Raw genomic sequence first — 57671 nt, 5'->3', positions numbered from 1 at the left:
GAACGTGAGGCCTGTCCGGGTTTGAATGAACTGATCGAAGTGTTGGCGCCTTGTCAGCATCGGTTGTTCGATTTGGGCGGCGAGTTGGCGATGCCTGAATATCAAGCGCTGAACGCGGCGGAAATCGAACGGCTGGAAGCGGCGATCGATGTATGGAATGAAGAGTTGGGGCCGCTGGAGAATTTCATTTTGCCGGGCGGCTCGATGCTGATTGCTCAGGCCCATGTGTGCCGCAGCCTGGCGCGGAGTGCCGAGCGCCGGTGTCAGCATTTGAATGCGACTGAACCGTTGGCCGGGGTTGGCCTGGCGTATATCAATCGGTTGTCGGATTTGTTGTTTGTGGTGGCAAGGGTGATTGCGCGGCGCCAAGGGATTGCGGAGATTTTGTGGCAGCCTGCGGCCAAGCCTTAGATTTGCAGTGATTTGAAGGACGCCTTCGCGAGCAAGCCCGCTCCCACATTTGATGGCATTCCAACTGAAGGAACACGGTCAACTGTGGGAGCGGGCTTGCTCGCTCCCACGTTTGATGGCATTCCAACTGAAGGAACACGGTCAACTGTGGGAGCGGGCTTGCTCGCGAAGAGGCCAGTAGCCTCAATACACAATCAGGCCTCAGGCCAGAACGCCCGAATCCCCGCCACACCCTGAGCCCCATGGCTCCAGGCCTTCTCACGCTCAGCCGGGCCAACCCCGCCCAACAAAAACACCGGCTTACTAAAGCCCTCGATCAACGCCGAAGCCTGTTCCCAGCCCAACGGCTGCGCATCCGGGTGAGTCAAGGTCGGCTGCACCGGCGACAGGGTGACGAAATCCACGCCCATCTGCTCGGCCAGTGCCAGTTCTTCGGCATTGTGGCAAGACGCCGCCAACCAACGCTCTGCCGGCAATGGGCGCCCTGCCGCTGCGTATTTACGCAACTGCGCGGACGTGATGTGCCACCCCGCAGACGGGAAATCACCGAGCCATTCGAACGGCCCCTTGATCATCAACTGCGCCTTGCCTGCGCAAAGACCGGCCGCATCCACCGCCAGATCGCGATACTTCGGGTCGTAGCCATTTGGCGCCCGCAACTGGATCAGCTTGATCCCGCCGGCAATCGCCTTCTGGATGCCACGCAGCAGGGCCGGCGCCTCCAGATCCTCCGGGGTGATCAGGTATTCAGCGGGCAACCGCGCCGCCGCAACAATCGGGTCGTTGGCCGCCGGGAACTCATAGTTCGCCAGCTCCTTCGCCGTTACCCAAGCCAATGGCTGGCCTTCAGCACCGTGAGGTTCGCCGCTAAAGCTCGAGACTTCCCAGACGTCCAGCAAAACCTGCTTGTCCGGGTAATCGTGACGAATCTTGATCAATGGCCGGGCGCTGCCTACGACGATGCCCAACTCTTCGTGCAGTTCTCGGGCGAGCGCGGTTTCGACCGACTCGTCAGCCTCGACCTTGCCGCCGGGAAACTCCCACAAGCCACCCTGATGCTGAGTGTCGGCACGGCGAGCGATGAGGATTTTGCCGCTGTCATCACGAATGACGGCAGCGGCGACGTGTACGCGTTTCACGGGTTCAACTCCTCCAGTCCGGCCTGCTGCCATGCCTTGAAGGCAGGCCATTGGTAGATGGTTTCAACATAAGCTTCGTCGGCGGCCGGCAGCTTCACCTGATAGGTGCGCAGACGCACGGCAATCGGCGCGAAAAACGCATCGGCCAGGCTTACGCGGCCAAACAGATAAGGCCCGTCTTCGCTGGCCGCTGCGCGGCATTCGGCCCACAGTGCGAGCATGCGCTCGATATCGACCTTCACTTCAGGCGGCACCGGGTTCAGCGGTGCGTTGTGGCTCAGGTTGAACGGCATGTGATTGCGCATGGCGAAGAAGCCGCTGTGCATTTGCGCGCAGGCGGATCGGGCCTGGGCACGGGCGTAAATATCGCCAGGCCAAAGCTGTTCGGACGGGAACTGCTCGGCAAGATATTCGGCAATCGCCAGCGAATCTGCCACGGTGCCACGCGTGGTCTTCAGCAGGGGCACTTTGGCAGTCGGCGAATGCTTGAGCAGACGCTCGCGGGTGTCGGGCTTGCCGAGTTTGATCAGTTCTTCGGTGTAGGGCGCGCCGGTCAGTTCCAGCGCCAGGGCGGCGCGCAGGGACCAGGAGGAAAGCAGTTTGTCGCCGATGATCAGGTGCAAGGACATGGTGTGGCGCCTTTTCGTCAGTGGAGAAACCTGGAGACTTGCATACTTGAGCTGCCGTCTTCGCGAGCAGGCTCGCTCCCACATTGGATCGTGTTGTCACAAATCCCCTGTGGGAGCGAGCCTGCTCGCGAAAGAAGCGACCCGGTCTTGGATCAGGTGCGGTATTCGGCGTTGATCTTCACGTATTCATGCGACAGATCGGTGGTCCAGATGGTTTCGCTGCAATCGCCGCGTCCCAGTTCGATGCGGATGGTGATTTCTTCCTGCTGCATCACCGCCGAACCCTGCGCTTCAGTGTAGGTCGCGGCGCGAGCGCCACGGCTGGCAATGCACACGTCGCCAAGGAACACGTCGATCTTGCTCACATCCAGATCCGGCACACCGGCACGGCCGACAGCGGCCAGAATGCGGCCCCAGTTCGGGTCGGAGGCAAACAGCGCGGTCTTGATCAGTGGCGAGTGGGCCACGGTGTAACCGACGTCCAGGCATTCCTGATGATTGCCGCCGCCATTGACTTCAACGGTGACAAACTTGGTGGCGCCTTCGCCGTCACGCACGATGGCCTGGGCCACGTCCATGCACACTTCGAACACCGCTTGCTTGAGTTTGGCGAACAGCTCGCCTTCAGCACGGGTGATCTCCGGCAGTGCAGCCTTGCCGGTGGCAATCAGCATGCAGCAGTCGTTGGTCGACGTGTCACCGTCGATGGTGATGCGGTTGAACGACTTGTTGGCGCCGTCGAGCATCAGGTTGTGCAGCACGTCTCGGGAAACTTTGGCGTCGGTGGCGATGTAGCCGAGCATGGTTGCCATGTTCGGGCGGATCATGCCCGCGCCTTTGCTGATGCCGGTGACGGTGATGGTCACGCCGTCATGCTGGAACTGGCGGCTGGCGCCTTTAGGCAGCGTGTCGGTGGTCATGATGCCGGTAGCGGCCGCTTCCCAGTTGTTTTCCGACAGATCGTCCAGCGCGGCTTGCAATGCACCTTCGATCTTCTCGACCGGCAGTGGCTCACCGATCACGCCGGTGGAGTACGGCAGGATCTGCTCAGCAGCAACGCCGGTCAGCTCCGCGAGCTTGGCGGTGGTGCGTTCGGCAGCGGCCAGGCCTGGCTCGCCGGTGCCGGCGTTGGCGTTACCGGTGTTGGTCAGCAGGTAGCGCACAGCGTTCTGCACACGTTTTTTCGCCAGGATCACCGGCGCTGCACAAAAGGCGTTCAGGGTGAACACGCCCGCCACGGTCGAACCTTCGGCGCAGCGCATCACCACGACATCCTTGCGCCCGGGGCGCTTGATGCCGGCCGAGGCAATACCGAGTTCAAAACCGGCAACCGGGTGCAACGTTGGCAAAGGACCAAGACCAACAGCCATGAATGCGCTCCTTACTCAATGAAGTCAGCACCGCCATTTGAAAGCGGTGGTTTAAATGGCAAAACGCCGCGACGGCTTATGCCGGTCGCGGCGCGGGTATTTCAGCGATTGAAACGGGTTTTACTGGATCTGCCCGTGGCAATGCTTGAATTTCTTGCCCGAACCGCAGTAGCACAGTTCGTTACGGCCCAGCTTCTGCTCGTTGCGAACCGGGGCGGTGGCGAGGGCTACATCGACCTCTTCACCCAATACTTCCGGCTGATCGAGACCTGGCGCTTCGGCGTGTTCGAACTGCATGCGGGCGGCCAGTGCTTCGGCTTCCTGACGCAGACGTTGCTCTTCGGCTTCCGGATCTTCGCGGCGAACCTGAACGTGCGACAGCACACGGATCGAGTCGCGCTTGATCGAATCCAGCAGCTCGGAGAACAGCGTGAACGACTCGCGCTTGTATTCCTGCTTCGGGTTCTTCTGGGCGTAGCCACGCAGGTGGATGCCGTGACGCAGGTGATCCATGGTCGACAGGTGGTCTTTCCACAGATCGTCGAGTACGCGCAGAACGATTTGCTTCTCGAACGAGCGCAGTGCGTCGGCACCGGCCTGATCTTCTTTCTCGTTGTACGCCGCCATCAGCTCGGTCATGAGCTTCTCGCGCAGGGTTTCTTCGTACAGGTGATCGTCTTCGTCGAGCCATTGCTGGATCGGCAGTGTCACGCCGAAGTCGCTGGCAATCGACGCTTCCAGACCGGCCACGTCCCACTGCTCTGGCAGCGATTGCGGCGGAATGTGCGCGCTGACGGTGGCGTTGAGCACGTCTTGACGGAAATCGGCGATGGTTTCACCGATGTTGTCGGCGGCCAGCAACGTGTTACGCATGTGATAGATCACTTTACGCTGTTCGTTGTTGACGTCGTCGAACTCAAGCAATTGCTTGCGGATATCGAAGTTGCGGCCTTCAACCTTGCGCTGCGCCTTCTCGATCGCGTTGGTCACCATGCGGTGCTCGATCGCTTCGCCCGGCTGCATGCCCAGGGCTTTCATGAAGTTCTTCACCCGGTCAGAGGCGAAGATGCGCATCAGGCTGTCTTCCAGCGACAGGTAGAAGCGGCTGGAACCGGCGTCACCCTGACGACCGGCACGACCACGCAGCTGGTTGTCGATACGACGGGATTCATGACGCTCGGAAGCGATGACCTGCAAGCCGCCGGACTCCAGCACTTGCTGGTGACGCTTCTGCCAGTCGGCCTTGATCTGGGCGATCTGCTCAGGGGTCGGGTTTTCCAGCGACGCAACTTCAACTTCCCAGTTGCCGCCCAACAGGATGTCGGTACCACGACCGGCCATGTTGGTAGCAATGGTCAGTGCGCCCGGACGACCGGCCTGCGCGATGATCTCGGCTTCTTTTTCGTGGAACTTGGCGTTCAGAACCTTGTGTTCGATGCCTTCCTTCACGAGCAATGCGGACATGTGCTCGGAGGTTTCGATGGTGGCAGTACCCACCAGCACCGGACGCCCAGCGGCCATGCTTTCCTTGATGTCAGCCACGATTGCCGCGTACTTCTCTTCGGCCGTCAGGAACACCAGGTCGTTGAAGTCTTTACGCGCCAACGGTTTGTTCGGCGGAATGACCATGACTTCCAGACCATAGATCTGGTGGAATTCGAACGCTTCGGTGTCGGCGGTACCGGTCATGCCGGACAGCTTGGTGTACAGACGGAAGTAGTTCTGGAACGTGGTCGAGGCCAGGGTCTGGCTCTCGGCCTGAATGTTCAGACCTTCTTTCGCTTCGATGGCCTGGTGCAGGCCTTCGGACAAACGACGGCCCGGCATGGTACGACCGGTGTGTTCGTCGACCAGTACGACCTGGCCATCCTGCACGATGTATTCGATGTTGCGGTTGAACAGCTTGTGCGCACGCAGACCGGCATACACGTGGGTCAGCAGGCCCAGGTTATGCGCCGAGTACAGGCTCTCGCCCTCAGCCAGCAGGCCGACGCGGGTGAGCATGTCTTCGATGAACTGGTGACCGGCTTCGTTGAGTTCGACCTGACGGGTCTTCTCGTCAACAGTGTAGTGGCCAGCCTTGGTGACTTCGCCTTCGACTTCTTCGACGTGCAGTTCCAGCTGCGGGATCAGTTTGTTGATCTCCATGTACAGCTTGGAGCTGTCCTCGGCCTGACCGGAAATGATCAGCGGGGTACGCGCTTCGTCGATGAGGATGGAGTCGACTTCGTCGATCACGGCAAAGTTGAGTTCGCGCTGGAATTTTTCTTCCATGCTGAACGCCATGTTGTCGCGCAGGTAGTCGAAACCGAATTCGTTGTTGGTGCCGTAGGTGATGTCGGCGGCGTACGCCTGGCGCTTCTCTTCCGGCGGCTGGAACGGCGTCACGACGCCGACGGTCAGGCCGAGGAATTCATACAGCGGACGCATCCAGTTGGCGTCACGACGCGCCAGGTAGTCGTTCACCGTCACAACGTGCACGCCCTTGCCGGACAGTGCGTTGAGGTAAACACCCAAAGTGGCCACGAGGGTTTTACCCTCACCGGTGCGCATTTCGGCGATCTTGCCTTCATGCAAGGTCATGCCGCCGACGAGTTGCACGTCGAAGTGGCGCATCCCCATGACGCGCTTGCCGGCTTCGCGAGCGACCGCAAAGGCTTCTGGCAACAGCTTGTCGAGGGTTTCCCCTTTGGCGATGCGGGCCTTGAACTCAGCGGTCTTGGCGCGCAATTGATCGTCCGAAAGGGCCACCATTTGCTCTTCGAAGGCATTGACGAGCTGCACCGTCTTGAGCATGCGTTTGACTTCACGCTCGTTCTTGCTTCCAAAAAGTTTCTTTAACAAAGGCGCAAACATATCGGCAGGATCTTCCACACTAAAGGGATGGAGGGCGGCCCCGTGAGCGTCGCCCGTGCAGCCCTCATGGCCGCATGCGAACGAGCATTCTACCCGGAAACGGTGGTGAGGAAAGTGGCGATATTCCACGATGCTGGCACTGCGCTTTGACGGGGCTCACTTAAAATAGGGGCGTTTTGCTCAACTTCAAGGCATTGAACCAAGAAGTTAGTCATTGATTTAATGGGCAAAGCAGGTGCAAAAGCAATGGGCGAGTGATTTCGCTGCTTTCTGCTACCATGGCGCTTCTGTTACCTCAGGTGTTCGATCATGGCGTTTCGCCCTCTTACGGCCAGAGCACCCGCCGTTTTGCTACGCGAAGCCAAGCCGCTCAAAGCCATTCTCGGCCATGCCCAACGACTGGGTCATCTGCAACGCCTGCTTGAAAGCCAACTGCAACCCGCCGCCCGCGAACACTGCCATGTGGCCTCGTGGCGCGAAGGCAGCCTGTTGTTGATTGTCACCGATGGCCACTGGGCCACGCGCCTGCGTTATCAGCAGAAACGCCTGCAACGACAATTGCAGATGTTCGACGAGTTCGCCAGCCTGACGCGGATTCTGTTCAAGGTGCAGCCGCCGACGGTGCAGCGCGCAGTTGTCGGCAATACGATGGATTTGTCGACGGATGCGGCGGCAACGATCCAGGCGACGGCAGACGGGATCACTGATCCGGGATTGCGGGCGGCGCTGGAGCGACTGGCGGCGCACGCCAAAGACAAATCCTGAGATCTATCTAAATGTGGGTGCCGGTCCACTGTGAGAGCGGGCTTGCTCGCGAAAGCGGTGTGTCATTCACCGGATATGGCGTCTGACACGGCGCCTTCGCGAGCAAGCCCGCTCCCACAATTGGATCTTCTGCAACATGGGCTCAGCGGCGTTTGCTGCCACCGAGTAATGAGCCCATCAGGCCGCGCACCAGTTGTTTGCCGAGGTTGTTGGCGGCCTGACGCATCGCCGATTTCAGCGCTTGCCCGGCGGCCGTGCCGAGAAACTCCCCCGCCCTGTCGGCCAGGCTTGGCTCTTCAACGGCAGGTTTTCCGGCAGGGGCTTCAGCCTCCGGCGCCAATCCCTTACGCCCCATCAGAATTTCATACGCAGATTCCCGATCAATCGGCTTGTCATAGCGCCCCTTGAACGGCGAGCCGGCGATCAGCAGCGTGCGCTCGGTTTCCGTCAGCGGCCCGATCCGCGACTGCGGCGGTGCCACCAGCACGCGCTGAACCATTTCCGGGGTGCCTTTCTCGGCCAACGTGCCGACCAGTGCCTCACCGATGCCCAGTTCAGTCAGTACAGACAAACTGTCGAACGCCGGATTCGGCCGGAACCCATCCGCCACCGCGCGCAGGGATTTCTGCTCTTTGGCGGTGAATGCGCGCAAGCCATGCTGAACACGCAGGCCCAACTGCGCCAGCACATCATCCGGCAAGTCCGCCGGCGACTGGGTGACGAAATACACGCCAACACCCTTGGAACGGATCAAACGCACCACTTGCTCCAACCGCTCCTGCAACGCTTTGGGTGTATCGCCGAACAACAAATGCGCCTCATCGAAAAACAGCGCCAGCAGCGGTTTGTCGGCATCGCCGCGCTCCGGCAACTGCTCGAACAACTCGGCCAGCAGCCACAACAGGAACGTCGCATAAACCTTCGGCGCCTCGTGTACCAGACGGCTGGCGTCGAGCAGATGAATGCGCCCACGGCCATCGGCGGCGGGTTGCAGAATGTCTTCGAGCTGCAATGCCGGCTCGCCGAACAAGGCTTCGGCGCCTTGCTGTTCCAGAGTCGCCAGGCGCCGCAACAACGCCTGACTGGAGCCGGTGGTCATCAGCGCCGCGTCTTCGCCCAACAGTTGCGGATTGTCCTTGAGGTGATTGAGCAGCGCTTTCAGGTCTTTCAGATCCAGCAGCAACAGGCCTTCGCGATCGGCGACCTTGAACGCGGCATACAGCGCCGATTGCTGGCTGTCGGTCAGTTCCAGCAGGCTGCCGATCAATAGCGGGCCCATTTCACTCAGCGTGGTACGTAACGGATGGCCGGACTGACCGTGAATGTCCCACAAGGTCACCGGATAAGCCTGCGGCTTGTGGTTGAGCCACGGCATGCCAGCGATGCGCTCGGCGACCTTGCCCTGCGGGTTGCCGGCGGCGCCGAGGCCGCACAGGTCACCCTTGATATCCGCCGCGAACACCGCGACCCCGGCGTCGCTGAAGGCTTCGGCCAGACGCTGCAAAGTGACGGTTTTACCAGTACCGGTCGCGCCGGCAACCAGCCCGTGGCGGTTGGCCAGGCGCATGGCCTGGGCGATCGGTTGCCCGGCGAGATCGGCGCCGATTACGAGTTGCGATGAGTCAGGCATTTTGTCACCCAATGGTTAATCTTTAATTCGCTGTGACCGATAAATAAAGGCGAGAAGCCGGCTGAAAAGTCGGGCCGGAAATTTCCCTAAGGAGAGACGGAAATATCAGCTTGTTTTCAACCTTGCCCATATTGCGCGTCTTTATAAAAGCACGCCTCGGACATTAAGACCTTAGCGGAACCCCAAGCCATGAACAAAAACCTGCGCTTCAGCCATAAAATTTTGCTTGCCGCCGCCCTCATCGTCATCGCTGCCTTCGCCTCCTTCACGTTGTACAACGACTGGTTGCAGCGCAACGCGATCCGCGATGACCTGAACAACTATCTCAACGAGATGGGCGAAGTCACCGCCGGCAACATCCAGACCTGGCTCAGCGGGCGCATTCTGCTGGTCGAGAACGCAGCCCAGAACATCGCCATCAACCCGGAACCGGCCACCGTCGCCAGCCTGCTGGAACAGAAATCCCTGACCTCGACGTTCATGGCGACCTATCTGGGTGACGCCACAGGTCACTTCACCATCCGCCCCGATGTGAAGATGCCAGACGGTTTCGATCCACGCGTGCGCCCTTGGTATAAAGGTGCCGAGAGCAGCAGCACCTCGACCCTGACTGAACCGTACATCGACGCGGCCACCGGCCAACTGATCATCTCCATCGCCACCGCCTCGAAAAAGGCCGGTCAAAGTGTTGGCGTGGTTGGCGGTGACTTGAGCCTGCAATCGCTGGTCGACACCCTCGCCGCCCGGGATTTCGACGGCATGGGTTACGTGTTTCTGGTCAGCGCCGACGGCAAGATTCTGGTGCACCCGGACAAGGCACTGGTGATGAAATCACTCAAGGAAGCCTATCCGCAGGACACCCCGCGCATCAGCAGCGACTTCAGCGAAGTCACCGTCGATGGCAAGACCCGCATCGTCACCTTTGCCCCGATCAAGGGCCTGCCATCGGTGAACTGGTACATCGGCCTGTCGGTAGACAAGGACAAAGCCTTTGCGATGCTCAGCGAACTTCGCACCTCGGCGGTGATCGCCACGGTGATTGCCGTGGCGATCATTATTGCCCTGCTGGGTATGTTGATCCGCATCCTGATCCAGCCGCTGCACGTCATGACCCGCGCCATGGAAGACATCGCCGATGGCGAAGGCGACCTGACCAAGCGCCTGACCATCGTCAATAACGATGAGTTCGGTGTGCTCGGTACCGCGTTCAACCGCTTCGTCGAACGTATTCATCGCTCGATCCGCGAAGTGTCGTCGGCCACCGGCCAGGTCAACGAAGTCGCCCTGCGCGTGGTCGCGGCGTCGAACTCGTCGATGTACAACTCTGACCAGCAAGCCTCGCGCACCAGCAGTGTCGCCGCCGCGATCAACCAGCTCGGCGCCGCCGCGCAGGAAATCGCCCGCAATGCCGCGCAAGCTTCGAACCAGGCCAGTGACGCTCGCGGCCTCGCCGAAGACGGCCAGCAAGTGGTGGATCGCAGCATCAAGGCGATGAATCAACTGTCGAGCATGCTCAGTGCGTCGAGCAGCAACATTGAGTCGCTGAACAGCAAAACCGTGAACATCGGCCAGATTCTCGAAGTGATCACCAGCATTTCCCAGCAAACCAACCTGCTGGCGCTCAACGCAGCGATCGAAGCGGCGCGCGCCGGTGAGGCCGGCCGTGGTTTTGCCGTGGTGGCGGATGAAGTGCGTAACCTCGCCCACCGCACCCAGGAATCGGCGCAGCAGGTGCAGACCATGATCGAGGAGCTGCAAGTCGGCGCCCGTGAATCGGTGAGCACCATGAGCGACAGCCAGCGTCACAGCCAGGACAGCGTAGAAATCGCCAACCTTGCCGGCGAGCGCTTGAACAGCGTGACCCAGCGCATTGGCGAGATCGACGGGATGAACCAGTCGGTGGCAACGGCGACCGAGGAGCAAACCGCCGTGGTCGAGTCGATCAACGTCGATATCACCGAGATCAATACGCTAAACCAGGAAGGCGTGGAGAACCTGCACGCGACGTTGCGTGCCTGCTCGGATCTGGAGCAGCAGGCTTCGCGGTTGAAGCAGTTGGTGGGCAGTTTCCGCATTTAAAGTCTGTACGGCCCTCATCGCCAGCAGGCTGGCTCCCACATTGGATATGTGTTGTCGCAAATCCCCTGTGGGAGCTAGCCTGCTAGCGATGGCGGCCTGCAAAGCGCAGCAGAACTTTACTGACACCCTACCGCGCAATCCCGACCGAACATCTATTCTGGATAAAGGTCAACCAAGGGAGACCCACGCAGCGGAGGGACGATCACCGTGCACATCGCCGACATCACCATGTTCTACGCCCCGGCCAGCGGTGGCGTACGCACTTATCTGGATGCCAAGCATCGCCGTTTGCTGATCAAACCCCGGATTCGCCACAGCTTGCTGATCCCCGGCGCCCACCTTGGTGAGCACGATGGCGTCTACACGGTTCCCGCGCCCGCCCTGCCCTTCGGCAAGGGTTATCGCTTCCCTGTGCGTCTGGCTCCTTGGCGAAACGTCCTGCAGGATTTGCAGCCTGATCTGATCGAAGTCGGCGATCCCTACCTCACCGCCTGGGCGGCGCTGGATGCCCGGCGGCAACTGGATGTGCCGGTGATCGGCTTTTACCACTCCGACCTGCCGCTGTTGGTCAGTAATCGCATGGGCCATTGGGTCACGCCCAACGTCGAGGCCTATGTCACCAGGCTTTACGGCAATTTCGACCGGGTGCTTGCGCCAAGTCAGGTGATGGCGGACAAGCTCACAGGCCTGGGCGTGCGCAACGTCTTCGTACAGCCGTTGGGCGTTGATCTGCAAACCTTTCACCCCGGCGCCCGCGACCCGGACTTGCGGGCCGAACTGGGTATCGCCGAAGACACGCGCCTGCTGATCTTCGCCGGGCGCGGCTCGAAAGAGAAAAACCTGCCAATCCTGCTCAAATGCATGCAACGCCTCGGCCCGCGTTATCACTTACTGCTGGTCGGCTCATCAATGCCCGCCGTAGTCCCGGATAACGTCAGCGTAATCGATGAATTCTGCCCGGCGCCGACCGTCGCACGCTTGATGGCCAGCGCCGATGCGCTGGTGCATGCCGGCGACCAGGAAACATTCGGTCTGGTGATTCTCGAAGCCATGGCCTGCGGCATTCCGGTAGTGGCGGTGGCCGCCGGTGCCTTTGAAGAAATTGTCACAGAGCCCTGCGGCCTGCTGTGCGCGCCGAACAACCCGCAAGCCATGGCCAATGCCCTGCGCGAGTTGTTCAGCAGGGGCGTGACAAAGCTCGGTCAGCAAGCGCGCCAGCATGTTGAACGGCACTACGCCTGGGACACGGTGGTCGACAGCCTGCTCAGTCACTATCACGCCGTCCTCGGCCACACCTTGCCGCGGGTGGCGAATGGCTGACTCGCTCAATCGCCCGGCCGTGCTGCTGGTGCTGCACGACGTGGCCCCGTCGACCTGGGCCGATTATCGACCGTTTGTCGAGGCCGTCGATGCCTTGGGCGACGTACCGATGACCTGGCTGGTGGTGCCGGATTTCCATCGCCACGACAGCATCGATGCCCACGCAGATTTGCGCCGACTGCTGAGCGCGCGCCTCAGCCGTGGCGATGAGTTGGTCCTGCACGGCTATTTTCATGATGACCAGGAACCGCGGCCGACCACGCCGCGCGACTGGTTCATGCGGCGCATTTATACTCATGAAGGCGAGTTCTATCGCTTGTCGCGCGACGCCGCTCTCGCCCGACTGCGCGCCGGCATTGAGTTGTTTCAGCGCTACGACTGGCCGCTGCATGGCTTCGTTGCCCCGGCCTGGCTGATGAGCGACGGCACGCGTGAGGCACTGCGCCAATTGCCGCTGCGCTACACCAGTGATCCGCAGTATCTTTATCGCTTGCCGGATTTCTCTGCAATCGATGCGCCGGGACTGGTCTGGAGTGCCCGCAGTGCGTGGCGGCGCGGTTTATCGAAGATCATCAGCGACCAGCGCGAACAGCAGTGGCGCCAGGCGCCGGTGATTCGGCTAGGCTTGCACCCGGTGGACATGCGCCACGAATTCTCCCGCCATTACTGGCTGAACACGCTCGAACGACTGCTCAATGAAGGACGAGTACCGATGACCAAAGTGAACTGGCTCGCCCAACAGCGCGATCGACAGGAACGCGCCGCATGAGTCGTGGCATTGTCTTGTTGATCGGCCTGCTCGCGGCGGTGCTGATCCCGCTGCTGCTCGGTGGCAGCGAGATCTGGGCGCGCCTGCAAAGCTTTCCGCTGGATTGGCTGCTGATCATGTTCGGCATGATCCTGCTGTGCTGGGGCATCAACACCCTGCGCCTGCGCTTGCTGCTCGGTGATCAACGCGATCGCGTCACGCCGATGAAAAGCCTCGGCGTGGTCATGGCCGCCGAGTTCGCCTATTGCGCGACACCCGGCGGCAGCGGCGGGCCGCTGACGATCATGGCATTGCTCGCCCGTTGCGGCGTGCGCCCGGCCAGGGGCAGCGCGGTGTTTGCCATGGATCAGTTGAGCGACTTGCTGTTTTTCCTCTGCGCCCTCAGCGGGATTCTGATTTACGCGCTGTTCCAGCACCTCAGCGACCGCATGGAATGGTTATTGATTGTCAGCGCCGTGTCGTTGTTCGGCGGTTTGTGCAGTTGCGTGCTGCTGGCGCGCTACCATCGCCCTCTGATACGCCTGAGCGGACGCCTGCTGGCCCGCATGAACGTGCGCCCCGCCACGCGCCGCCGCTGGGCGCGCAAGCTGCTGCATTTTCTCGCAGCGTTTATCGACACGTTGAAATTGCCTTGGCAGACCTTGAGCAAAGTGTTTGCTTTGACCTGCGTGCATTGGCTGCTGCGCTATAGCGTGCTGTACCTGGCGCTGCGCGGGCTGGGGGCGGATTTGCAGTGGGCATGGAGTTTCCTGGTGCAGATGCTTTCGCTGGGCGCCGGACAGTTCAGTCTGTTGCCCGGTGGTGCAGGCGCGGCAGAGCTGACCTCGGCGGCGCTGTTGGCGCCCATGGTCGGCAAATCCACCGCGGCGGCGGCGATTCTGATCTGGCGGGTGGTGACGTTCTATTTCTATCTGGTGGTGGGCGGGCCGGTGTTTGTGTTGATGCTCGGGCGGCCGTTGCTCAGGAAGCTGATGAAGGTCCGGCAGGCTTCTTAGGCGCTTGCTGTTCGTCCTTGATTTGCTCCCACAACTCGGCAGCCCCGGGAAACTCGGTGCCATCTTCCGGGCTCATGTCATCCGGGTCATAGCGACTCAAACAGCCCTCGCCCAATGTTGCGGGCGCTTTGGACGTGGCTTTGTCCAGTGGATCGGTCATCGGCATGTCCTCGGATTCTGAAACGACGAAGGGCCTGGACGACTCAACGCCCAAGCCCTTCGTTTTTCAACCGTCAAATGGTTCGATCAGAACACCACGGTCTTGTTGCCGTGCACCAGCACGCGATCTTCCAGGTGATAACGCAAGCCGCGTGCCAGCACCATCTTCTCGACGTCACGGCCGAACCGCACCATGTCTTCGATGCTGTCGCTGTGGCTGACGCGCACAACGTCCTGCTCGATGATCGGACCGGCATCGAGCTCTTCGGTCACGTAATGGCAGGTCGCACCGATCAGCTTCACCCCACGCAGGGAGGCCTGATGGTATGGCTTGGCGCCGACGAACGATGGCAGGAAGCTGTGGTGAATGTTGATGACCTTGTGCGCATATTCGCGGCACATGTCCGGCGGCAGGATTTGCATGTAGCGCGCCAGCACCACTACTTCGGCATCGTGCTGCTTGACCAGACGCGACACTTCGTCGAAGGCCGGTTGCTTGTCCTGCGGATTGACCGGGACATGGTAGTAAGGAATGCCGTGCCACTCGACCATGCTGCGCAGGTCGTCGTGATTGGAAATCACGCAGGAGATTTCGCAGTCCAGTTCATCGCTGTGCCAGCGGTGCAGCAGGTCGGCCAGGCAGTGGGATTCGCGGCTGGCCATCAGCACGACACGCTTTTTCTGCTCAGTGTCGGTAATACGCCAGTCCATCGAAAACTCTTCGGCGATCGGCGCAAACTTCTCGCGCAGGACTTCAATACCGAAAGGCAGCGAATCGGCACGAATTTCGTGACGCATGAAGAACCAGCCGACCTGATTGTCCGAATGGTGGCTCGCTTCGGTGATCCAGCCGTTGTGGGATGCCAGAAAATTACTGACTTTGGCAACAATGCCAACGCGGTCCGGGCAAGAGATCACCAGCCGAAAAGTGCGCATGAGGGGGAAACTCCAGAACTTTCGCAAAGGCCGCCATTCTAGCGACTGCGCAGCAAAACTGCAGTATTGATCAGCACTGCCAGCAAAGTCCTTACGACTTATGCTGATTTGGCAGAGTAATCACCTGCGTCACGGCCGATCAATGGCACCGCTGCCCAGACAATTGTGAATATCTGTGCTGACTGCATCACACTATTTAACTGAACATTCAATTTACGGCTGTTCTTCGTAACTAATTTAAATAAAAACCCCGGTTAAATGTTTACTTGATGAAACAGCCTGACTATTATTGCGACACTGTACCCTGCCATCCAAAGCCTCCACATAAGGTAGTTCCCATGTCCTTGATCAACGAATATCGCGCCACCGAAGAAGCTATCAAAGAGCTGCAAGCCCGTTTGAAGAACCTGTCGCAAGACGACAAACTGCAAACCGAGCTGGAATTCGAAGGCAAACTGCGCACCCTGATGGGCGAATACTCCAAGTCCCTGCGTGACATCATCGCCCTGCTGGATCCAGAATCCAAAACCAAGGCGCCACGCGGCGGCGCAGTAAAAGCGAGCGGCACCAAGCGTGCCCGCAAAGTTAAACAATACAAAAACCCGCACAACGGCGAAGTCATCGAAACCAAAGGTGGCAACCACAAAACTCTGAAAGAGTGGAAAGCCAAGTGGGGCGGTGACGTGGTTGAAGGCTGGGCTACCCTGCTGGGCTAAGCCGCAGCGCCGTCGCAGACTCATCTGCCGCGAACAGAAACGCCAGCGAAAGCTGGCGTTTTTTTTTATCCACGGAATTTGCCCGCAGTCATGTTCGATTTCAAAGATTCAAACGTTTGCGTAATGCCTGGACATAATTCTGCCATTCATCGAGTACCGCTCTCTGCATCGGTGTCGCACTAAGCGTCCATTGCCCCGCAGCCTCTGTAAAAGATTGCAAGGTATTCGGTGCGCCCCATTCAGGCACGGACAAACGCTGCTGACAAAATATCCGCCAGCGTTCCTGCTCTTCAAAACTCAAGGTGTCGGGAAAGTTACGCGCGCGATACCGAAAGAGTAATTCAGGCAAACGTTCATCATCGAAAGGCCATTGTTCTTGCGCTAAGTGCGCAGGGTCGGCTGTCCTCACTTGCTCACATAGACGCCGATCGCGGTCACCGATAAATCCGTCGTACAACTGTTGTTCCGGATCCTCGCTCGGGGTGAAATCTTCGCTGACATAAATCTCCGCAACTTTATCTTTCCAAACTTGTTGTGCGTCAGTTAGTCGCAGCGCTCGTTCCTGATAAAGCACCATGTCCAGACCGAGCCTCTGCTGATCCTGGGCACGCAGTACCGCCAACGGGGCCACCACCGGGCAACGATTGATATGAATCAGCTTGAGCGGCACCGGCAACTCGCCCTCAAACAAGTCGTCGCGGCGGGTGTACAGGCGCTGGCGCAGGGTTTGCGCATCCAGATCGAGCAGGCCCTGCGGATCCAGATGCAAGTCGCAGACGATCAACGCGTTGCGGTTTTTCGGGTGCCAGGCCAGCGGCAGCACCACGCCGACATAACTGCGCGCCGCTGAGAAACGCCCGGAAATATGCACTAGCGGCTGCAACAGACGAATCTGATCCATGACCTTTTGCTTGCTGCGCAACTGAAACAGCCAGTCATACAGCTTGGGCTGTTTCTCGCGGATCAGCCGCGCCAGCGCGATGGTCGCGCGCACGTCGGACAGTGCTTCGTGGGCGTTGCCGTGATCAATGTTGTTGGCAGCGGTCAGGCGTTCGAGCTTGAGCGTCACCCGGCCCTCGTCATCGGTCGGCCAGACCAGACCGTCCGGGCGCAACGCATAGGCGGCACGCACGACATCAATCAGATCCCAGCGACTGTTGCCGCCCTGCCATTCGCGGGCGTACGGGTCGAAGAAATTGCGGTACAAGCTGTAGCGGGTCATTTCGTCGTCGAAACGCAAGGTGTTGTAACCCGCACCACAGGTGCCGGGCGCTGCCAGTTGAGCGTGCACCCGGGTCATGAAGTCGGCTTCGCTCAAGCCCTTTTCGGCGAGCTGGCTCGGGGTAATGCCGGTGATCGCGCACGCGGCGGGATGCGGCAGGATGTCTTCGCTGGGCTGGCAATAGAGATTGACCGGCTCGTCGATTTCGTTGAGCTCATGGTCGGTGCGAATCCCGGCGACCTGCAGCGGCCGGTCGCAACGGGGATTGATGCCGGTGGTTTCGTAGTCGTACCAGAAGATTGAAGTCACGGGCGGTTCCTGAACTGAAGATCGGCGAAGTCTAGGCGCTCAACCGCGGTCGCGGCCAGCCTAGCGTCATTCAAGCAGCTCTGGCCACACGCGGTGCAATACATAGTTATGTCGTTTTCCCCCGAGAGGCTGCTAGCATCGGACTCACTTGCACCCCGAACAGGCGAACATCAGGTAGCCCATGCTCGAGCCCACAGCACCGCCAAGGAAAGCACCGCTGGATACGCGGCATCAGGTCGAAACGCCGGAAGGCATCGACTTGCCGTTGCGTCCGGCCGGGCTGATGGTGCGGGCCATGGCGTTCGCAATCGATCTGGGCCTGCGCGGCGTGATCATGGGCGTGCTGTTTATCGTCCTGGCGTTTCTCGGCAAGCTTGGCATGGGCCTTGGCTCGCTGTTGTTGTTCGCGATCAGCTGGTGGTACATGGTGCTGTTTGAAGTGCTGCGCCAAGGACGCTCGCCGGGCAAACAATGGATGGGCCTGCGCGTGGTACACGATGACGGCACCCCCATCGGCTGGTCCGCCTCCTTGCTGCGCAACCTGTTGCGCTTTGTCGATCTGCTGCCGTTCGGCTACTTTCTCGGCGCCATCAGTTGCCTGCAACATCCAACCTTCAAACGATTGGGCGACATCGCCGCCGGCACACTGGTGGTGTACAGCGAACAGCGACTCACCCGCCCGCAACTGCCCGCCGCCGAACCCCGCCGCGCACCGATTGCACTGACCCTCAGCGAACAGCGCGCCCTGCTCGGATTCGCCGAGCGTCAGACCGAGCTGACCCCGGCGCGGGTCAACGAACTGGCGGCGTTGCTGGCCCAGCCACTGCATATCTCTGCGCCCAAGGCCGTCGCTGAACTCAACGGCATCGCCCGTGGTTTGTTGGGCCCGACATGAAGCAAAGTCTTTTCGAAAGTCGTCACAAGGCCGAATGGGAGCGTTTTGCACTGGCCCTCGAACGCCTCGAACGCGGCAAGGAAACGTCACAAGTGGCAGGTTTCCCCAAGGCTTATCGCCGTCTCTGCCAGCAGCTGGCGTTGGCGCAGGAGCGCGGTTACAGCAGTTTCCTCATCGACTCGTTGCAACAGCAAGTGCTGCTCGGTCATCAACAGCTTTATCGGCATCGCAGTCGACTCGGTGCCAACCTGCTTGCTTTCATTCTCGCCGACTTCCCGCGGCTGGTGCGCGCCGAATGGCACTTTGTGGTAGCCGCCGGCCTGTTGTTTTTCGGCAGTCTGATCGGTGTTGGAGTGCTGGTGTATCTGTTTCCCGAACTGGTCTACAACCTGATCCCCGCTGATCAGGTGCGGGAAATGCAAGGCATGTACGACCCCGTTGCCGGTCACCTCGGACGCCCCGCCGAGCGTGCGGCCAGCGAAGACTGGGTGATGTTCGGTTATTACGTGATGCACAACATCGGCATTGCCTTCCAGACGTTCGCCAGCGGTTTGCTGCTGGGCGTCGGCAGCGCGTTTTTCCTGTTTTACAACGGCATGGTCATCGGCGCGGTGGCCGGGCACCTGAGTGAAATCGGTTTTGGCCAGACCTTCTGGTCATTCGTGATCGCCCATGGCGCGTTCGAACTGACGGCCATTGCTCTGGCCGGCGCGGCGGGCCTGCAATTGGGCTGGGCCTTGATCGCGCCGGGACGCCTGACCCGCGCCGAAGCGTTGAAACGCGCCGCGCGCAAAAGCGTATTACTGATCTGCGGGGTCATGCTGTTCTTGCTGATCGCCGCGTTCATCGAAGCTTATTGGTCATCGAAAAACAGTGTCGCACCGCTGACCAAATACCTGGTCGGTGCCACGCTCTGGGCGTTGGTGGCGAGCTACTTGCTGCTGGCCGGAAGGACACCCCATGCGCCTGAGTGACGCCACCGTGGTGATCCGTCCGCGCACCACCTGGGAAGCCATGGATCTGGGCGTGCTCATGAGCCAGCAGCATCGACGCCTGTTGATGACCAGTTGGGCGATCGTCACCCTGCCGCTGTTCGTCGTGCTCAGTGTGTTGCTGTGGGATTCGCCGTCGCTGGCAATGTTTATCTTCTGGTGGCTTAAACCGGCCTACGAACGCCTGCCGTTATACATCCTCTCCAAAGCACTGTTTGGCGAAACGCCAACGCTCAGGCAAGCCCTGCGTGAATGGCCGCGCCTGCTCAAACCGCAACTGCTGGCCAGCCTGACCTGGCGCCGCTTGAGCTTGAGCCGCAGCTTTGTGATGCCGGTGGTGCAACTCGAAGGTCTGAATGGCGACGCCCGACAACAACGTCTGCAAGTGCTGCTGCAACGCAATGCCGGCGCCGCGCAGTGGCTGACCATCATCGGCGTGCATCTGGAGACCGCGCTGTGGATCGGTTTGATGGTGCTGTTCTATATGCTGTTGCCGCAGCAGATCGAAATCGACTGGGACTGGCAGTCGCTGATCCTCGAAGCGGATCACCCGTGGCGCTGGCTGGAACACCTGACCAACGCTTTCTATGCGCTGGTGCTGGTGGTGTGGGAGCCGGTTTATGTGGCCTGCGGATTCAGTCTGTATCTGAATCGGCGCACACAACTGGAGGCGTGGGACATTGAACTGGTGTTCCGCCGCTTGCGCCAACGCCTGAACAGCAGCGTGCTCGGTGTGCTGCTGGCGGTGTGCTTGCTGCTGCCGAACGTGCCCTCGGTGTGGGCGGCCGAGCCGGACAGCCACCCGCAGGCGCCGCGCTTGCTGAATCAGCCGCTGACCAGCCAGGCCTCACGCGACAGCATCAAAGCACTGCTCGAACAACCGCCGTTCAAGAACCAGGAGTCCGTCACCCGCTATCGCTTTGGCGAGGACCCGGCAGCCCCGGCCAAATCAGCGGAACCCGGCGAAGCCCCGCAATGGCTGAAAACCCTGCTTGGCTGGCTTGACGGCCAACACCTCAATGCCTTGGCCAAGGTAATTGAAGTACTGCTGTGGGGCGCATTGATTGCCGGGCTCGGTGGGTTGATCTGGCGTTATCGCGAGTTTCTGCAAGCGTTCGTCAGTCGTCGCCCGAAACTGCCCAGCCGCACCAGGCGAGCAGCGCCGCAGCAAGCTTTTGGTCTGGATCTGAACCGTGACAGCCTGCCCGAGGATATCGCCGCCCACGCCGAACAACTCTGGCAGAGTCAGCCACGGCTGGCGTTGAGTCTGCTTTATCGGGGTCTGCTCAGCCATTTGCTGCATGATTTTGATCTACCGCTGAATGCCGCCGACACCGAAAACCAGGTGCTGAAGCGGGTTGAACAATTGCAGCGCCCGGAGCTGCTCGCCTTCAGCCGGACCCTCACCGCTCACTGGCAAAACATGGCTTACGGGCATCGCGTACCCGCGGCGCCTCTGCAACAGGAACTGTGCGATGGCTGGCGCGCCTTGTTCGGTCACGGAGTATCGCGTTGAGCCGGCGCAGTCTGTGGTGGCTCGGCGGTCTGATCGTCGCCCTGCTGGCGGCGTTAAGCGTTTATCTGTTTCTGCTGGCCAGGCCTTATCAGGAGCAGATCGATCACGGCCCCTCGCCCGCCGCGCAGGCCAACCCGTATCTGGCGGCGGAAATGTTTTTGCGCGAGCGCGGCATCCATGTCACGCATGCCGAAAGCCTGTCGCTGCTGCCGGATGTCGAACCACGCGGCAACACCTTGCTGCTGTTCAACGACCGCTCGCGGATGACCCCGCGTCAGGTCGATCAAGTCTTGAACTGGACCCGGGCTGGCGGGCGGCTGGTGTTTGTCGCCGAGTCGCTGTGGGACGAACAGGCCAGACAAAGCAATGACCTGTTGCTTGATCGGGTGCAACTGCATCAGTCCTTAAGCAAGGACCTGAAAGATCCCCCGGCCGATGTGGAGCAGGATCCTTACCCGAAACTGACCAAACTGTATCTGGAAGATGAAGAGGCACCGGCCTACGCCGGCTTCGACACCGACTTCCACCTCGACGACCCGAAAAACCTTGCGCAAGCCTGGGCCAACAGCGCCAAGGCCACACACATGATGCAACTGGCCTACAGCCTCGGTTCGATCACCGTGGTCACCGACGCTGAATTGTGGAAAGCCCCGGCCATCGCCGAGTACGACAACGCCTGGCTGCTGTGGTATCTGAGCGCCGACACCGACGTCACGCTGATCTACAACACCACACACGATGGCCTGGCGACCCTGCTATGGCGCTACTTCCCGCAAGCCATCGTCGCCCTGCTGGCGCTCATCGGTCTGTGGCTCTGGCACGTCGGTGTGCGCCAGGGCCCGCTGCAAGCACCGGCACCGATTGGCCGGCGACAACTACAGGAACACCTGCGCGCCAGCGCCGATTTCATCCTGCGCCATAACGGTCAGCACACATTGCTGATGGCCCTGCAACAGGACGTGTTACGTCGCGCCCGCCGCCGCCATCCCGGCTTCGACCAATTGAACGTTGCCGAACAATGGCTGGTGCTGTCGCGCCTGACCCGGCAACCGACCCGCGCCATCAGTCAGGCCCTGACGCCTCGAACCCATCAGCGTCTGTCCAGCGCCGAGTTCAGCCGTCAGGTCGCCCACCTGCAAACCTTGAGGAACACGCTATGAGTGAACAGATCGAGCCCGGCAGCGCGAGCCACGCGGCCCAGCAACGCCAGCGTGCCAGTCAGTTGGCGCAAGCGCTGCGCAATGAATTGCACAAGGCCCTGATCGGCCAGGACGCGGTGATCGACGACGTGCTGACCGCGCTGATTGCCGGTGGCCATGTGCTGCTCGAAGGCGTACCCGGTCTGGGCAAGACCTTGCTGGTGCGTGCCTTGGCCAAGTGCTTCGGTGGTGAGTTTGCACGGATCCAGTTCACCCCCGACCTGATGCCCAGCGACGTCACCGGCCACGCCGTGTATGACCTGCAAACCGAACAGTTCAAACTGCGCAAGGGCCCGTTGTTCACCAACCTGCTGCTGGCCGACGAGATCAACCGCGCACCGGCGAAAACCCAGGCCGCGTTGCTTGAAGCCATGCAGGAACGTCAGGTCACCCTCGAAGGGCGCGCCCTGCCGATCGCCCAACCGTTCATGGTGCTGGCCACGCAGAACCCGATCGAACAGGAAGGCACTTACCCGCTGCCCGAAGCCGAGCTCGACCGCTTCATGCTCAAGGTGCGCATGGACTACCCCGAGGCCGATCATGAGCTGAGCATGGTCCGCCAGGTGTGCCGCTCGACCCGCGCCGACATGCTGGATGTGCAACCGTTGCGCACCGTGTTGCAGGCCAAGGATGTGCAAGCCTTGCAGCGCATCGCCAGCGACTTGCCGCTGGACGATCAAGTGCTCGACTACGCCGTGCGCCTGGCCCGCAGCACCCGCACCTGGCCGGGCCTGACCCTCGGCGCCGGGCCGCGCGCATCGATCGCGCTGGTGCGTTGCGCCCGCGCCAGGGCATTGTTACGTGGCGGCGAGTTCGTGATTCCCGATGACATCAAGGGCTGCGCGCTGGCGGTGTTGCGCCACCGCGTGCGCATCGCCCCGGAACTGGACATTGAAGGCTTGCAAGTCGATCAGGTGCTCCAGCAATTGCTCGACCAAGTCGCGGCGCCGCGCCTGTGAAACCCTCGCGTCTGCTGTTGATCTGGCTGGCGGTGCTGCTCGCCGTCGGCATTGTGCTGGGCAGCTTTCAGGCGCTGGAGATGGATGTCCCGGCGAGCCTGATCTCGATCAACTGGGGATTGTTGCTGGCACTGTTGGCCTTGGCGACGCTTGATGCCGTTCGCCTCAAGCGCCTGCCGGCATTGCGGATCAAACGCCAGATGCCCGGCAGCCTCGCCCTCGGTCGCTGGGGGGAGGTACAACTCAAGGTTGAACACGACTTTTGCGCGCCGTTGCAGGTGCAGATTTTCGACCATGTGCCGCCGGGTTTGAGCTTTGAGAATCTGCCGCTGAGCGTCGAGTTGCAGCCCGGTCAATACAGCCAGACCGGTTACCGCCTGCGCCCGATACAGCGCGGGCACTTCACCTTCGAACACTGCGAAATCAACCTGCCGAGCCCCTTGGGCCTGTGGTCCGGCAAGCGTCTGCTCAAGGTCCTCGACAACACCCGCGCCTACCCCGACTTCGCCCGCCTGTATGGCGGCGAGCTGCAGGCGGTGGACAACTGGCTCAGTCAGCTCGGCGTACGCCAGCACCAACGTCGCGGCCAGGGTCTGGAATTTCACCAGCTGCGCGAATTTCGCGAAGGCGACAGCCTGCGCCAGATTGACTGGAAGGCCACCGCGCGCCAGCGCACGCCGATCGCCCGCGAATACCAGGACGAACGCGACCAGCAGATTATCTTCCTGCTCGATTGCGGGCGACGCATGCGCAGCCAGGATGATGAGCTGTCGCACTTCGACCACGCACTCAACGCCTGCCTGCTGCTCAGCTACGTAGCCCTGCGCCAGGGCGATGCCGTGGGCCTGAGCACCTTCGCCAGCGACCAGCCGCGCTACCTCGCGCCGGTCAAAGGCAGCGGACAATTACATGTGTTGCTTAACGGTGTGTATGACCTCGACAGCAGTCAGCACACGGCTGACTATCAAGGTGCAGTGACGCAACTGCTCGCCCGGCAAAAGCGCCGGGCGCTGGTGTTGCTGGTGACCAACCTGGGTGATGAGGAGGATGGCGAGCTTTCAAGCGCGGTTAAACGGCTGAGCCAGCAGCATCGGGTGTTGCTGGTCAGTTTGCGGGAGATCGTGCTCGACACCCTGCGCCAGACACCGGTGCAAACCTTGCCCGAGGCACTGGCCTATTGTGGCACCGTGAACTACTTGAATGATCGCAACGAACGCCTTGAGCGCATGACCGCCCATGGCATACCCGTGGTGGATGCCCGGCCCCCGCAGTTAGGGGCCGAACTGGTGACACGTTATTTGAGCTGGAAAAGATCGGGGGGCATCTGATCGTCAGTCTGATCTGTTGCCAGCAACTCATCGTCAGCAGCATCTGAAGCAATGACGGCGAATCTGACCCCGATTGACCCGGCAAAATCCGGAGAGGTCATCGCTATTGCAAACTCGTCACCAATCGACGCCGTGACCGACATCCTCCACGTAAAATTTGCGCCAACTGTTACAAGTTTGCCTGCAGACGGTTCGAAGGCAATGTCATCCCGTGAGCAGGCGATCGAAAACTGACGTCCTATCAGCGCTTCTGCAAACGTCAGTCCAACGTCAACCACCTTGTTCGATCGAACACGGACAACGAGCTGAGCAGGATAAAGAACAATAACTTTGTTGATGAAAAGGCTTGCGCCTGTTATCACGGCATTGTTTGTGTCCGTCACCCAGATACGCGTCGTCATGGGCGCTGATACGGGTACATCCGTCACTGTCACTTCGGCCTGAACCACACCGAAACCTCCCGCCGGAAATTTCGTCGGCGTAAAGGTGTGTCTTGCCCATCCATCGGCACCGATGGGGGTCTGGGCATCGTCAGCATCTGGATACCGCCAGCGAACCTGCGCGCCTTCGGGCGCTCTCTCCACACGCGCACTGACTGTAGCCGCGCTGCCCAATAGCACTAGACGGCTGGACGCGGTGATTTCCATCACCTCAGGGATTTCCCCGCCATATGCCAAAGCGGCCACTTCCCAACCCGCAATCCCACCTTTTACCGTGGCAGTCAGAATGCCATGAGTCTCCTCGGAGTAAGAAAAGATCAGACTTGCTATCCCGTTGGGGTCCGTTTCCGTCGCTACCAAATCAAGGGTTTCATACTTCCACTGCACCTCAACACCTGGCACCGGCTCTTGAGTGCTTGCCGAAACCACCAAGGCGTGGGCATGGGCTCTCGACGTATCAGGAGGCTGCCTTGAAAAGGTCGGCTCGTACAATTCAAGAATGCGCACTGGCTCCATGAGCGTGCAATCCCACGCTACACGCTCCGAATGCAGGTCATCTCCGACGGTTGCCGTTACCACAAACGAAGTGGCCCTCGTCGGGGCAAAATCAAGCTTTGCCACCCCGTAAGCATTGGTGACCGCTTTCTTCTCCCCAAGCTCACTCGTGCTGAAGGTCACGGTCACACCCGACATCGGTTTGCCGCTGATGACCGAGATCACTTTGACCTTCCCGAAAAAATGCTCTCCCCACAGCAATGTCTGCCGGGTGCGCTGATGATCAGCGATCTTCATGACCTGCGAGGCCGGCCCCACCGACATCGCATTCTCGGGCGACAAGCTCGCCAGCCGATCAGCAGCAAAAAGCACACTGGTGCTGCCGTTCTGCACATCAGCGACCCTAAAGTCGATGACGAGTCCATTCTCGCCGAGAAAATTCCTCACACCGAGCGCCGGGGGGTCGAAGCTGATCCCCAATGAGGTGGGTCCGTTTCTGGCCATGCCCAGCGTCAGGTACTTTCCGAACAAGGGACTGCTTTGGGGGGCGTGCACATGGATTTTGTGTTTGCCCGAGCGACGCGCAAACCAGGTCTTCGCCCCCAAGGGCTGCGCCGGCTGATCATCGAAACTGACCGTCAAATGGCGCCAGGGATCACTCCCCAGCGCCTTGACCGAAAACGTTCGAACATCTTCATAGCCGTCATAGTTATTACGCAGCGAAGCAATCACCACGACGTCGCCCGCACTCTTTGGCGCAACCGCATGTCGGCTCCAGCCATTCTCATCGGTAGGTTCATCTTTCCCTTCCCCTGCGAACCATCTCACCGGGACCTGGCTAACCGGACGCTCCGTGAAATGTGAATACACCCGTGCGGCCAACCATACAGGCGCCTGCCCGACGACAGGATCCACCGCAGCCTCAAGCGCTGCCTCGAAACGGACTTTGTTATGGCCCAGATCCATCGGCTTGGCAGTGGCGATAAAATTCAGCCGTGGTAGCGCCACGGTCAGCTCAAAGCGACCGGCTTGCTCGCTGGCGGAGAAATCCAGTATCCAGACCACACCGCTGTCACTCAGGACTTGCACGGCGCCAAGGTCAGGTTGCACCGTCGCCTGCAAGTCCTCGGCTGATTTGCCCGACCAGGCGAGTGATACCTGCAGGCCCACCAACGGGCTCAGTGCATTGGGCGAGACATTGAAGCGGTGACGAGCACCCAGACACGGGTAGAGTACTTGCTCGTCCAATGGCGTGAGGACCTGATCAAGCAACAGTCTCATTTCTTGCTTCAGGTCCACAGAGACCAAGCGTCCAGACAACTCACGCACGGTGCCGACGTTTTCAAGTCGTAGCTCAAGCTCGAACAGGCTACTGAGGCTAGTCTCGGCCAGCGACTGCAGTTCCCACTGCACGCCCTCTGCGAGCAGTGGGAACTGCACGCCCAAACCAGCAGGCATGAGACCGATATCGGGATCAATTGCGCCTCGCCAATGCAGGCTGATGTTTTCGCCTGTCCACGGGCTACCTTCAACCGGCTCGACCCTCAGGGTATGTGTCTGCCCTCGCCGACAAAGAACGCCGAGGGTATTGCGCTCGACTAACTCATCATCCAGCCAGATGCTGACCTGGTTTTTCCAGGGACTGGTGGCAATCGCCTGCACCGGGAATGACCAAGTACTCGCCTGCGCCTTGGGATACGCCTTGATGTTGACCGTGACAGTGTGATCACCGGCGTTTGTCGGGGTGTACTGGAGACTCGTCCAGCCATAGGGACCGGTCACATCCGAAGAGTCCCCTTCAGGCGTTTTCCACTCGACCAAAGCGTTGCCGACCGGGTCGCCATTACCGGCGGTGATGTCGTGCACCACCCTCACCCGCAACAACACGCTTTCGTTTTCATCGACTATCGGAAACTTGTTGGCCTCGCGCACCTCGTCGATCCGCAGGCGGTTGCGCGCCAGCGACATGGGTTTGCTCGGTGATGGCAACAACAATTTCGAGCAGACCAGCGACAGATCGAATTTTCCGTCCAGCCTATCACCGCTGTCCAATGTCCAGGCAGTGTCAATGTTGACGGGCACTTGAGTATCGAGCTCGGGACTGATCACCACGTCGAGTTGCTCATGATGGTCACCTTTCCAGCGCAGCGAAAATTGGCTGCCCAACAAAGGACTGCCGGCAGGCGAGCGCACCAGAAGATCATATTCGCTGCCCCGGTTCGGGTAACCGGTCGCGCCCCACTCGGTAGGCGCACCGTCGACAATGGCCAGAAGCTCACGCCAAGGGTCCGTGGCCAGCACCTTGACGCCGAACGTGTGGGTGGCGACACCCTCGGCGTAGTAAGGGCTGCTCACCGAAGCCATGACGACAAAATCTCCGTCAGCGGTCGGATCGTAAGTGAAGTCAGCCCAGCCGTGCTCGTCACTAACAACATCAACATTGACACCTTGCGCTGCGACCGACCAGGTCACCGTGCGTCCACCAAGCGCCTGACCTGTATAAAAAGAAGCCACTTGCACGCCCAGACGCACGGTCTGCTTATATTCCAGCACCGGGTAATAGGCCGCCTCCAGCGGGTCGCGAAAGACCACGCGGTGATGCCCCAACGATACAGGGATCGTGTAAGGCTCGGCGTTGTACCGGTTGACCACTTTCAAATTGATATCATAGGGGCCTTCATCGCCGACCAACGGGCATGTCAGCTTCCACTGCGACCCAAGGTCGTTATCTTCGCCAAAAGGGGGATCAGCGGTAACCGTCTCACCAGGATTGCCTTCAAGAAACAGCGCTGCAGCGGTATCCAGCCAGGCGTTGCCTGTTTCAGGAATGATCGTGAACCGGTGGTTGTCAAGGGGTACAGCACCCAGACACAAGTGCAACGTGCCACCCGGGGCGAAGCTTTCCTCATCCAGCTGCACGGATTGCAGCTTCAACGGTTGCAGATGCAATTGCAGGTTGATCCTGGTGATACGGATCCGCGAAAAATAGTCGCCATGGTCGTTGCGCGGGCAAACTATCTCCAGGCGTAAAACGTCATCACGCTTGAAACCCTTATCCAGCTGCACATTGTAGGCTTTCGGTAAAAACACCAAGGGTTGCCCAGCCCTCAGACCCGCCGTGGCGTGCTCGTTTTTGCGTTGCGGATCAGGCGTGAGTTCTATCGCCGACAACTCAACGTCCCCGTTGAAGATACGCATCCAGCCGGAGCGGGGATGAGCCACCTCACACAGAAAACTCAATATGTATTGAGCATTGTCGTCTGGCCCCTTGGGTACGATGATCTCCTGCCAGATCGAACCACCATCCTGCAGAATTAGAAGACTGACCCATTTATTTTCATATAGATCACCACCTACCGCGTAAAACCCCTTGGTCGTCCAGCCCGTCGTTGCATTGCGGAATTCGCCATTGACCACCAGACTCTCATTTGCGTTAACAATGGGGTCAGTCATGATTGCCCGCTCCGGTGACTTTGTTGTAGCCGCGTGGCGTTTTCCGCCTCGGTGACCATGTCCTGTACCTGGCGGGTAAACGTCGGTTCACCAGCCTTGGCCGTGTAGCGAATACGCACAATGATGTCAGTCAAGGCGCTCAGCATGGCCGCCTGCGGTTGTTTTGCCGGCCACGGGAAATTCAGCTGAAAGGTGGAGACCGCGCCGCTGCTCTCGAAGGGATTGAGCAAGCCTTCATCAGGTTTGCTTCCCGTCAGACCGTTGTCGGCAATGCCTACCGACAAGGCGATCTGTTGCCCGCTACGCAGGTTGATCACCACGTCGGCGGGGGCCACCAGCGTCTGGTCTTGCATGTACTGCACTGATTGCGCCGTGGCCTTGGTCGCCGTCATGCTGCTGATCTGCCGCAAGATACTGCGCACGTCCTGATAGGGGCCGACCAGCGCCGGCAGATCGACTTCCACCGCGCTGATCTGCCGGCAGTAATGCCCTGGATGATCACGATCAAACAGCAACTGCGACAGTCTGAACTCCAGTGAACCGGTCTTGCGCAGTTGGTCCAAGGCGTGCGTCCAGTTATCAGAACCTGTTTGCCGTTCGACGGGGTCGTCAAACAACTTGCGCAAGGAAATGGTCTTGACCAGTTCCAGCCGGCGCTCATACCGTTGCAGGTATTCACGCTCCATCCGCAATAGATGCCCGCGCAAGTGCTCGCCCGCGGTCAAGCCATGACGATTGTCCTGCCACACCTGAGGCAACGGAATCTGCGCATCGTAATCGCCTGTTTCAGCGCTCAACGAAGCCTGAGCATTAAGACACAGGCTGATGACCGCATCGTAGGCCTGAGAGTGCAACGCCTTGAGCTGTGCGAGCATCCAGCCAAACAATTCGGCATTGGTCGCCCGTTTTTTCAGAAAGTTGTAAAGCGTCAGGGCCTGCTCGTTGGCTCTGAGGGTTTGTGCAAGGCTGGCTCGGGCCGCAGCGACGGCATGGCTCAGCGCAACGATTTGCGCATCAATCGCACGCATTTCCGCCCGGGCCTGATCGCGGCTCAGTGCCCATTCGTTGCGACGGCGGCGGTAGCCTTCGGTGGTGGCCTGTTTATCGGCATCGATTTGCAGCAGCGAGGCCGCGATCTCAAGGCCAAAACACACCGCATCGGTCACCTTCTCGAGCCGGTGACCGCCATTGGCAAAGCCGTAGATGTTCGGTACCGCCGCCAATACCGCCCCCACCGGCTTGAGGACTTTGGCTGTCAAAGCGAACACTTTTGATTGCTCCAGGCTATCCATGACCTGGTACTCGACGGTCGAGATATTTTCTACATAACGCCGTTCGTAGGCATCGGCCCGTTCTTGCGCCATCAAACGACTCTGACCAAGGGCTGCCACATTCGCTTCCAGTTGCGCGATGGATTGCTCCTGTACCGTTTGCGCATAACTGCCCAGTTCGACCAGATGGTTCTGCTGTATTTCCTCCTGTTCGGCGCGATCGCGTCGCTCAAGCAGGCTCAGCGCCTGACTGCCGATATCCTGCAGAGCCTGCACTGCACGCAATGCGACCTCGAAAGTCACCCGCCAACGGAACGCGTTGACCATCAGCCGCCCGCCCATCGGTCGTGGTCCACCGCTACCGCCAGCCACCTGGTCACGCAGCAATTGGTCCGGATCTGTCGGCGGACTGAACAACGGCATATTGCGCGGCTGGCCGTCGATGGTGAGATTTTGGCGCAGGTTATCCAGGCGCATTTGCGGCGCCGCAAACAGGTCGAGCAAAGGCTGATTGATCTCTGGCCTGAAAGGCTCGCACCCTATCAACCCGAGCGGGGGGGCACTGTCGGAGCCGGCCGCGATGTCCGCCAGTGAGTAGGGCAGCGTCCGTTCAAACGCCTCCAGCGCCGTACGCCTGCTGCACTGGTTCAACAGATTTTCGACGGTATCGGTTTCCCACTGCGTCACCGCACGGGCAATGGGTGTCTTGCCCATCAGAAATTTGGCTTGCACGTAACACAGCTTGGCTGCCACCAGGCTGTCGCTGGTCAGTTGTCGGTAATACCAGTCGCCCCACGCCATCAGATTTTTCACATAGTCGCAGAACACCAGAATCTTGAAATGCTCAGGCGTCGAGTAGCCGATAGCGTCCGGGTCCGTGGGCGCCAGGGCTTCATTGCCCGGATTGCCCTTTCCTGTTGCCAATGGTCGGCAGCGCCAGTACAGCACTTTCGCATCAGGCGGAGGTTTGGCTGGATCGGCAATAACGTCGGCAATGGCTTGCGGATCAAACAGGTAATGCAACCAGCGTTGCGCCTCGGGAAAACGCCCTTCGTCGCGCAGACGTGTCGCCATCAAATGCGGCAGGTGAAAAAACAATTCCCAGAAGAACAGGCCGTTTGCCCCGTCAAAAGCACCGTTGGGCTCCTCAAACGTGAGACCGGTCGGCACTGGCTCGGCCAGAAACTGCGATTCCCAATCCAGAATCGCGTCCACCGAATGATTGGCGCGTGCCACCAGCTCCGCGCCAAACAGCGAATTCAGACGGGTATATTTCAGCGTCAGCTCTACCTGGTTGAACTGGAGAAACTGCGCGGCGTCCGTGGTGTTTTTCACCAGTGTTGGCGGGATGAAATCCATGAGGTTGCGAATGGTGAGCGTGAACTCTTTGATGCCAAACGAAGTGGTCGGGTTCGGGGCCGTGTCACCGAAAGAAAATTTGGGGGGTGTCGACCATCCGCCTGGATCTCGCTCGAACGAAGTACTGAACGCCATGTGCCAATCGCCCGCCTCCGATTGGTTCTTTGTCACATCAGCTGGGTCACCGCTGTTTCTATTAGTTAATGCCAGTTTGATTTGTGGAGTGGCCTCTTTCGCCGGCACCCTCGGTTTGCAAAAGCCCAGGACCGTCAGTACATCTTTTTCCTTGCCCTCGCCATTCACCCCCCGATAAGCGTTGACCAGCAGCTCCAGATAAGGCGTCAGATCGCCCTCCGCCACCACTTTGGAGCAAACCGCCACCTGACTGGGCAGCGGGTGCTGAACTGTTTCGGGGGTTTTGAATCGGTGAGTCAATGCAGCGTCCAGCCACAGGCCGCCGTCGTGTTCGAGGGGACGCATCAACACATCGTGGACCGCATGCACCCGTTGCGTCACATCGTCTATATCCGTGAACAAAATCCCCAGGTTGCCCTTCGGATGCAGATAGTCGGTGCGCACGCTTGCGACCATCATGGGCTTCGCGGGGCGTTTTGCCGGCTCTGAACAGCACATCCGCAGTGGCGCCGACCATTGGCCGCTCTGGGTCATGAACGCCAGCTTGATACTCAGTTGAGCAGGTATGAACTCACCCTGCGTCTTACCCTGAACCTTATCGCGCCACTCGGCCCAGCACAGGCACAACCGGCCATTCCAGAACACCGGACGCATCTCCAGCACCTCGGCGTCGGGCTGCAACTCGATAGCCTGCCACTCACTCCACGCAGCGGGGTTGACCGCCTTGCTCGTGGGTGTGAGGTTAACGTCCGCTTTACGCCAGAAGTACTGAAACGGCTGCACACGTTGTCGCCCGACAAAGTAATAAACGGCGCGAGCTGGCGTGGTGCCGTTCATGTAGCAACTGATGACCTCCAGGTCACAGGTCTGCTCGAAAGTTTGCAAATAATTGCGCACCGCCATTTGTGCCGAGTCGACGCTTAATTGCGCCGAGTTCAGTTCGTTTTCAAGGGTTTTGAACAGACTTGTCTTGCGCAGACGCACAGCGGCATTCATGTAGTTTTCTGGATACAGGGAAAGCTTCTGAAGCGCCGCCCAGTCTGAATAGTTGCTGTAGAGCTCCCATGTCTGCAGATCATCGACGTGGAACTGATGCTTCTCGAAACCGGGCTCCAGCTTGCGGTAAACCGCATGGATGTAATGTTGCGCACAACTGATCGCTTCGGCTACTCGGGAACTGCGCACCGCAGAGGAATCCAATGGATCCATGCGCAATAGTTCAAAGAGATCCTCCGGGGTTTGCACAAACGGATAATCCTTCTGGCTGACATGCCCGATGCAGTATTCGAGCAGTGCCCAACGGCGTTTCTCCAACAGCCCGCCAGTGACGTTCGGTTCCATGATTTTTGCTCCGTGTGAGGCCCGGGGACAACGGTTTGACAGGCGCTAAAGATCACAGCCTGTTAGCGGCTGCTTCAAATGTAATAGGGGGGAAATCAACCGCTTGTTCACTGCTTTGGCTGAGCACGCTGAAAATGAATGTTCCTGTGACGGCGCTGGAGACAAACACCCGTGTAAGCCCATCCTGATCGGTGAAACCGTTAGCGGGTCGAATCGCTGGCCCATCCACGGCGTCCGGGTCGTCAACCGTCTTGGTGCTCACGGACGCCCATGTCACAAGATTGTCGCGCCCCACGTTGCCATAGCGGTCCATTAACCGGGCATACAGCTCAACCTCATGCCCTGTTGGCACAGAGTCCAGAGGCACTTTAGACATAAAAGCGAGCGGGAACAGTAGATTGCGGTTGTCGGCATTGATGTTGATTGATTGAGCAGTCTTCGGCTCAAACATATCCAGCCAGTATCGTGGCGTATCGGTGCCCGTGACCTTGCCCGGGAAATACTCGGCCTTGAGTGTTCCATCTACCTGGGTTTTCTTTGTTTCGATGTGGCCAAGCGTGGTTTGCCAATACACTGTGACATCGCTCAAGGGCTCGCCTGCGGCATCCTTGACCGTTACCGTGAAGGTGACCTTCTCACCCGGCTTTCCTGCGATGACATCGGTGTTATCCGGGACGCACGTTATCGTCACAAGCTGGCTCAGGTCAGCCGGCAACTGGGCAACCGGAGCCCGCGAGCGGGTCTCGCTGAGCAGAGCGAGTTCGGCGGCTTCGGCATAGGCCGACAGGTCCACTTCTTCAGACAACGTACCGACTTTTATAATGGTCTGCGCTTCCATGCCGCTGTTGGCCGACAACGCACGCACGCGCATCAACAGATCCAGTTGGCTGAGATTCTTCAGTACCTTGAGACCTTCTGGAAGGATGTGGCTGACACACTCGCGCACTTCCTGCGCGCTCCAGCCAAAAAACTCCGCCAGCATGATCGCGGCAGCCTGTTCCGCCAGCCGTGCGGCATCGACACTCAAGTCAGCGTCAGCGGGCAGATGATTCACCCGGCGCAGATAGGTCAGGAGTTTCTGTGCAGGCAACTGACTCATGCTGAACGCCCGGGTCAGCACGCTCAGGTAATAAAGCGTGCGCACCGACAACGCGTGTTTGTCGGCCTGACCGATCCAGGCCCGATGACCATATTCGAGATAGTCCTGCAGCAGTACGGTACTCAGGTCCTGCGTCTCGACTACATCAGCGCGTCGACGCACATCGGCCAGCAGAGTGAGCAACGGATCGATAGGTTCGTTGCTCGCACGTCTTGATACATCCGGACTGAGATCGGGTCGTTGATTGACCTGCTGCAACAGCTGATACACCGTCGAGTTGGCCCAGTTCAGCACGAGGATTGCCTGATCCACTGCAACCCCGGCGTAGACGGACAGCGTTTCCCTGACCAGAGAAACCTGCGCATCGCGGGCCTGCAAAAGCACACTGAGCATGGTTTCGACCAGAGCAGCGCGCACCGTCTCGTCGATTTTGCCCAGAGCATCGTCGAGCGCCCGTGCGAGTTTGGCGCGGGCAAAGATCAAATACTGCTCTGGCGTCCCGGCCGGAGCCAGCACCAGACCGTTGGCGTCGATGACCGGATCCAGGCCATCGGCCGAGCTTGCCAGGAAGTCTATCCAACTGGCGGGACCTGCCGATGGCACGCCCGCCATCAACAGATTGGCATTGGAAAACAGCGCCATGGGCAGCAAGTTGTGAATCTGATCGAAAAACTGCAGATCCTGCTCGGTCGCATCGCCCGCCGGCTGCGCTTGGGCCACATGTTGCAACACCCACAGCACCGGTAACCGCGCTTGCTCACACCATTGCGCAAAAGCCTGCATGGCATCGATCAGGTTCAGCGCATCCGGGGTGTCGTGCGCAGAGGCGTTGATTTTGGGTGGACCCGCCAGACCATTGACCCACTTCTCGCCCCCCACTAATGTCAGCACCAACACCCCCTCGACCGGGGTCATGTTCAGCAACCTGGGCAGCTTCACCAATCGATAAAAACTGGAGATGATCGGCGCGCTGCGCTTTAGCGTGTCAGTCAGGCAGTGCGCTTTGGCCACCGTCAGCGCCAGGTACTGGTACGTCTGCGGGTCGATGCCCAAACCGAAGCACAGTTGATTGATCGTCAGATTGGCCTCGCCCGGCGCAGGCGTCACCGCAAAGGGTGCGTCATCCAGTTTGAAGGGCTCGCGATACGCCCCCTGGTTGTTGAACACCTGATCAAATTGTGAGAGCGCCTCGCCGTGGCCGTAAACGCCCAATTCATCAAGAAACACTGCGAAATCGGCGTCCGTGCAGTTGTAGCGCTCGTGCAAGGTGCGATACAGCCCCAGGGCGTGCACGGTGTTCTTCGATATCCACCACTGGCCCGGCGTTGCTCCGCCTCGTACCTCAGCCCTGATCGCGGCCACCAGCAACGCATCCACTGAATCACTGGACAGCTCCAGCCAGTTACACAGACGCACCATGCGGTTCATCCGGTCGTAACGATCAAGCCCTGGAACATCATCGGGCTGGGCACTCAACTCATACACGGTCGCAGGGGGATCCTCGCTTACGAGGCTATGCACGGCCGCAGGAACGTCCTCGCTTACCCGGATATGCACGGCGGGGTGGGTATTCTGATTAAGGTATACCGAACCGGAACGCCCGCTTTCTGGCTCATTGGGGGCTGCAGTGGCGTAAGAGACATTGAGCGAACGCTCCGGTGCGAAGTCGCGAATCGACAAAAAGCGTTCGATCCCCCGCGTGTCGAGTTTGGTCTGCGCACCGAAGATGGGAACCTGCTTGAGTTTCTTCCAGTCATCCCCGGTGCCATAGTTATCCTGGTAAAACTTCACTTGCCCTACGGGGTCCGGGCCGGCTTCCGTCAGCAGTTGGCGCTGGTAAGGCCCCAATCGCGAGGCATGCGCCAGAGCTCGCTCGGCACGGTCGGTCCAGCTCTCTGATTGCACAAACCAGGGATAAGACAGCTCAACCGTGCGGGCAAAATCACCCACCGACAAACCATTGGCACGGGCAACACCGTCTAGTGTGACCCAGTGCTGATAGTAAGGCAGGCCGTTGGGGTAACGCGCTGTGTACAGAGCGTCCTCAATGGATCCGTCCTGCTTTTGCGCCTTGATGAACGTCTCCAGTACCGAGACGGTGATGTCCACCGAGGACAACAACTGATACACCGCGTTCAAGTCAACGCGCATGGGCTTCAGGTCTTGACGACGCTGATGGAGGCGGTAGATGTCTTTTTGCAGACCGGTTGAGTCGATGTTGTCGCGAATCCAGCGCAGCAAATCAATCAGATAGGCGGCGGGCGACCAGTACGACTCCAGGGCTCCGGGTGGGCACATCGCGTCGAACGCGGTGGGGAATACTGTCTCGTACTTCGGGCCGTCGACTATCGCCAACAATCCGCTCTTGGGTTGTGGTTGCGCGCGATTGCCGCCCCTCAAGGTCTGTTCGATAAACTGACGCCGCACGTACGTCGCCATGCTGTTGGCGCGGTGCAGGAACTGCCGGGCGTCATCGGCATTCAACTGGAACTCCCTCACCAGCCCCTGTACGCCCTTCTCCACCAGAGGAAAAATCGAACCGTCCTGCGCGAGATAGCTTCGAAGCTGGTTCAGGCCAGCGTCCTGGACGAGTCGTTTTGTTTCAAACAACTCATCGAACAATTCCACGGAGGGACGGGGCGAATCAGCCATGATCAGGTTCCTTTGAGGCGATAGCGGGTATTGGCCAGCGGATGTGACCGGGTAGCTGCATAGGCATACGAACAAACTTTGCGCCTGATAACGGCGGGCGTAACCTGTCATAAATGACAGTTTTTTCGACCGTTCGTCGGAGTTACCGGGTCAGGTTTTTTTCTCGCCCGTCAGGTCGACCTCGAAGCGATTGCTGAGCACCCAATCGGAAACCGTTTCGCCATTGGCATCGTCCGTGAGGGTTTGCTTGAACCAGCACCAGCAGCCGTTGCCAGGCAAGGACTGCGTGGCGGTGGCGTGCCATGCGCCATCAGTGACAATGACCTGCGACACCCATTTCAGGTCCGGGTCATACCAGCTGCGCACCTCGCCGATACCCGCCCGTCCCTGCCCTGCAAACTGCACCGGGTTAGCGACCCTGCGTCCCGCCTCCGGCCTGCTGAGCGTTGGCAAGTACGTACCCTGAACGACCGTTTGTTTAGCCGGTGCCGATTCGAAATCACTGCATGTGCTCACCACGACCAGATCACGAACGCCACCGATCTGGTCAGCGTCCAGCGTTATTGACCAGGTGCGATCCGGCTTCACTTCATCGCTTCCCATGGCAGCACCGAGCGTGGCCATGACCGTGTCCCCGACCACACCGAAGCCCGACACCACCATCCGCCGTCCCACGTGTTCATCTGCGGCGGGTGATTCGATGAAGGGCGCCGCCGGGACGACCGCATAGGTCACAGGTTCAGTGTTTTGGGATTCATAGGTTTTGCCGTCAAGAACGAACGTTTGCCGGGCCCAGAGGGTTTTGTTACCCACCGGTAGCGACACGTGCATTTCCCAATCACCGTTTGCGCGCACGTCAATATTGGTGTGCCAAGGTGAGGTCATGCCCGCCAGCCATAGCTCCACTTTGCCAAAAGGGATGCCGGTGCCCCTGACCAGCGAAGTCCGTTCACGCGTGTCGTTTTGCTCAGGAACGGTTATTTCCGGCGGCAACAGCACCACATCAAAAGCAACCGGTTGACTGCGTACAGACACCCGCCCGTCAAGTGTCTGCTGGGCATCAATGGTATGGAGATCAAACACCAGCCCAACCACCTTGATCGACCATGCACCGTCCGTGATCAGCACGACGGGGGGCCCCAGGTCCCGGCCGGACCGGACGTTGCGCAATTGCATCGTGGCGCCCTTCATACCGCCATCGCCACTGACAGTCACATCGCGCCCCACCTTGGCGTTTGGGCCTGGATAGGTGATGCGCGGTTGAACCATTGGGCGATAGACCACGAACGTTCCGGATGCCGGCGACGATGTCTGCCCTGCATAGTGCTGGATCACGGTGAATCTGTGAGTCAGACCCGGCTCAAAGGGCAGAGTACGTTTGAAATCCCAGCGACCATTGTTATTGGGCGGCTTGTGAAATATCCCGTCCACGTTGTACACAAGCGTCACCTCCGCGCCCCGCCAGCAAATACCGCTGAGTATCGGTGAAAGGCCATCTTCAAGCACCTCAGTCACCTCGGGCGCCCGTGGAGCAATGGTGACCGGTACATCGATCCATTTGGCCGAGGATTGTCCATTCAGGTACTGCTTGATATACACCTTGCGATTGAGCGTCGGCCCCCACACTTCTGTTGCCGTCGTCTTCCACTTGCCCTCGTACACCTTGACTTCGGGCGCAATGGGGGTCACTCCGTCAGCGTTAAACAGCTTCACGGTGGCGCCTGTGTAGCCCTCGCCGCTGAAGATCGGCTGATAGTCGGCAATGACCTCTACCGCGCTGACATCCGGCAGAACGTGGTCGACTGTCAAGGGCAAGGGCTCCGACTCGATCCAGCGGCTCGCGTTGTCGGGGACCTTTTGGATCACCTCGAGCTTGTACGTACCATAGGGCCAGTTGGGGGCTGTTGTTTTCCATTCACCACCTACCACTTCAACAATACGCGGTGGTGAGGCTCCAGCGGGCCCGCTGGTAATCCGGATCTCCACCGACGCCCCCGTGTACCCCAACCCGGAAAAACTCACCACTTTGTTGTCAGTAGGAGTGTCGAATGTTGCCGTCTCCACCTTCGGGGGACGGATTCTGAAGGCGCGCGGGATACTCCGACCGGAGGCCATGCCGTTCAGCGTTTGCTCAACCACAAGTGAGCGAGTGCCCGGAGGCAGTTCGATATCTGCCTGCCAGAAATTGTCTCTGGCAGTTGTCTCCCCTCTTGGAATATTTTCACCGTCTAAAAAACACTTGACCTTGGCACCCGCAACTCCACCAAAACCCCATGCTGGGAATTTCTGATTCTGAATACTCAGAATATCTGGAGAGTTGATGTCAGGTACGCGGGGTGGGTCAGACAGGTTTTTTACTATGAACGTTATTTTTGGCCCTAAGCCGTATGTGAGGTCAGGCAGACGGAACATGGTTTGAACGGTTCGAGGACCCGACGGTAAATCCATGTCCGATTTAAGTGTCAGCTTCCAATGGGTGGTATCAAAAAACTTGCCTTCGGTGTAAGCAAAGTTCTGATCGTTACCATCAACTACGGCAATCAACATTCCAGGCGTACAATTACCCTCAAAGTCTATCCCTCTGCCAGGAACAATTTGGTTTACTCCTGGTTTGGTAATCGTGGGCGTCAAATAATACTTAATCTTTATCGCCCTCGAAAAGACTTCGCCGAGCCAGCCGGGCATTGCTTCCTTCACTACCAGTGTATTCAACCCCTGTTGCAATCCGGGCGAGATGACGGATAACTGCCATTTACCGGTAGTGGAAACCTCGCCTTCGGCACTTACCGGAGTGACTCGGTCCTCTTTATAGAGCCTGACAGTAGCGCCTGGATGACCTGTCCCATCAAGAAGCGGAAGACGTATTAGCGAATGTATGAGATTTCCATACCCATGTTCAGGAGGCTTGATTACAAAAAATTCCCCGGTCCTGTACCAGGGAGTCCATAAATTCAAACTTAAAGCTTTATAGCAATGGTGAATTTCATGTTGGCCATGTCTTAGATTCACTGGTGCTTGATATCTGACAGGGTTGGATGTGGCGTTTCGCTCAATCTCGTTATAGCTATCATCGCCATGTTTGAAATGCCATTTGTACATACTGATAGGAATCGATACCGTCGGCCCCACGAACTCCCCACCCAGCGGGAAGATGCGCCCCCTGTTGGGCTCATGAAACTGCATGATCTCCAGCTTCAGAACGCCCTCATCCCCTTCCTGCGGCATCAAGGGTGCCTTATCGTCATCCGAATGCTCTGCCATGATTGCGCGCTCCCAGGTCCTGATCTGCCGACATTCCGTGCTCGGCAATCTAGAACCGGGAAGCTTTTTTGCGCACCTGTAAGATCTGACAGTCCCGACGAACGGTAGTGTAGGAAAAGGGTGTATTGCACAACCTTTCAAGGCCGGGTTATCGAGGCTACAACGCCTTGCGCCTTTGCCTACAGATCCCTCAGAATCCGCTGGCTTGTGCACTTTGCCGATGCCCCGTAACTTTATCCGTGCCGCTGCCAATCAGTGGTCGGGTTTAGTCGCCCGGGAATTACATGCAAGTGCGTAAGCGTCATCCAATCGGGTATTCCCTATCCCCGTACTCGATGGTGGCTGTTCGCAGGGCGCCCTAGGGCGCGCCGGTTTTTTGCATGTCTTTCCCGGTCGACTAACCTGCGTTCAGCCGCCACCCCCTCGTTTAGTCGCGAGAAAGTGGCGGCACTACTTACGAGGACATGTACATGATCAAAGACACCCCAAATCCCCCAAAAACCGGCGACTCGGTTTCCCCCTACGAATCCGCAAATTCAAAAAAACTCCACGAGGCCGCCGAAAAGGCCCTCGACCATTACCTCAAACCCGAAGCCCCGCCCTCGCGCAATTCCGTAGACCGCGGCATGCAGATGTTCATGGTCGCACCCGACATGAACCGCGAAGCGGTGGCCATCCAGACCTACGAAACCTTTTCGTCGGTGAACATCCTGCTGCTGGATCTGGCAGACAGCCTGGAAGACCAGCCGCGGCATCTGGCGATGGCGATTTATCAGCTCAGTGAGATGGGGTTGTTGCTGGCGGAGAAGACGCTGGATAACGAGCGCGCGATTGCCGTGACCTGATCGTTAACCCTGCTGCGCCTGAACTGACGCCATCGCGGGCAAGCCCGCTCCCACAGGTTCTGCGAGCGGACACAACATCCGTGACCGACTAAAACCCCGTGGGAGCTGGCTTGCCCGCGATGCCGATCGTGAAGGCGCCGCAGCACTCAGGCCGAGGCCGGCAACGGCTGAAAACTGAAGTACTGGCGCAACGCATCGACCAATTGCCCGTATTCCGGCGGTGGCCGTTGCAGGCCGAAACCGGCGTCATAATGCAGCGGGGTGGCGTCTTCGTGGCACCACAGGCAGCACGCGATGAGATCGATCACTTGCAGGCATCCGTCGCCACTGGGGATTTTCAGGCGCAGATGAAACTCCACGCCGATCATCATCGGCAACGGGCTGATCAGCATCAAGCCGTCGGCGGACACGTTGCCCAGAAAGCCAATGGGTTTGTCGGTGACGCTATTGAACACTCTAAGGAAATACGGCAGTTGATGCCGCTCGATCCGGCGGTCGGTAAACATGCGCAGTTCGCCATGCAAGGCCCCTCACAGAGCCGCACCTTTGCTTCGGAACGAACCTGTGCGCAGGCTCGCTCTCCCCGCTTCCGGTGTGACGATCGCGACATCGCCGTCACCTTACAACTGCCAGTCGCAGGTGTTGCACGGGCACATTAGAGACTCGGCTCTAAACCCGATTCATTCGACTATAGCTCAGGTTGTACAACCGGCCAGATTTTGTATGACAACTGCCATCAAAAGCGCGTTGGACGCACGACGGCGGCAGCGCTGCGGGTCGGGTAATGGCCCAGGCTCTGCAGGGTTTCCAGGCGTGCACGGGCACGGTAGGCATACTCGCTATTGGGGTACGAAGCGATGATGAACTGATAGGTCTGCGCTGCATCGACAAACATCTTCTGCCGCTCAAGGCACTGGCCGCGCATCATCGACACTTCCGGCCACACATACGGGCGCGCCCGGCTGGCACGTTCGACCTTGGACAGCTCGAGCATCACCTGCTCGCAATTGCCGCGGTCATAGGCGCTGTAGGCGTTGTTCAAATGATGGTTCATCGACCAACGGGTGCAGCCCGTGACGGCGGCGACGCTGAGGGCAAGGGCGGCAATGGGCAACAATCGCATGGGGGTTCTCCTGTCTTGAGCTCTGTATCGACCCATCGTCGGAAATCTTCAGGCGCGTTTGTCCCAAAGTTGCCACGTTCAATAAAGAAAACGATAAGTAGTGCATTCGAACAATGACTACACCCCAAGAGCATAGTAGCCTCTGCCTGCGCTTGAACTCAGGAGTCTTTGCATGTCCGTCCGTCGTACCAAAATCGTCGCTACCCTTGGCCCGGCCAGTAACTCGCCGGAAGTTCTCGAACAGCTGATTCTGGCTGGTCTGGACGTCGCCCGTCTGAACTTCTCCCACGGCACCCCCGACGAGCACAAGGCTCGCGCGAAGCTGGTGCGTGACCTCGCTGCCAAGCATGGCCGCTTCGTCGCCCTGCTCGGTGACCTGCAAGGCCCGAAAATCCGTATCGCCAAATTCGCCAACAAAAAGATCGAGCTGAAGATCGGTGACACGTTCACCTTCTCTACCAGCCATCCGTTGACCGAAGGCAACCAGCAAGTGGTCGGCATCGACTACCCGGATCTGGTCAAGGACTGCGGCGTGGGCGACGAGCTGCTGCTCGACGACGGCCGCGTGGTCATGCGCGTTGATACCGCCACTGCCACCGAACTGCATTGCACCGTGACCATCGGCGGCCCGCTGTCCGACCACAAAGGCATCAACCGTCGCGGTGGCGGTCTGACTGCGCCGGCCCTGACTGAAAAAGACAAGGCCGACATCAAGCTTGCCGCCGAAATGGAAGTCGACTACCTCGCGGTGTCCTTCCCGCGTGACGCTGCCGACATGGAATACGCCCGTCAACTGCGCGACGAGGCCGGCGGCACTGCCTGGCTGGTGGCGAAGATCGAACGCGCCGAAGCCGTGGCCGACGACGAAACCCTCGACGGCCTGATCAAGGCGTCCGACGCGGTGATGGTTGCCCGTGGTGACTTGGGTGTGGAAATCGGCGACGCCGAACTGGTAGGCATTCAGAAGAAAATCATTCTGCACGCACGCCGCCACAACAAGGCTGTGATCGTTGCGACCCAGATGATGGAGTCGATGATCCAGAACCCGATGCCGACCCGTGCCGAAGTGTCCGACGTGGCCAACGCCGTGCTCGACTACACCGACGCCGTGATGTTGTCGGCCGAATCCGCCGCTGGCCTGTATCCGCTGGAAGCCGTGCAAGCGATGGCGCGTATCTGCGTCGGCGCTGAAAAGCACCCGACCGGCAAGACTTCCAGCCACCGTATCGGCAAGGAGTTCACCCGCTGCGACGAAAGCATCGCGCTGGCGACCATGTACACCGCCAACCACTTCCCGGGCGTCAAGGCGATCATCGCCCTGACCGAAAGTGGCTACACCCCGCTGATCATGTCGCGCATCCGTTCTTCGGTGCCGATCTACGCCTACTCGCCACATCGCGAGACCCAGGCGCGCGCAGCGATGTTCCGTGGCGTGTACACCATTCCGTTCGACCCGGCTTCGCTGGAACCGCACGAAGTCAGCCAGAAGGCGATCGACGAGCTGGTCAAACGCGGCGTTGTGGAAAAAGGCGACTGGGTCATCCTGACCAAGGGCGACAGCTACCACACCACCGGCGGCACCAACGGCATGAAGATCCTGCACGTGGGCGACCCGCAGGTCTGAGTTCCGGCCTCTTCGCGGGCAAGCCCGCCCCCACAGGGTTTGTGTGGGTCTGAGTGACCGCTCGCTGAAAAACAAAAGCCCCGCCATGTAAATGGCGGGGCTTTTTGTTTTGCAGGCACTGCAATGTGCTTGCTCTGGGTCCACAGCATAAAAAAACCGATGCGTCGACTGTCAGAGTTGACAGTCGACGGCTCCCTCCCCGCGCACTCTAATCGAGGCTGGTTTTTCCTTTAGTGCTGGAGCGTGAACGATGACAATTCAAAACAAGACGGGGGCGGGACAGCTCGACCCGACATTCGGTATCGAGGGTGTCAAACGCATCAGTGTCCCCGGCTATCCGAATTTCAGCATCGACTGCGTCGGCATCGGCCCGGATCAGCAGATCTACGTCGCGGGTATCAGCGATATCCACGAGCGCCCGACGCTAATCCTCGGTCGTTTCCATTTAGACGGCACACTCGATACCCGTTTTGGCAATGACGGTTTCGCAAAAGGAGCGTATGGCGACTTCTCGCTGTTACGGGTCAACGCAATCACGTTCGGGCCGGCCGACAAAATACTGGTGTTTTGCACGGTTGCCGGTTCTGCAGCACAGGACGCAGCTGCCTTTTCGCGCTTCGATACCAAGGGTTTGCCCGATCGGACATTCGCTGGTCAGGGCAACGCCGTATTCGATATTGTCCTCTCGCCACCTGCAGCAACATCCCCCACGGCCACGACGCAGGCGAGCAGTGCCAGCGCCAGCGCCAGCGCCAGCGCCCGATCAGGCATGCAAGTGTTGTCGGACGGAAAGATCCTGGCGCACATCAATTATTTTTTTAACTGGGGAACGCTACAAGGCCTGATTATGAGGCTGAATGAGGACGGAACGCTCGATCTGAGCCTCAATCAGATTGGCTACTTCATGGTCTTTCATCCTGATGACCAGTTCACCGGCACGGTATTGAGAAACCTCTTGGTTCAGGAGGACGGCAAGTACCTGTGCTGCGGTAATTTGATTACGGAAATGTCTGTACCGAGTCCGGCCATGTTCGCGCGCTATAACACTAACGGAGACCGGGATCCCTCGTTTGGTGTTGATGGAATCGCATCTGTAGCCGACGACACGAACGCAAATCTGATTGACATTATTGTTAACCTGCCCAACCAGAAAATTCTCGGCGTGGGCTTTACCGGCGACGATGCCGGCGTAATGATCAGCCTTAAAAGTGATGGCAGCGAAAACAAAGACTTCAACGGCGGCAAACCGCTTTATACCCGACTGGAGCCGAATGCGATCACCGTCTGGCGGGGGGTAGCCATTCAAAAAGACGGGAAGATCATCGTGACTGGCGCCGTGGGTCCACTAAATGGTCAGACCGACATCGTTGTCGCGCGATTTACCAACGCCATCCTCGATCCCGACTTCAATAATGGCCAGGGCTGGACCCGCACCCACGTGGAAAGTGGCACGGAGTACGCTGTCGGCAACACCTTGCAGGATGACGGCAAGATTGTTGTCTGCGCCCGTTTGTCCCAGAGTAAAAGCGCGCTGTTGCGCTATAACACCTGAGCTTGCATAAGCCGTCGCAAAACAACAAAAGCCCTGCCTTGTGAGAGGCAGGGCTCTTTACTGTCTGGCTTCCGCTAGTTCTGCCCGGATCACCAGCATAAAAAAACCGATGGGGCTACTGTCAGAGTTGACAGTAGACCGCGCCCTCCCCGCGCACTCTAATCGAGGCTGGTTTTTCCTCTAGCGCTGGAGCATGGAAGATGGCAAATCAAGACCTGACAGATGAAGTTCCATACGACCTCACATTCGCGAACAAGGGTGTCGCGATAATCGACATTGCCGGTGGGGCCAAGTTAACCAACATCACGACAGTCGGTAGCGGGCCAGACTTTCGCATCTATTTTTCAGGCTATACCCAATCATATCCCCCGCAATACGTACTGGGACGCTTGCACGCAGACGGATCCAGGGATGTCACGTTCGGGGATAATGGGGTGATCAAGGGGGGGTTCCCTGATCAAATCGCCTGGGGGCCGTTCGCATTGCTGATTCAACCCGACGGCAAAATAATCACTTACGGGGCAACAACGTCTGACCATCCGATATGCTGCTTCGCTCGTTTCAATAGCGATGGATCACTGGATGAGACTTTCGCGACGAAAGGCTACGCATTGATTGAATACAATCTGACTGCGTCCTCACCTGCCGTTAATCCGCTGGCAACGGAGAATAGCGACGCAGCAGCGCTTGGCGCACAGCTCCTGCCCGATGGAAAAATTCTGGCGTTTGCGACTGGCCGCTCGGGCAACCGGATATTGGCCGTGATTCTGCAGCTCACGTCTAATGGCGTTCTGGATACGACATTCAATAAGATCGGATATGTCCAGATCGCTCATCACGATCCGTCGTACGCCCGTACATCAATCAACAGTCTCAGTGTTCAGCCAGATGGCACGTATCTGTGTTGTGGTCGAGCGTGGGGAGAAAAGCCCGACGTGGGCCTGTTTGTTCGTTTGCATACCGATGGAACCCGGGTCAAGACATTTGGCACCGACGGTTTGGTCACTGTCCATGCGCCAACGGAAACCGGGGGGATAATATTCGAGCGCATGGCAATGCAGCCAAATCAACGAACGCTTGTAGCTGGCTGGACTTTTAAAGCCCCCACTCAAGGGCTAATGTACAGTATCGAAGACAATGGCGAGCCCAACATTCAGTTCAATTTAGGCAAACTGCTGTTGATTACCTTTGAGAAAAACAAGAATTCATACTGGTCCGCCTGTGCCATCCAGACAAATGGAAGGATTGTTGTGGTCGGCTCGGTGGAGAAAAACCCTCAACAGCACGACATCATTGTCGAGCGGTACGTCGACGCAACACCAGATCCGACATTCAATAATGGCAAGGGCAGAGTGGAGATAGATTTGAGTGGCGGCAATGATCTAGCCGACGGTATAGCGCTACAGAACGATGGAAAAATCCTCCTGTGCGGTTCCACGAATGGCAAGGCTGTGATTTTCCGCCTTCACGCTTAACCTCCACTCGGGCAGTTTCCTGTCGAGGCGATTCAGGCGCAGGGTCAGCGAACCGCATTCGCGCTGCAGCAGGATCGCTTCGCCAAGGTAAAAACGCGCTGTTGCGCCACAGCACCTGAGCTTGCATAAGCCGTCGCAAAACAACAAAAGCCCTGCCTTGTGAGAGGCAGGGCTTTTTACTGTCTGGTCCACTAAAGGTCTTGTCGGGTCGAGCGACCGTAATACCTTTCACTGGCTGTGTGTCAACTGTCAGGTCTGACAGTAGATATCGCATGCGTATCGGCATCCAATCGGGGACCAGACAAATGGTTTCCAAAGGTGCAGGCATGAATAGTCTCGTCAACAATGCAGGATCGCTGGATACAGGATTTGCCAAGGCGGGTATTTTTACGCTCCAACTGGAAGGCTATTCGGAAACGCTGATTCTTGGTGGGCGGATCGACCCTGCAAGCCAGGCCATCTATTTCACCGGACAGGCACGTAACGGCGTATCTGACCGATCCTGGCTCATCGGCTGCTTAACGCCCGATGGAAACCTGAACCCCGATTTTGGAACCCGGGGCATCACGTTGGGCAAGTTTGGCAACCTGTCTGAATCAAAGGGATTGTCCGTTGCCTTCCTGTCTCAGGGAAAAATTCTGTTGATCGGAGAAACACTCACCTCCCTTGCCTTTGCCCGTTTGCATCCCGACGGTTCACCGGACACGAGTTATGCCGAGCAAGGGCAGCTCATCATCGGCAATCCAGCTGCGACGAATGACAACGTCGCTGCCAGTGCACCCAGTCAACAGCACAGCGGACAGAGTATCGCCACCGCTCAGGCAGACGGCCGGATCGTGGTTGCTCATACCTATCAAGAACGAGGTAACGCGGGCGGTGCTTACTTGTTCATGCTCAAGAGCGATGGAACCCTCGATCTGTCTTTCAATCATCGGGGCCATGTGAAAGTGGAACACCCTGATCATCAATCCGCAGCGGTCAACTTGCTCAGTGGGCTGATGGATGAGGATGGCAACGCTGTGGCTTGCGGATTGCTGACGACGGGCACTTCATCGGCAGCGCTGTTCGTTCGTTATACACGCGAGGGCTATCCTGATCCTGCATTCGGTGACAGGGGATTCGTCATCAGTAACGGGACGGGCCAATATTCACGACTGGTAGACCTGACCCTGCAAGGGAACAAGCGAATGCTGGGCTGCGGTCGGGTCGCTGATCGCTCATATTCGGGTCTGTTGATAAGTCTGGAACGAGACGGCAAGTTCAATATTCAGTTCAACCAGGCAAAACCTTTACTGACCCGGCTGGGTAACAACGATACCCATTGGTCAGGCGCCAGGCAGCAGTCCGACGGCAAAATCGTCGTGGTGGGTGGTATGAAACCAGCATCAGCACTAGTGTTGGTCTTAGCTCGCTTTCAGAGTAACGGTCACATCGATCCCACGTTCGCCAATGGCGCCGGGTGGGTGGCCACGCCGGTAGGCTCTGGTTCCTTCAACTCCCGCGGAGTGATGTTGCAGGGCGATGGCAAGATAGTCGCCTTCGGCTATTCCACCCCATCAGGAGATGTAGCAGGCTCTGTGCTTCGTTATTTCGCCGAGTAGAAATCTGCTGTCCTCCAGCACTCTGGCAGACAGCACAATGCGACTCGCGGTGAGGACAGCCCGACCACCCGAAGGCTCAATGCCGTTTGATAAACCCGGTCAACGCCGCCAGGGCTTCCGGCGAGCGCAGCCTTTGGGTGAACAACACGCCCTCCTCTTCGATCACTTTGCGAATCTGTTCGCGGTCCGGCGCTTTCATCAGTTGTTTGCTGATGCGCACCGCTTCCGGCGGCAATTGCTCGAAACGCAGCGCCATCTCCCGCGCCTTGGCCAATGCCGCTTCGCCGCTGCCCAGCGCCTCGGTCGCGATACCCCAGTCAGCGGCTTGTTCGCCGCTGAAGCCTTCACCGAGCAGCAACAGTTCTGCGGCTTTGGCGTGGCCGAGCAAGCGCGGCAGGATCAGGCTGGAGCCGAACTCCGGACACAATCCAAGGTTGACGAACGGCATGCGCAACCGCGCATCACGCGCCACGTAGACCAGATCGCAATGCAGCAACAACGTGGTGCCGATGCCCACCGCCGCACCGGCCACGGCAGCGATCACCGGTTTGCGGCACTCAAGCAGATTGAGCATGAAGTGGAACACCGGGCTGTCGAGGTCGCTCGGCGGTTGCTGGATGAAGTCGGCGATGTCGTTGCCGGCGGTAAAGCATTCGCTGCTGCCGGTGATCAGCACGGCGTTGATTTCGGGGTCGCTGTCGGCCTGTTTCAACGCCTCGGCGAGGCAGCTGTACATGGCGCGGGTCAGGGCGTTTTTCTTGTCCGGGCGGTTAAGGCGCAGGGTCAGTAAACCGCGTTCGCGTTCCAGCAGGATGGCTTCAGTCATGACAACTCTCGACAGTGCGGGCCGGGAAAGTTCCCCTCACCTCGTACCCATGAATTCAGCGCTTAACCACGGGACAGAAACACATCCGCCAGCAGTTGATTGCGCGGTAATCCAGCCAGATACAGGCGTCGGGCGAAGGCGTCGACACTGGCGGGTGAGCCGCAGACTAAGGCCAGGGTTTGCCTTGAAACAAGGCGCAGTTGCGCCAAAGCGGCGGCTGACTCGGCCGCCGTCCACAGCTCGACACTGAGGTTTTCACGCTGGGCGGCCAGTGCGGCAAGGGGTTTGGCCAGATAGTGTTCGCTGGCGTCATGGGCTTGGTGAATGACGCGAATGGCGCCCTGGTGATCCTGGCGCAAGGCTTCGCGCAACACACCGAACAGCGGGCCTAAACCGGTGCCGGCGGCCAGCAGCCAGAGCGGTCGGGTGTGCCAGTCAGCATCGTAGTGCAAGGCACCACCGCGCAGTTCGCCGAGGCGGATCGGATCGCCAATCTGCAAGCGCCGGGCAGCATCGCTGAATTCGCCGGGCTGACGGCAATCGAGGTGGAATTCAAGAAATCGGTCTTCTTGCGGCAGGCTGGCCAGCGAATACGGCCGCGCGATGTGCTTGATCCACAACACCAGATGCTGGCCGGCGCTGTAGCGCAGGGGCCGTTGCGGGGTCAGGCGCAGGCGCAGGACATTGGCGCTGAGCCAGTCCAGCGCCTCGACCACCGCCGGGCGACCATCCTCGAACGGGTCGAAGGTGTGCACCTGCAAATCTTCGGTCACCTGACACTGGCACGCCAGCCGCCAGCCCTGCTGACGTTGCTCGGCGCTCAAGGCGTCCGGGCGATTGTCCGCAGGCAAACCTTGCACGCACTGCACCAGACACGCATGGCAACTGCCGGCGCGGCAGCTATAGGGCACTGCGACACCGTTCTGATTCAGCGCATCGAGCAGATTGCTACCCGCCGCCACCGACCATTGCCGTTCACCGACGCGAAGTTCAGGCATCGACGTTCTCCCATGCCGCCGCACAGCGATTGCGCCCGTCACGCTTGGCCCGATAGAGCGCCTGATCGGCGCGTTGCAGGGCCTCGTCCAGATCGTCGGCCAGTTCCAGCAGGGTCATGCCGACCGACAGACTGAGATTACGCACATTCAAACCCACCAGTTCAACGTCGGTAAAGGCGATGCGCAGCCGTTCGCAGCAGGCGGTCAGGCGCTCGGCGTCGCAATCGGGCAGCAGCACGACAAATTCCTCACCACCATAGCGCGCCAACACGTCGCCGTCGCGCAGGCAGGCCTGAGCAACCCCGGCGAAGGCCTGCAATACCTGATCGCCGGCCGCGTGACCGTGCAAGTCATTGATGCGTTTGAAGTGATCGAGATCGATCAGCGCCAGACCGTGCACCACGCCCACATCCATCGCCTCCAGTTCCCGTGAGGCCAGACGCAGGAAATGCCGGCGGTTGAACAGCCCGGTCAGTTCGTCGGTGGCGACCAGGTCTTCGAGCTGGCGCATCATCCCGCGCAAGGTGTCCTGATGCGCCTGCAAGGCGAACCGGCGCTGGCGCATGCGTTGCCGGGAAACCTGGACGAAGCGTGCGTAAATCACCAGCCACGCCAGCACCATCGCCAGAATGCACACCTGCAAGGCCGCAAGCGCAGGATCGGCCAAGCGCAAGTGGTAACCGTCCCACAGGGTGATCGCGCAAAAACTGAAGAACACCAGCAGCGCACAGCGGATGAACGCCCGTCGGCTCAGATGAAACAGGCCGAACAGCAGAATCAATACGTAAAACACCAGAAACTCGCCGCGCGCCTCGTCCAGGTGCGCGATCAGCCAGGTTTGCCAGCCGAGCCCGAGCAACACTTGCACTTCGGTCAGGCTGGGGTCGGCAAAACGCTGGTTGCGCCCGGACCAGAACAGGCCGAACAGGGTCGCCTGACAGATCACCACCAGCGCGCTGCCGATGGCCACAGCGTTCAAGGTCTGGTCGTAATGCCCGGTAAAAAACGCCAGCCACAGCAGCAGCAAAGCCAATCCATAGGTGGCCGCAGCGAGGGCAAAGCGTTTAAGCAAAAGACGTTGAATGGCGTTATGGGTCAATCGTTGACTCACCGTGCGATAAGAGGCTGACCGAGTGTCCTACTCTACAGACCGGCTGCCACTTTAGAGGCGTAGTCGATAAATGACCACCGATTTTCGGGCTCGAAAATTGACGTCAAAAACCCACATATTCCCGGTAGGAGCTGCCGCGGGCTCGGGCCGCGATCGGACGAACTTTTGATCTTGTTGTTAAAACCAGCCTGCGGCAGCTCCTGCAGGATTATGCGAAAGACATGCGACCAACGAATGACTGCCGGCGCGTGTATGCCCCTTGGATGCGCGGTATACTGCCGCGCCTTTTTAGCGTCGCGCCAGCAACCCCGGCGTGCCTTGAAAGGTGCTTGCAACCGACCGATGCACCCAAGCTGCAAGCACCTTATTGAATGTTCCCGTCTTTTAGAGGAGCGCGACTCATGACCGTGATCAAGCAAGACGACCTGATTCAGAGCGTTGCCGACGCCCTGCAGTTCATTTCCTATTACCACCCGGTGGATTTCATCCAGGCGATGCACGAAGCCTACCTGCGCGAAGAATCGCCAGCGGCCCGTGATTCGATCGCGCAGATCCTGATCAACTCGCGCATGTGCGCCACCGGCCACCGCCCGATCTGCCAGGACACCGGCATCGTCACCGTGTTCGTGCGTGTGGGTATGGACGTACGTTGGGATGGCGCCACCATGGGCCTGGACGACATGATCAACGAAGGCGTGCGTCGCGCCTACAACCTGCCGGAAAACGTCCTGCGTGCCTCGATCCTCGCCGACCCGGCGGGCGCTCGTAAAAACACCAAGGACAACACTCCGGCGGTCATCCACTACTCCATCGTCCCGGGCAACACCGTGGAAGTGGACGTGGCGGCCAAGGGCGGCGGTTCCGAGAACAAGTCGAAAATGGCCATGCTCAACCCGTCCGACTCGATCGTCGACTGGGTACTGAAGACCGTTCCGACCATGGGCGCCGGCTGGTGCCCACCGGGCATGCTGGGCATCGGCATCGGCGGCACCGCCGAGAAAGCCGCGGTCATGGCCAAGGAAGTGTTGATGGAATCCATCGACATTCACGAGCTGAAAGCCCGTGGCCCGCAGAATCGCATCGAAGAAATGCGTCTGGAGCTGTTCGAGAAGGTCAACCAGTTGGGCATCGGTGCCCAGGGCCTCGGTGGCCTGACCACCGTGCTCGACGTGAAGATCATGGATTACCCGACCCACGCGGCTTCGCTGCCGGTGTGCATGATCCCGAACTGCGCCGCCACCCGTCACGCGCACTTCGTGCTCGACGGTTCCGGCCCGGCCTCGCTGGAAGCGCCACCGCTGGACGCCTACCCGGAAATCGTCTGGGAAGCCGGCCCGTCGGCCCGTCGCGTCAACCTCGACACCCTGACCCCGGAAGACGTGCAGAGCTGGAAGCCGGGCGAAACCGTGCTGCTCAACGGCAAGATGCTCACCGGTCGCGACGCCGCGCACAAACGCATGGTCGAGATGCTCAACAAAGGTGAAACCCTGCCGGTGGATCTGAAAGGTCGTTTCATCTATTACGTTGGCCCGGTTGATCCGGTTGGCGACGAAGTGGTGGGCCCGGCAGGCCCGACCACGGCGACGCGGATGGACAAGTTCACCCGTCAGATCCTTGAGCAGACCGGCCTGTTGGGCATGATCGGCAAGTCCGAGCGCGGCCCGACCGCAATCGAAGCGATCAAGGACAACAAAGCCGTGTACCTGATGGCTGTCGGCGGCGCCGCTTATCTGGTGGCGCAAGCGATCAAGAAGTCCAAGGTGCTGGCGTTCGCCGAGCTGGGCATGGAAGCGATCTACGAGTTCGAGGTCAAGGACATGCCGGTCACCGTCGCGGTGGACAGCAACGGTGAGTCGGTCCACATCACCGGCCCTGCGATCTGGCAGCAGAAGATTGCCGAAAGCCTGGCGGTGGAAGTGCAGTAAGCGCTTCAACCGTAAATAAAGAAGGCCGGCCCGTCACACACGACGGGCCGGCCTTTTTTGTGCCCCGTTTTCGACTCACCGTGCTCGGGGCGGCGATAAAAAGCCGCGACAAAGCACATAAATCGATCGTTCGCACCTGTCAGGTTTGACAGGTTACGCCCTGCTCCTTTCTTGCTAGCGTCAGCCTACCCACGCCCACCGCGTGCGCAAGGACGAGAACATGGCTGATCAGGACCTGAGCATTACCCCCCCGAGCATTGCCAAAAGCTCATCGATCGCCACCATCGGCAAAAGCTGGGACAGCGTCGGCCCGACCGGCATGGCGTCGTTCGAGCTGCCGCTTCCGCTGTCCGCCGGACGCGGTTTTGATCCGCAGTTGTCCCTGACCTACAGCAGCCAGAGTGGCAACGGGGTCTGTGGCCTGGGCTTCGCTGTCAGCCTCAGTCAGATCAGCCGCCGCACCAGCAAGGGCGTGCCGCGTTACACCCCTTTCGATGAGATGCTCGGCCACGATGGCCAAGTCTTGATGCCTGAGCTTGAGGCCGACGGCACGCCCAAGTCGCGCACCGAAACCGGCTACGACTGCGTCGACATCGGCACGCACAGCGTGGTGCGTTACTGGCCACGGGTCGAAAGCGATTTTGCCTTGCGAGAGTATTGGCAACCCGAAGGTGCTCGCGCAGGATTCTGGCTGATACATGGCGCGGACGGTTCGCTGCACGTCTACGGCAAAACCAAGGCATCGCGCCTTGCAGACCCGGATGACCCCAGCCGCATCAGCGCCTGGCTGCTCTGCGAAAGCATGAACGCCCACGGCGAACACATCTGTTACCTGTACAAGGCCGACGATCAGGACCCCGACCCGATCCATGACTGCCGCGCCCAGCGTTATCCGCACAAAGTGCTGTATGGCAACTTCACGGCCAGCAAGGATCTGTATGCCTGGAAGGTAGCAGACCCAGGCACACTGGACTGGCACTTTCACCTGTTGTTCGACTACGGCGAGCGCAGCACCTCGCTGAGCGAGGTGCCGGTGTACGACGGCCCCACACTGAAACCGTGGCTCACCCGTGCCGACCCGTTCTCGACCTACGGCCAGGGTTTTGAAATCCGCACGCGCAGGCTGTGCCAGCAGGTGCTGATGTTTCATTATTTCCCGACGGAACTGGGCGCTGAACCAAAACTGGTACGCCGCCTGCTGCTGGAGTATCGGCCGCCAAATTCCGGGGAGTGGACCTACAGCCAGCTTAGCGCCGCCCACTATCAAGCGTTTGATGCCTCAGGCGTTGTCGAAAACACGCCGCCGGTGGAGTTTGAGCATTCGGACTTCGAGATCAACAAGACCCCGTCCCGTTTGTTCCAATCGCAAAACCAGCCCGGTATCGAGGACGGCGAGGTTTACCAGTGTGTCGACCTGCGCGGTGAAGGGCTGCCGGGGTTTCTTTGCCGATATGAGCAAGCCTGGTATTACCGCGAACCCTTGCGTGCACGCGAAGGAGGTGATGCGATTGAGTACGGGCCCTTGACGTTACTGGACAGAATTCCCGTAGCCGATCACAACAACTCGGTGCAGCAACTGCTCACCGACCTGACCGGTAACGGACATCTGGACTTCGTCATTGCCCAGCCCGGCCACAGCGGTTACTACGCGCTGACGGAGCAGCATGATTTTGCTGCGTTCTTCGCGTTTAAAAACTTTCCACTGGAGTTTTTCAAAACACTCTCGACCCTCGGCGATTTGAGCGGTGACGGCTTGAATTCGCTGGCAATGATCGGCCCGAACTCGGTGCGCTTGTATGCCAACCGCCGCGAAGAAGGCTTCGCCGCTGCCGAAGAAGTGCCCCACCTGCCTGAAGATGACCGCTTGCCCATGTTCAGTAACTCCCGTACTGAACTGGTACTGCTCAGCAATCTGCTCGGCAGCGACATGCCCGAGTTGTGCCGTATTCGCCACAACGAAATCCGCTGCTGGGCAAACCTGGGCCACGGTCGGTTCGGCAAAGGTTTCAAGCTCAGCGACCTGCCGTTTTCCTATGATGAATTCGATTCGTCACGGGTGCGCATCGCTGACCTCGACGGGTCTGGCGCATCCGCGCTGGCCTATCTGCTGTCCGATGGTTTTGAGATCTATCTGAACCGCGGCGGCAACGGTTTTGAACAGATCCCGCGGTTTGTGAAATGGCCCGATGGCGTACGTTATGACCGCTTGTGTCAGGTCAGCTTCGCCGACCTGCAGGGGCTGGGCTGTGCCAGCCTGATCCTGACGGTCACGCATATGCAGCCGCAACACTGGCGTTACGATTTCGTCACGGCCAAGCCCTATCTGCTGACCGCCAGTAACAACAACATGGGTTGCAGCACGAGTGTGGTCTACCGCAGTTCGGCGCAGGAATGGCTGGATGAAAAACAGCGGATACTCAAGCTCAAACGTCTGCCGGTCTGCCGCTTGCCATTCCCGGTGGCCGTGGTCAAAAAACAACAGCAACTGGATGAGATCACCGGTAATTGCCTGACTCAGCGGTTCACCTGGCGCGAAGGTGTGTACGACGGCAAGGAGCGCGAATTCCGCGGCTTCGGATACTTGCAACAAACCGACAGCGAGAGCGCCTCCGGCACTGAAGACGTCGGCTTTAGCGCGCCGGTACGGGCCTGTACCTGGTTTCATACCGGGCGATCCCTGGACCGACCACGTGAGGATTATTTCAATGCCGACGCCCACGCGTCCCCCTTGAAGGCCACGCTGTTCAGCCGCTTTCACGTTACCGACGAAGTCGACGAGCCCATAACGCCACCTGACGCCGAAAGTGAATACCAGATAGCGCGGGCGCTGGTCGGTTCGGTGAAACGCATCGAAACTTACGCCGAAGCAGACATGGACACGCCGGGCACTCCCACACCGTATGCCGTGGAAGAGTTGCGTTATCTGGTGCGTGAAGTCCGTCCGCAGGGGCAGTACGCAGCAGCCGTTTTGCTGCCGCTGGTGCTGGAAAAGATCAGTTATCAGTACGACCGTTTCACGGACGATCCGCTGTGCCGGCATGACGTCAACCTGCGCTTTAACCTGTACGGCCTGACCACGCATGCCCTGACGGTGAGCTATGCCCGCCGGTTGACCGACAAGGACACCCCGCCTTTCAGCGACCCGGACGAACGACAGTGGTGGCTCGATGCCCATGACCCGGCGCAGCAATCGTTTTATCTGAGTGAAACCCGGGCGAAGTTCATCGACCTGGACAAGGACCCTCAGCACTGGCGCCTGGGTTTGCCCTACCAACAGCGTGGCAATGCGCTGGTTTTGCCCAAGGGCACGCTACCAACGGGACTTGGGGCGCAGCAGGTTTGCTACGAGGAGTTGACGACGCATCAGAATTCGCCGCACTGGAACACCGAGCGAGTACTGACGAGCCAGTCCATACAGCGTTACCTCGATACCGACGGCACACCGCTGGCTGAAGGGGTGGCCGGGTTCGAAGCGCTGATAGCGTGCCTGGAAATGGCGCAACTGGACAAGACCGCACTGGATGCTTACGCCAACGTGCCGGGGGATTTCAACATTCACGCTGCAGTGGTGGAGATCGGTTACAAGGCGATGGCTTTTCTGTTCGGGCCAATCGCTGTGCCCGGTGCGGATCCCGAACTGTACTCGGCGAGCTTCGGACACCCCGAGTACGCCAGGCTTGAGGGTTTCTTCAAGGTGGTCGGCTATCAGGAAACCACCAGCCACGGCGTCACCGTCGCCAAATACGACGCCTACCAACTCGCCATCACCCGCGTCGAGTTACCCGATGGCTGCACCACGCAGATCGCCTACGATTATCACGCCCTGCAACCGCTGCGCATCACCGACCCCAACGACAACATCGAAGAGGCGATTTACGAGCCGTCGGGCCAGCCGTTGGCGACCAGTTTTCACGGTACCGAGAACAACATCCCTGCCGGCTTCAAACCGCTGAGCGAATATCGGCGTCCGGAGGATCTTCGTCCGGATGCCGCCATCGCCGATCCGGCGGCTGCCGTGCAACAAGCCGCCAGTACCCTGCGCAAGGATTTGTTCAGCTGGATGGGGCTCATTGCCGCGACAGCACAATGGGTGGCCGCCGGTTATCTGCTGCCCAGCGGCCACATCCGTGCCAGTGCCCGACTGCGTCTTGCACGACTCAGTACGTTGACGGCGGCGGAACAGGCTTTGCACGAAGCCATCAAGTCAGCCCACCGCGAGCCGGTGCACAGCGTGTCCCTCAGTGCCGACCGCTATCCTGGCGATGTTACCGCGGCGCAGATTCAGATCGTCAAAGCCTGCGTCGACGGCTTCGGTCGCCCGCTGCAAACCCAGCAGCTGGTTGATCCGGGGATGGCGTACAAGGTCGTCGATGGCGCGCTGGTCATCGAGGACGGCCACTATGTCGAGGTGCACGCCAATCCGCGCTGGCGGATCAGCGAGCGCATCGAATACAACAATAAAGGTTTGCCGGTCCGCCAGTTCCGGCCGTTTTTGGCCGATACCCATGGCTACGTCAATGATGAGTCGCTGCGTGAACTCGGCTACTTTGATCAAAAGTTCTATGACGCGATCGGCCGGCCAGTAAAACTGATCAATGCCAAAGGTGACTTTTCTCGCGAGGCTTACCATCCCTGGTATCACACCAGTGAAGATTTCAACGATACGGCCGAGTCGACCGCTTCGAAGGTATCCCGGTCATGAGTGCCGCACTTGATTGGCGCACGCCGTCGATCCGCGTGCACGACAGCCGTGACTTGCCAGTCCGCCAAATCGCCTATCTGCGCACGCACGCCGAAGTTCCGGCCACCGCGCTGATCACCCGTCAACACCATGACGCTGCCGGTCACTTGGTGAAGCAATGGGATCCCCGCCTGGCGACCCCGAACCTCA

Annotated in this window: 38 protein-coding genes and 1 pseudogene (1 of these 39 running past the window's edge); 22 read left to right on the top strand and 17 right to left on the bottom strand. The window is 59.3% G+C overall.

Features of this window, described 5'->3' with window-relative positions; genetic code table 11:
* A protein-coding gene (locus CKW18_RS06550; protein WP_095188014.1) for a cob(I)yrinic acid a,c-diamide adenosyltransferase crosses the window boundary here: on the top strand, positions 1 to 411 show its 3' portion. Its footprint begins 165 nt before the window's first position; the window shows 411 of its 576 coding nt (coding positions 166-576); its start codon lies beyond the left edge, outside the window; its stop codon occupies positions 409 to 411.
* Positions 412 to 605: 194 nt separating this feature from the next.
* On the opposite strand, the gene CKW18_RS06545 is transcribed toward CKW18_RS06550, so the two are convergent.
* From CKW18_RS06545 to secA, 4 genes are all read right to left on the bottom strand, one after another.
* Complete coding sequence (locus CKW18_RS06545; protein ID WP_095188013.1) at positions 606 to 1550, bottom strand: Nudix family hydrolase; 945 nt, start codon at positions 1548 to 1550, stop codon at positions 606 to 608.
* Complete coding sequence (locus CKW18_RS06540) at positions 1547 to 2179, bottom strand: glutathione S-transferase family protein (RefSeq protein WP_095188012.1); 633 nt, start codon at positions 2177 to 2179, stop codon at positions 1547 to 1549. Before CKW18_RS06540 ends, CKW18_RS06545 begins: the two co-directional genes overlap by 4 nt.
* Before the next feature lie 152 nt (positions 2180 to 2331).
* The gene (gene argJ / locus CKW18_RS06535; RefSeq protein WP_095188011.1) at positions 2332 to 3549 is read right to left on the bottom strand and encodes a bifunctional glutamate N-acetyltransferase/amino-acid acetyltransferase ArgJ; all 1218 of its coding nucleotides are present in this window, start codon (positions 3547 to 3549) and stop codon (positions 2332 to 2334) included.
* Between the two features lie 120 nt (positions 3550 to 3669).
* Positions 3670 to 6405, bottom strand: coding sequence for a preprotein translocase subunit SecA (gene secA, locus CKW18_RS06530; RefSeq protein WP_095188010.1), 2736 nt, complete (start codon positions 6403 to 6405; stop codon positions 3670 to 3672).
* 309 nt (positions 6406 to 6714) lie between these two features.
* Between secA and CKW18_RS06525 the strand changes: the two genes are divergently transcribed.
* A complete protein-coding gene (locus CKW18_RS06525; protein ID WP_095188009.1) occupies positions 6715 to 7170 on the top strand; it encodes a DUF721 domain-containing protein in 456 nt (151 codons plus the stop codon).
* 142 nt (positions 7171 to 7312) lie between these two features.
* Here the strand turns inward: CKW18_RS06525 and CKW18_RS06520 are convergent, their stop codons facing one another.
* Positions 7313 to 8800 carry a helicase HerA-like domain-containing protein gene (locus tag CKW18_RS06520; protein WP_095188117.1) on the bottom strand — a complete coding sequence of 496 codons (1488 nt, stop codon included), beginning with the start codon at positions 8798 to 8800 and terminating at the stop codon, positions 7313 to 7315.
* A gap of 189 nt (positions 8801 to 8989) precedes the next feature.
* Between CKW18_RS06520 and CKW18_RS31440 the strand changes: the two are divergent.
* From CKW18_RS31440 to CKW18_RS06500, 5 genes and pseudogenes are all read left to right on the top strand, one after another.
* A pseudogene (locus CKW18_RS31440) lies at positions 8990 to 10021 on the top strand (cache domain-containing protein); the annotation flags it as partial.
* 93 nt (positions 10022 to 10114) lie between these two features.
* Complete coding sequence (locus tag CKW18_RS31435) at positions 10115 to 10879, top strand: methyl-accepting chemotaxis protein (protein ID WP_370872677.1); 765 nt, start codon at positions 10115 to 10117, stop codon at positions 10877 to 10879.
* A gap of 228 nt (positions 10880 to 11107) precedes the next feature.
* Entirely contained in the window at positions 11108 to 12199 is a 1092-nt protein-coding gene (locus CKW18_RS06510; RefSeq protein ID WP_170947227.1) for a glycosyltransferase family 1 protein, read from the top strand.
* A complete protein-coding gene (locus CKW18_RS06505; RefSeq protein WP_095188006.1) occupies positions 12192 to 12968 on the top strand; it encodes a DUF2334 domain-containing protein in 777 nt (258 codons plus the stop codon). Before CKW18_RS06510 ends, CKW18_RS06505 begins: the two co-directional genes overlap by 8 nt.
* A complete protein-coding gene (locus CKW18_RS06500; RefSeq protein WP_095188005.1) occupies positions 12965 to 13963 on the top strand; it encodes a lysylphosphatidylglycerol synthase transmembrane domain-containing protein in 999 nt (332 codons plus the stop codon). The genes CKW18_RS06505 and CKW18_RS06500 overlap by 4 nt, the downstream gene beginning before the upstream one ends.
* On the opposite strand, the gene CKW18_RS06495 is transcribed toward CKW18_RS06500, so the two are convergent.
* Positions 13929 to 14123, bottom strand: a complete 195-nt coding sequence (locus tag CKW18_RS06495; protein ID WP_095188004.1) for a hypothetical protein — start codon at positions 14121 to 14123, stop codon at positions 13929 to 13931. The two genes, CKW18_RS06500 and CKW18_RS06495, sit on opposite strands and share 35 nt — an antisense overlap.
* 86 nt (positions 14124 to 14209) lie before the next feature.
* Positions 14210 to 15058: a formyltetrahydrofolate deformylase gene (gene purU / locus CKW18_RS06490; protein ID WP_095188003.1), complete on the bottom strand. Its 849-nt coding sequence runs from the start codon at positions 15056 to 15058 to the stop codon at positions 14210 to 14212.
* A gap of 338 nt (positions 15059 to 15396) precedes the next feature.
* Between purU and mvaT the strand changes: the two genes are divergently transcribed.
* Positions 15397 to 15774 (top strand): histone-like nucleoid-structuring protein MvaT, encoded by a 378-nt coding sequence (mvaT, locus tag CKW18_RS06485; RefSeq protein WP_095188002.1) that lies wholly within the window; start codon positions 15397 to 15399, stop codon positions 15772 to 15774.
* 100 nt (positions 15775 to 15874) lie between these two features.
* On the opposite strand, the gene sbcB is transcribed toward mvaT, so the two are convergent.
* Positions 15875 to 17305, bottom strand: coding sequence for an exodeoxyribonuclease I (gene sbcB, locus CKW18_RS06480; protein WP_095188001.1), 1431 nt, complete (start codon positions 17303 to 17305; stop codon positions 15875 to 15877).
* A gap of 181 nt (positions 17306 to 17486) precedes the next feature.
* Between sbcB and CKW18_RS06475 the strand changes: the two genes are divergently transcribed.
* Genes CKW18_RS06475 through CKW18_RS06450 form a run of 6 tightly spaced genes read left to right on the top strand, consistent with a single transcriptional unit; the run spans position 17487 to position 24194 of the window.
* Entirely contained in the window at positions 17487 to 18200 is a 714-nt protein-coding gene (locus CKW18_RS06475; protein ID WP_095188000.1) for an RDD family protein, read from the top strand.
* Positions 18197 to 19174, top strand: a complete 978-nt coding sequence (locus CKW18_RS06470; RefSeq protein ID WP_095187999.1) for a stage II sporulation protein M — start codon at positions 18197 to 18199, stop codon at positions 19172 to 19174. Before CKW18_RS06475 ends, CKW18_RS06470 begins: the two co-directional genes overlap by 4 nt.
* A complete protein-coding gene (locus CKW18_RS06465; protein WP_095187998.1) occupies positions 19161 to 20708 on the top strand; it encodes a DUF4129 domain-containing protein in 1548 nt (515 codons plus the stop codon). The genes CKW18_RS06470 and CKW18_RS06465 overlap by 14 nt, the downstream gene beginning before the upstream one ends.
* A complete protein-coding gene (locus CKW18_RS06460) occupies positions 20705 to 21868 on the top strand; it encodes a DUF4350 domain-containing protein (RefSeq protein WP_095187997.1) in 1164 nt (387 codons plus the stop codon). Before CKW18_RS06465 ends, CKW18_RS06460 begins: the two co-directional genes overlap by 4 nt.
* Positions 21865 to 22866: a MoxR family ATPase gene (locus tag CKW18_RS06455; protein WP_095187996.1), complete on the top strand. Its 1002-nt coding sequence runs from the start codon at positions 21865 to 21867 to the stop codon at positions 22864 to 22866. The genes CKW18_RS06460 and CKW18_RS06455 overlap by 4 nt, the downstream gene beginning before the upstream one ends.
* On the top strand, positions 22863 to 24194 hold the full coding sequence (locus CKW18_RS06450; protein ID WP_095187995.1) for a DUF58 domain-containing protein: 1332 nt from the start codon (positions 22863 to 22865) through the stop codon (positions 24192 to 24194). The genes CKW18_RS06455 and CKW18_RS06450 overlap by 4 nt, the downstream gene beginning before the upstream one ends.
* Here the strand turns inward: CKW18_RS06450 and CKW18_RS06445 are convergent.
* The 4 genes from CKW18_RS06445 to CKW18_RS30925 all read right to left on the bottom strand — a co-directional run bounded on the left by CKW18_RS06445 (position 24161) and on the right by CKW18_RS30925 (position 39700).
* Entirely contained in the window at positions 24161 to 28582 is a 4422-nt protein-coding gene (locus CKW18_RS06445; protein ID WP_095187994.1) for a hypothetical protein, read from the bottom strand. The genes CKW18_RS06450 and CKW18_RS06445 overlap by 34 nt on opposite strands.
* Positions 28579 to 32688, bottom strand: a complete 4110-nt coding sequence (locus tag CKW18_RS06440) for a neuraminidase-like domain-containing protein (RefSeq protein WP_095187993.1) — start codon at positions 32686 to 32688, stop codon at positions 28579 to 28581. The genes CKW18_RS06445 and CKW18_RS06440 overlap by 4 nt, the downstream gene beginning before the upstream one ends.
* 52 nt (positions 32689 to 32740) lie before the next feature.
* Positions 32741 to 36439 carry a Tc toxin subunit A gene (locus CKW18_RS06435; RefSeq protein WP_095187992.1) on the bottom strand — a complete coding sequence of 1233 codons (3699 nt, stop codon included), beginning with the start codon at positions 36437 to 36439 and terminating at the stop codon, positions 32741 to 32743.
* 150 nt (positions 36440 to 36589) lie between these two features.
* Complete coding sequence (locus tag CKW18_RS30925) at positions 36590 to 39700, bottom strand: hypothetical protein (protein WP_256586902.1); 3111 nt, start codon at positions 39698 to 39700, stop codon at positions 36590 to 36592.
* Positions 39701 to 40170: 470 nt separating this feature from the next.
* Here CKW18_RS30925 and CKW18_RS06425 point away from each other — a divergent pair, with 470 nt between their 5' ends.
* Positions 40171 to 40545 (top strand): DUF6124 family protein, encoded by a 375-nt coding sequence (locus CKW18_RS06425; RefSeq protein WP_095187991.1) that lies wholly within the window; start codon positions 40171 to 40173, stop codon positions 40543 to 40545.
* Positions 40546 to 40691: 146 nt separating this feature from the next.
* Here the strand turns inward: CKW18_RS06425 and CKW18_RS06420 are convergent, their stop codons facing one another.
* Positions 40692 to 41051: a PilZ domain-containing protein gene (locus tag CKW18_RS06420; protein WP_095187990.1), complete on the bottom strand. Its 360-nt coding sequence runs from the start codon at positions 41049 to 41051 to the stop codon at positions 40692 to 40694.
* A gap of 230 nt (positions 41052 to 41281) precedes the next feature.
* Positions 41282 to 41668, bottom strand: coding sequence for a tol-pal system YbgF family protein (locus CKW18_RS06415; protein WP_095187989.1), 387 nt, complete (start codon positions 41666 to 41668; stop codon positions 41282 to 41284).
* 172 nt (positions 41669 to 41840) lie between these two features.
* On the opposite strand from CKW18_RS06415, the gene pyk reads away from it, so the two are divergent.
* The 4 genes from pyk to CKW18_RS06395 all read left to right on the top strand — a co-directional run bounded on the left by pyk (position 41841) and on the right by CKW18_RS06395 (position 47920).
* Complete coding sequence (gene pyk, locus CKW18_RS06410; protein ID WP_095187988.1) at positions 41841 to 43292, top strand: pyruvate kinase; 1452 nt, start codon at positions 41841 to 41843, stop codon at positions 43290 to 43292.
* A gap of 250 nt (positions 43293 to 43542) precedes the next feature.
* Positions 43543 to 44844 carry a hypothetical protein gene (locus CKW18_RS06405; protein ID WP_095187987.1) on the top strand — a complete coding sequence of 434 codons (1302 nt, stop codon included), beginning with the start codon at positions 43543 to 43545 and terminating at the stop codon, positions 44842 to 44844.
* Between the two features lie 200 nt (positions 44845 to 45044).
* A complete protein-coding gene (locus CKW18_RS06400) occupies positions 45045 to 46319 on the top strand; it encodes a hypothetical protein (RefSeq protein ID WP_095187986.1) in 1275 nt (424 codons plus the stop codon).
* 326 nt (positions 46320 to 46645) lie between these two features.
* Entirely contained in the window at positions 46646 to 47920 is a 1275-nt protein-coding gene (locus CKW18_RS06395; protein WP_170947224.1) for a hypothetical protein, read from the top strand.
* A 76-nt stretch (positions 47921 to 47996) separates the two neighbouring features.
* Here the strand turns inward: CKW18_RS06395 and CKW18_RS06390 are convergent, their stop codons facing one another.
* The 3 genes from CKW18_RS06390 to CKW18_RS06380 form a co-directional block, all read right to left on the bottom strand.
* A complete protein-coding gene (locus CKW18_RS06390; protein ID WP_095187984.1) occupies positions 47997 to 48746 on the bottom strand; it encodes an enoyl-CoA hydratase-related protein in 750 nt (249 codons plus the stop codon).
* Positions 48747 to 48808: 62 nt separating this feature from the next.
* Positions 48809 to 49744 carry an iron-sulfur-binding ferredoxin reductase gene (locus CKW18_RS06385; RefSeq protein WP_095187983.1) on the bottom strand — a complete coding sequence of 312 codons (936 nt, stop codon included), beginning with the start codon at positions 49742 to 49744 and terminating at the stop codon, positions 48809 to 48811.
* Positions 49737 to 50843, bottom strand: a complete 1107-nt coding sequence (locus tag CKW18_RS06380) for a diguanylate cyclase (protein WP_095187982.1) — start codon at positions 50841 to 50843, stop codon at positions 49737 to 49739. The genes CKW18_RS06385 and CKW18_RS06380 overlap by 8 nt, the downstream gene beginning before the upstream one ends.
* Positions 50844 to 51256: 413 nt before the next feature.
* On the opposite strand from CKW18_RS06380, the gene CKW18_RS06375 reads away from it, so the two are divergent.
* From CKW18_RS06375 to CKW18_RS06365, 3 genes are all read left to right on the top strand, one after another.
* Positions 51257 to 52780: a fumarate hydratase gene (locus CKW18_RS06375; protein ID WP_095187981.1), complete on the top strand. Its 1524-nt coding sequence runs from the start codon at positions 51257 to 51259 to the stop codon at positions 52778 to 52780.
* A 220-nt stretch (positions 52781 to 53000) separates the two neighbouring features.
* Entirely contained in the window at positions 53001 to 57482 is a 4482-nt protein-coding gene (locus CKW18_RS06370) for a SpvB/TcaC N-terminal domain-containing protein (RefSeq protein ID WP_095187980.1), read from the top strand.
* Positions 57479 to 57671: hypothetical protein (locus tag CKW18_RS06365; protein ID WP_141233083.1), on the top strand; the 193-nt coding region annotated here is incomplete at its 3' end. The genes CKW18_RS06370 and CKW18_RS06365, both read left to right, overlap by 4 nt.

The sequence above is a fragment of the Pseudomonas sp. Irchel 3E19 genome (genome assembly GCF_900187585.1).
GTDB lineage: Bacteria > Pseudomonadota > Gammaproteobacteria > Pseudomonadales > Pseudomonadaceae > Aquipseudomonas > Aquipseudomonas baetica.
This window is presented reverse-complemented; position numbering and strand designations above follow the sequence as displayed.

Coding starts and splice junctions, on each gene's coding strand:
- CKW18_RS06400 (WP_095187986.1), top strand. CDS start 45,045: ATGGCAAATCAAGACCTGACAGATGAAGTTCCATACGACCTCACATTC.
- CKW18_RS06510 (WP_170947227.1), top strand. CDS start 11,108: ATGTTCTACGCCCCGGCCAGCGGTGGCGTACGCACTTATCTGGATGCC.
- mvaT (WP_095188002.1), top strand. CDS start 15,397: ATGTCCTTGATCAACGAATATCGCGCCACCGAAGAAGCTATCAAAGAG.
- CKW18_RS06540 (WP_095188012.1), bottom strand. CDS start 2,179: ATGTCCTTGCACCTGATCATCGGCGACAAACTGCTTTCCTCCTGGTCC.
- argJ (WP_095188011.1), bottom strand. CDS start 3,549: ATGGCTGTTGGTCTTGGTCCTTTGCCAACGTTGCACCCGGTTGCCGGT.
- purU (WP_095188003.1), bottom strand. CDS start 15,058: ATGCGCACTTTTCGGCTGGTGATCTCTTGCCCGGACCGCGTTGGCATT.
- CKW18_RS06435 (WP_095187992.1), bottom strand. CDS start 36,439: ATGGCTGATTCGCCCCGTCCCTCCGTGGAATTGTTCGATGAGTTGTTT.
- CKW18_RS06455 (WP_095187996.1), top strand. CDS start 21,865: ATGAGTGAACAGATCGAGCCCGGCAGCGCGAGCCACGCGGCCCAGCAA.
- CKW18_RS06425 (WP_095187991.1), top strand. CDS start 40,171: ATGATCAAAGACACCCCAAATCCCCCAAAAACCGGCGACTCGGTTTCC.
- CKW18_RS06385 (WP_095187983.1), bottom strand. CDS start 49,744: ATGCCTGAACTTCGCGTCGGTGAACGGCAATGGTCGGTGGCGGCGGGT.
- secA (WP_095188010.1), bottom strand. CDS start 6,405: ATGTTTGCGCCTTTGTTAAAGAAACTTTTTGGAAGCAAGAACGAGCGT.
- CKW18_RS30925 (WP_256586902.1), bottom strand. CDS start 39,700: ATGGCAGAGCATTCGGATGACGATAAGGCACCCTTGATGCCGCAGGAA.
- CKW18_RS06440 (WP_095187993.1), bottom strand. CDS start 32,688: ATGGAACCGAACGTCACTGGCGGGCTGTTGGAGAAACGCCGTTGGGCA.
- CKW18_RS06420 (WP_095187990.1), bottom strand. CDS start 41,051: ATGTTTACCGACCGCCGGATCGAGCGGCATCAACTGCCGTATTTCCTT.
- CKW18_RS06475 (WP_095188000.1), top strand. CDS start 17,487: ATGCTCGAGCCCACAGCACCGCCAAGGAAAGCACCGCTGGATACGCGG.
- CKW18_RS06415 (WP_095187989.1), bottom strand. CDS start 41,668: ATGCGATTGTTGCCCATTGCCGCCCTTGCCCTCAGCGTCGCCGCCGTC.
- CKW18_RS06370 (WP_095187980.1), top strand. CDS start 53,001: ATGGCTGATCAGGACCTGAGCATTACCCCCCCGAGCATTGCCAAAAGC.
- CKW18_RS06505 (WP_095188006.1), top strand. CDS start 12,192: ATGGCTGACTCGCTCAATCGCCCGGCCGTGCTGCTGGTGCTGCACGAC.
- CKW18_RS06500 (WP_095188005.1), top strand. CDS start 12,965: ATGAGTCGTGGCATTGTCTTGTTGATCGGCCTGCTCGCGGCGGTGCTG.
- CKW18_RS06445 (WP_095187994.1), bottom strand. CDS start 28,582: ATGACTGACCCCATTGTTAACGCAAATGAGAGTCTGGTGGTCAATGGC.
- CKW18_RS06395 (WP_170947224.1), top strand. CDS start 46,646: ATGAATAGTCTCGTCAACAATGCAGGATCGCTGGATACAGGATTTGCC.
- pyk (WP_095187988.1), top strand. CDS start 41,841: ATGTCCGTCCGTCGTACCAAAATCGTCGCTACCCTTGGCCCGGCCAGT.
- CKW18_RS06375 (WP_095187981.1), top strand. CDS start 51,257: ATGACCGTGATCAAGCAAGACGACCTGATTCAGAGCGTTGCCGACGCC.
- CKW18_RS06405 (WP_095187987.1), top strand. CDS start 43,543: ATGACAATTCAAAACAAGACGGGGGCGGGACAGCTCGACCCGACATTC.
- CKW18_RS06390 (WP_095187984.1), bottom strand. CDS start 48,746: ATGACTGAAGCCATCCTGCTGGAACGCGAACGCGGTTTACTGACCCTG.
- CKW18_RS31435 (WP_370872677.1), top strand. CDS start 10,115: ATGTACAACTCTGACCAGCAAGCCTCGCGCACCAGCAGTGTCGCCGCC.
- CKW18_RS06470 (WP_095187999.1), top strand. CDS start 18,197: ATGAAGCAAAGTCTTTTCGAAAGTCGTCACAAGGCCGAATGGGAGCGT.
- CKW18_RS06520 (WP_095188117.1), bottom strand. CDS start 8,800: ATGCCTGACTCATCGCAACTCGTAATCGGCGCCGATCTCGCCGGGCAA.
- CKW18_RS06495 (WP_095188004.1), bottom strand. CDS start 14,123: ATGACCGATCCACTGGACAAAGCCACGTCCAAAGCGCCCGCAACATTG.
- CKW18_RS06525 (WP_095188009.1), top strand. CDS start 6,715: ATGGCGTTTCGCCCTCTTACGGCCAGAGCACCCGCCGTTTTGCTACGC.
- CKW18_RS06465 (WP_095187998.1), top strand. CDS start 19,161: ATGCGCCTGAGTGACGCCACCGTGGTGATCCGTCCGCGCACCACCTGG.